Origin of the sequence: Vibrio sp. 779(2023), from assembly GCF_033344285.1 — a bacterium.
GTDB classification, from domain to species: Bacteria; Pseudomonadota; Gammaproteobacteria; order Enterobacterales; family Vibrionaceae; genus Vibrio; species Vibrio alginolyticus.
In genome coordinates this window covers 1-57,671 of record NZ_JAWPOM010000009.1, presented here as the reverse complement: position 1 = coordinate 57,671, position 57,671 = coordinate 1, and the positions used below count along the sequence as shown (strand labels likewise).

Annotated in this window: 52 protein-coding genes (1 of these 52 running past the window's edge); 31 read left to right on the top strand and 21 right to left on the bottom strand. The window is 43.0% G+C overall.

What is annotated here, in order from left to right; translation table 11 throughout:
• Window positions 1-1,237, bottom strand: the 5' portion of a protein-coding gene (locus R8O70_RS13120; protein ID WP_025767793.1) for a methyl-accepting chemotaxis protein. 194 nt of this gene lie to the left of the window's left edge; the window shows 1,237 of its 1,431 coding nt (coding positions 1-1,237); it begins with the start codon at window positions 1,235-1,237; the stop codon falls past the left edge of the window.
• Window positions 1,238-1,551: 314 nt separating this feature from the next.
• Here R8O70_RS13120 and R8O70_RS13115 point away from each other — a divergent pair, with 314 nt between their 5' ends.
• The 3 genes from R8O70_RS13115 (at window position 1,552) to R8O70_RS13105 (ending at window position 3,736) form a co-directional block, all read left to right on the top strand.
• Complete coding sequence (locus R8O70_RS13115; protein ID WP_170889895.1) at window positions 1,552-1,725, top strand: hypothetical protein; 174 nt, start codon at window positions 1,552-1,554, stop codon at window positions 1,723-1,725.
• An 81-nt stretch (window positions 1,726-1,806) separates the two neighbouring features.
• Window positions 1,807-2,409 (top strand): ACP phosphodiesterase, encoded by a 603-nt coding sequence (locus tag R8O70_RS13110; protein WP_053303599.1) that lies wholly within the window; start codon window positions 1,807-1,809, stop codon window positions 2,407-2,409.
• Window positions 2,410-2,476: 67 nt separating this feature from the next.
• Window positions 2,477-3,736 carry a DEAD/DEAH box helicase gene (locus tag R8O70_RS13105; RefSeq protein ID WP_005376383.1) on the top strand — a complete coding sequence of 420 codons (1,260 nt, stop codon included), beginning with the start codon at window positions 2,477-2,479 and terminating at the stop codon, window positions 3,734-3,736.
• Window positions 3,737-3,763: 27 nt separating this feature from the next.
• Here the strand turns inward: R8O70_RS13105 and R8O70_RS13100 are convergent, their stop codons facing one another.
• Together R8O70_RS13100 and R8O70_RS13095 are read right to left on the bottom strand one after the other, a co-directional pair.
• Window positions 3,764-4,552, bottom strand: a complete 789-nt coding sequence (locus R8O70_RS13100) for an EAL domain-containing protein (RefSeq protein ID WP_017634180.1) — start codon at window positions 4,550-4,552, stop codon at window positions 3,764-3,766.
• A 187-nt stretch (window positions 4,553-4,739) separates the two neighbouring features.
• Window positions 4,740-5,372, bottom strand: a complete 633-nt coding sequence (locus R8O70_RS13095; RefSeq protein ID WP_005376385.1) for a hypothetical protein — start codon at window positions 5,370-5,372, stop codon at window positions 4,740-4,742.
• A gap of 183 nt (window positions 5,373-5,555) precedes the next feature.
• On the opposite strand from R8O70_RS13095, the gene R8O70_RS13090 reads away from it, so the two are divergent.
• From R8O70_RS13090 to R8O70_RS13080, 3 genes are all read left to right on the top strand, one after another.
• The gene (locus R8O70_RS13090; RefSeq protein ID WP_042520836.1) at window positions 5,556-5,798 is read left to right on the top strand and encodes a DUF2164 domain-containing protein; all 243 of its coding nucleotides are present in this window, start codon (window positions 5,556-5,558) and stop codon (window positions 5,796-5,798) included.
• 174 nt (window positions 5,799-5,972) lie between these two features.
• Window positions 5,973-6,512: a cytochrome b gene (locus R8O70_RS13085; protein WP_005390157.1), complete on the top strand. Its 540-nt coding sequence runs from the start codon at window positions 5,973-5,975 to the stop codon at window positions 6,510-6,512.
• Entirely contained in the window at window positions 6,509-7,078 is a 570-nt protein-coding gene (locus R8O70_RS13080) for a YceI family protein (protein ID WP_017634178.1), read from the top strand. The genes R8O70_RS13085 and R8O70_RS13080 overlap by 4 nt, the downstream gene beginning before the upstream one ends.
• A 137-nt stretch (window positions 7,079-7,215) precedes the next feature.
• On the opposite strand, the gene focA is transcribed toward R8O70_RS13080, so the two are convergent.
• On the bottom strand, window positions 7,216-8,667 hold the full coding sequence (gene focA, locus R8O70_RS13075) for a formate transporter FocA (protein ID WP_171342929.1): 1,452 nt from the start codon (window positions 8,665-8,667) through the stop codon (window positions 7,216-7,218).
• Window positions 8,668-8,968: 301 nt separating this feature from the next.
• On the opposite strand from focA, the gene R8O70_RS13070 reads away from it, so the two are divergent.
• Window positions 8,969-9,874 carry a LysR substrate-binding domain-containing protein gene (locus R8O70_RS13070; RefSeq protein WP_005376369.1) on the top strand — a complete coding sequence of 302 codons (906 nt, stop codon included), beginning with the start codon at window positions 8,969-8,971 and terminating at the stop codon, window positions 9,872-9,874.
• A gap of 227 nt (window positions 9,875-10,101) precedes the next feature.
• The gene (locus R8O70_RS13065) at window positions 10,102-10,584 is read left to right on the top strand and encodes a DUF1097 domain-containing protein (protein WP_017634175.1); all 483 of its coding nucleotides are present in this window, start codon (window positions 10,102-10,104) and stop codon (window positions 10,582-10,584) included.
• A 153-nt stretch (window positions 10,585-10,737) separates the two neighbouring features.
• On the opposite strand, the gene R8O70_RS13060 is transcribed toward R8O70_RS13065, so the two are convergent.
• On the bottom strand, window positions 10,738-12,372 hold the full coding sequence (locus tag R8O70_RS13060; RefSeq protein ID WP_171342930.1) for an ATP-dependent endonuclease: 1,635 nt from the start codon (window positions 12,370-12,372) through the stop codon (window positions 10,738-10,740).
• A 268-nt stretch (window positions 12,373-12,640) separates the two neighbouring features.
• On the opposite strand from R8O70_RS13060, the gene R8O70_RS13055 reads away from it, so the two are divergent.
• The 3 genes from R8O70_RS13055 (at window position 12,641) to R8O70_RS13045 (ending at window position 16,496) form a co-directional block, all read left to right on the top strand.
• A complete protein-coding gene (locus R8O70_RS13055) occupies window positions 12,641-14,383 on the top strand; it encodes a bifunctional metallophosphatase/5'-nucleotidase (RefSeq protein ID WP_171342931.1) in 1,743 nt (580 codons plus the stop codon).
• A 622-nt stretch (window positions 14,384-15,005) separates the two neighbouring features.
• Complete coding sequence (locus R8O70_RS13050) at window positions 15,006-16,025, top strand: TerC/Alx family metal homeostasis membrane protein (RefSeq protein WP_062730983.1); 1,020 nt, start codon at window positions 15,006-15,008, stop codon at window positions 16,023-16,025.
• A gap of 279 nt (window positions 16,026-16,304) precedes the next feature.
• Window positions 16,305-16,496, top strand: coding sequence for a hypothetical protein (locus tag R8O70_RS13045; protein ID WP_005376351.1), 192 nt, complete (start codon window positions 16,305-16,307; stop codon window positions 16,494-16,496).
• A 126-nt stretch (window positions 16,497-16,622) separates the two neighbouring features.
• Here the strand turns inward: R8O70_RS13045 and R8O70_RS13040 are convergent, their stop codons facing one another.
• From R8O70_RS13040 to R8O70_RS13025, 4 genes are all read right to left on the bottom strand, one after another.
• Window positions 16,623-17,180, bottom strand: a complete 558-nt coding sequence (locus R8O70_RS13040; RefSeq protein ID WP_005376350.1) for a PhnA domain-containing protein — start codon at window positions 17,178-17,180, stop codon at window positions 16,623-16,625.
• A 289-nt stretch (window positions 17,181-17,469) separates the two neighbouring features.
• Window positions 17,470-17,679 carry a YgdI/YgdR family lipoprotein gene (locus R8O70_RS13035; protein ID WP_005376349.1) on the bottom strand — a complete coding sequence of 70 codons (210 nt, stop codon included), beginning with the start codon at window positions 17,677-17,679 and terminating at the stop codon, window positions 17,470-17,472.
• 136 nt (window positions 17,680-17,815) lie between these two features.
• Window positions 17,816-20,224 carry a VolA/Pla-1 family phospholipase gene (locus R8O70_RS13030; protein WP_171342932.1) on the bottom strand — a complete coding sequence of 803 codons (2,409 nt, stop codon included), beginning with the start codon at window positions 20,222-20,224 and terminating at the stop codon, window positions 17,816-17,818.
• A 20-nt stretch (window positions 20,225-20,244) separates the two neighbouring features.
• Window positions 20,245-21,489 carry an outer membrane protein transport protein gene (locus R8O70_RS13025; protein ID WP_171342933.1) on the bottom strand — a complete coding sequence of 415 codons (1,245 nt, stop codon included), beginning with the start codon at window positions 21,487-21,489 and terminating at the stop codon, window positions 20,245-20,247.
• 422 nt (window positions 21,490-21,911) lie between these two features.
• Between R8O70_RS13025 and R8O70_RS13020 the strand changes: the two genes are divergently transcribed.
• Window positions 21,912-22,940, top strand: a complete 1,029-nt coding sequence (locus R8O70_RS13020) for a site-2 protease family protein (protein ID WP_042520855.1) — start codon at window positions 21,912-21,914, stop codon at window positions 22,938-22,940.
• A gap of 74 nt (window positions 22,941-23,014) precedes the next feature.
• Here R8O70_RS13020 and R8O70_RS13015 read toward each other — a convergent pair whose 3' ends face one another.
• Window positions 23,015-23,803: a M48 family metallopeptidase gene (locus R8O70_RS13015; protein WP_017634168.1), complete on the bottom strand. Its 789-nt coding sequence runs from the start codon at window positions 23,801-23,803 to the stop codon at window positions 23,015-23,017.
• Between the two features lie 201 nt (window positions 23,804-24,004).
• On the opposite strand from R8O70_RS13015, the gene R8O70_RS13010 reads away from it, so the two are divergent.
• From R8O70_RS13010 to cutA, 5 genes are all read left to right on the top strand, one after another.
• Complete coding sequence (locus R8O70_RS13010) at window positions 24,005-24,439, top strand: hotdog fold thioesterase (protein WP_005376340.1); 435 nt, start codon at window positions 24,005-24,007, stop codon at window positions 24,437-24,439.
• Between the two features lie 6 nt (window positions 24,440-24,445).
• The gene (locus R8O70_RS13005; protein WP_005376338.1) at window positions 24,446-24,679 is read left to right on the top strand and encodes a DUF3389 domain-containing protein; all 234 of its coding nucleotides are present in this window, start codon (window positions 24,446-24,448) and stop codon (window positions 24,677-24,679) included.
• Between the two features lie 79 nt (window positions 24,680-24,758).
• Window positions 24,759-26,468 (top strand): SgrR family transcriptional regulator, encoded by a 1,710-nt coding sequence (locus R8O70_RS13000; protein WP_005386283.1) that lies wholly within the window; start codon window positions 24,759-24,761, stop codon window positions 26,466-26,468.
• Window positions 26,452-26,703 carry a hypothetical protein gene (locus tag R8O70_RS12995; protein ID WP_017634167.1) on the top strand — a complete coding sequence of 84 codons (252 nt, stop codon included), beginning with the start codon at window positions 26,452-26,454 and terminating at the stop codon, window positions 26,701-26,703. Before R8O70_RS13000 ends, R8O70_RS12995 begins: the two co-directional genes overlap by 17 nt.
• 14 nt (window positions 26,704-26,717) lie before the next feature.
• The gene (gene cutA, locus R8O70_RS12990; RefSeq protein WP_017634166.1) at window positions 26,718-27,050 is read left to right on the top strand and encodes a divalent-cation tolerance protein CutA; all 333 of its coding nucleotides are present in this window, start codon (window positions 26,718-26,720) and stop codon (window positions 27,048-27,050) included.
• On the opposite strand, the gene R8O70_RS12985 is transcribed toward cutA, so the two are convergent.
• Window positions 27,012-27,608, bottom strand: coding sequence for a DUF2238 domain-containing protein (locus R8O70_RS12985; RefSeq protein WP_005376330.1), 597 nt, complete (start codon window positions 27,606-27,608; stop codon window positions 27,012-27,014). The genes cutA and R8O70_RS12985 overlap by 39 nt on opposite strands.
• Before the next feature lie 242 nt (window positions 27,609-27,850).
• Here R8O70_RS12985 and R8O70_RS12980 point away from each other — a divergent pair, with 242 nt between their 5' ends.
• Window positions 27,851-28,690: an isopenicillin N synthase family dioxygenase gene (locus R8O70_RS12980; protein ID WP_005376329.1), complete on the top strand. Its 840-nt coding sequence runs from the start codon at window positions 27,851-27,853 to the stop codon at window positions 28,688-28,690.
• 128 nt (window positions 28,691-28,818) lie between these two features.
• Window positions 28,819-29,439 carry a DNA-J related domain-containing protein gene (locus R8O70_RS12975; protein WP_005376328.1) on the top strand — a complete coding sequence of 207 codons (621 nt, stop codon included), beginning with the start codon at window positions 28,819-28,821 and terminating at the stop codon, window positions 29,437-29,439.
• A 79-nt stretch (window positions 29,440-29,518) separates the two neighbouring features.
• On the opposite strand, the gene R8O70_RS12970 is transcribed toward R8O70_RS12975, so the two are convergent.
• The 4 genes from R8O70_RS12970 to tesA form a co-directional block, all read right to left on the bottom strand.
• A complete protein-coding gene (locus tag R8O70_RS12970) occupies window positions 29,519-31,174 on the bottom strand; it encodes an ABC-ATPase domain-containing protein (RefSeq protein ID WP_213914857.1) in 1,656 nt (551 codons plus the stop codon).
• A 71-nt stretch (window positions 31,175-31,245) separates the two neighbouring features.
• On the bottom strand, window positions 31,246-33,159 hold the full coding sequence (locus R8O70_RS12965) for a sensor domain-containing phosphodiesterase (protein ID WP_017821934.1): 1,914 nt from the start codon (window positions 33,157-33,159) through the stop codon (window positions 31,246-31,248).
• Between the two features lie 180 nt (window positions 33,160-33,339).
• Complete coding sequence (fabV, locus tag R8O70_RS12960) at window positions 33,340-34,539, bottom strand: enoyl-ACP reductase FabV (protein WP_171342934.1); 1,200 nt, start codon at window positions 34,537-34,539, stop codon at window positions 33,340-33,342.
• 82 nt (window positions 34,540-34,621) lie between these two features.
• The gene (gene tesA, locus R8O70_RS12955; protein WP_171342935.1) at window positions 34,622-35,224 is read right to left on the bottom strand and encodes a multifunctional acyl-CoA thioesterase I/protease I/lysophospholipase L1; all 603 of its coding nucleotides are present in this window, start codon (window positions 35,222-35,224) and stop codon (window positions 34,622-34,624) included.
• Here tesA and R8O70_RS12950 point away from each other — a divergent pair.
• From R8O70_RS12950 to R8O70_RS12940, 3 genes are all read left to right on the top strand, one after another.
• Entirely contained in the window at window positions 35,223-35,915 is a 693-nt protein-coding gene (locus tag R8O70_RS12950; protein WP_047101137.1) for an ABC transporter ATP-binding protein, read from the top strand. The two genes, tesA and R8O70_RS12950, sit on opposite strands and share 2 nt — an antisense overlap.
• Complete coding sequence (locus R8O70_RS12945; RefSeq protein ID WP_318184199.1) at window positions 35,915-38,371, top strand: ABC transporter permease; 2,457 nt, start codon at window positions 35,915-35,917, stop codon at window positions 38,369-38,371. Before R8O70_RS12950 ends, R8O70_RS12945 begins: the two co-directional genes overlap by 1 nt.
• A gap of 352 nt (window positions 38,372-38,723) precedes the next feature.
• A complete protein-coding gene (locus R8O70_RS12940; RefSeq protein WP_064354776.1) occupies window positions 38,724-40,163 on the top strand; it encodes an FAD-dependent oxidoreductase in 1,440 nt (479 codons plus the stop codon).
• Between the two features lie 28 nt (window positions 40,164-40,191).
• Here R8O70_RS12940 and R8O70_RS12935 read toward each other — a convergent pair whose 3' ends face one another.
• From R8O70_RS12935 to R8O70_RS12925, 3 genes are read right to left on the bottom strand one after another with little or no spacing between them, the layout of a single operon-like run.
• Window positions 40,192-41,127, bottom strand: coding sequence for a biotin-dependent carboxyltransferase family protein (locus tag R8O70_RS12935; protein WP_170893224.1), 936 nt, complete (start codon window positions 41,125-41,127; stop codon window positions 40,192-40,194).
• On the bottom strand, window positions 41,124-41,807 hold the full coding sequence (locus R8O70_RS12930; protein WP_005386313.1) for a 5-oxoprolinase subunit B family protein: 684 nt from the start codon (window positions 41,805-41,807) through the stop codon (window positions 41,124-41,126). The genes R8O70_RS12935 and R8O70_RS12930 overlap by 4 nt, the downstream gene beginning before the upstream one ends.
• Window positions 41,807-42,562, bottom strand: coding sequence for a 5-oxoprolinase subunit PxpA (locus R8O70_RS12925; RefSeq protein WP_238852998.1), 756 nt, complete (start codon window positions 42,560-42,562; stop codon window positions 41,807-41,809). The genes R8O70_RS12930 and R8O70_RS12925 overlap by 1 nt, the downstream gene beginning before the upstream one ends.
• A 319-nt stretch (window positions 42,563-42,881) precedes the next feature.
• Between R8O70_RS12925 and R8O70_RS12920 the strand changes: the two genes are divergently transcribed.
• Together R8O70_RS12920 and galE are read left to right on the top strand one after the other, a co-directional pair.
• The gene (locus R8O70_RS12920; RefSeq protein ID WP_318184198.1) at window positions 42,882-44,840 is read left to right on the top strand and encodes a diguanylate cyclase domain-containing protein; all 1,959 of its coding nucleotides are present in this window, start codon (window positions 42,882-42,884) and stop codon (window positions 44,838-44,840) included.
• A 54-nt stretch (window positions 44,841-44,894) separates the two neighbouring features.
• The gene (galE, locus tag R8O70_RS12915; protein WP_318184197.1) at window positions 44,895-45,911 is read left to right on the top strand and encodes a UDP-glucose 4-epimerase GalE; all 1,017 of its coding nucleotides are present in this window, start codon (window positions 44,895-44,897) and stop codon (window positions 45,909-45,911) included.
• A gap of 335 nt (window positions 45,912-46,246) precedes the next feature.
• Here galE and R8O70_RS12910 read toward each other — a convergent pair whose 3' ends face one another.
• Window positions 46,247-48,385, bottom strand: a complete 2,139-nt coding sequence (locus R8O70_RS12910) for a TonB-dependent hemoglobin/transferrin/lactoferrin family receptor (protein ID WP_258625108.1) — start codon at window positions 48,383-48,385, stop codon at window positions 46,247-46,249.
• A 231-nt stretch (window positions 48,386-48,616) separates the two neighbouring features.
• On the opposite strand from R8O70_RS12910, the gene R8O70_RS12905 reads away from it, so the two are divergent.
• A complete protein-coding gene (locus R8O70_RS12905; RefSeq protein ID WP_017634152.1) occupies window positions 48,617-49,504 on the top strand; it encodes a LysR family transcriptional regulator in 888 nt (295 codons plus the stop codon).
• Window positions 49,505-49,581: 77 nt separating this feature from the next.
• On the opposite strand, the gene R8O70_RS12900 is transcribed toward R8O70_RS12905, so the two are convergent.
• Window positions 49,582-52,215: a bifunctional acetate--CoA ligase family protein/GNAT family N-acetyltransferase gene (locus tag R8O70_RS12900; protein WP_053349882.1), complete on the bottom strand. Its 2,634-nt coding sequence runs from the start codon at window positions 52,213-52,215 to the stop codon at window positions 49,582-49,584.
• A 236-nt stretch (window positions 52,216-52,451) separates the two neighbouring features.
• Here R8O70_RS12900 and R8O70_RS12895 point away from each other — a divergent pair, with 236 nt between their 5' ends.
• The 4 genes from R8O70_RS12895 (at window position 52,452) to yciH (ending at window position 54,988) form a co-directional block, all read left to right on the top strand.
• Window positions 52,452-53,021, top strand: a complete 570-nt coding sequence (locus R8O70_RS12895) for an SPOR domain-containing protein (protein WP_005390018.1) — start codon at window positions 52,452-52,454, stop codon at window positions 53,019-53,021.
• A gap of 149 nt (window positions 53,022-53,170) precedes the next feature.
• Window positions 53,171-54,160 carry a D-alanine--D-alanine ligase gene (locus R8O70_RS12890; protein WP_318184196.1) on the top strand — a complete coding sequence of 330 codons (990 nt, stop codon included), beginning with the start codon at window positions 53,171-53,173 and terminating at the stop codon, window positions 54,158-54,160.
• A gap of 128 nt (window positions 54,161-54,288) precedes the next feature.
• Window positions 54,289-54,675 carry a DUF3319 domain-containing protein gene (locus R8O70_RS12885; protein WP_005376294.1) on the top strand — a complete coding sequence of 129 codons (387 nt, stop codon included), beginning with the start codon at window positions 54,289-54,291 and terminating at the stop codon, window positions 54,673-54,675.
• Between the two features lies 1 nt (window position 54,676).
• On the top strand, window positions 54,677-54,988 hold the full coding sequence (gene yciH / locus R8O70_RS12880) for a stress response translation initiation inhibitor YciH (RefSeq protein ID WP_005376292.1): 312 nt from the start codon (window positions 54,677-54,679) through the stop codon (window positions 54,986-54,988).
• 286 nt (window positions 54,989-55,274) lie between these two features.
• On the opposite strand, the gene R8O70_RS12875 is transcribed toward yciH, so the two are convergent.
• A complete protein-coding gene (locus R8O70_RS12875; protein ID WP_031849321.1) occupies window positions 55,275-55,643 on the bottom strand; it encodes a DUF3693 domain-containing protein in 369 nt (122 codons plus the stop codon).
• A gap of 200 nt (window positions 55,644-55,843) precedes the next feature.
• Between R8O70_RS12875 and R8O70_RS12870 the strand changes: the two genes are divergently transcribed.
• The gene (locus R8O70_RS12870; protein ID WP_318184195.1) at window positions 55,844-56,125 is read left to right on the top strand and encodes a hypothetical protein; all 282 of its coding nucleotides are present in this window, start codon (window positions 55,844-55,846) and stop codon (window positions 56,123-56,125) included.
• Window positions 56,118-57,671 (top strand): replication endonuclease (locus R8O70_RS12865; RefSeq protein ID WP_318184194.1); only part of this gene is annotated, 1,554 nt, incomplete at its 3' end. The genes R8O70_RS12870 and R8O70_RS12865, both read left to right, overlap by 8 nt.

Here is a 57,671-nt window from a genome sequence, read left to right as displayed (position 1 = left end):
TGTCCATTAATGAGCGTGCTGACTCGGCAATAGAGGTAACATCATGGCCGATTTCATCAATAAGCTGGCTGCTGGTTTGAGCTTGCTGAACGGTTCGGTTGGTGATTGAAGCAATGTTCTGACTCTCTATTTGAAGCTTCTCAATCATGGCTTGAATCTCTACTGTTGCCTGTTGAGTTCTGCTTGCTAATGTACGTACTTCATCGGCAACCACTGCAAATCCACGACCTTGTTCACCAGCACGGGCTGCTTCGATTGCTGCGTTTAGTGCCAACAGATTAGTTTGTTCTGAAATGGCGTTAATCGTTGTGATCACGTCATTAATCTGCGTCGTATTCTCGTTTAAATTGGTTACTGACGTAGAGGCTTGTTCAATATAGCTAGATAACGTCTCTATCTCGCCAATCACGTTTTGTACACGGCTTCTGCTTAGTTCGATCTTCTGGGCATCTTGGTCTGACTGCGTCGTTGCTTGTTGAGAAATACTTGATACCTCCTTTGCAGAGGCTGTCATTTCTTCCATTGCCGTCGCGACTGAATCAAGCGTTTGATATTGATGAGATATCTGGGTTTCACTCAACTGCATATCTTTTTCGAATGCAGAAGATGTCTCGCTCAACATCGTTGCATTATTTTTAACACTATTAACCAGTTCACTTAAGGTATCCATAGACTTGTCTAGCGCACAGCCGATGGTACCGAATTCATCTCGACCAGGGTGAAAACCAAGACGAGAGGTTAAGTCACCGTCACCAATTTTTTCGGTTGTTGTATATAAAACCCACAGAGCTCCTCCGATAAACGTTGCCACCCAGTAAGAGAATAGGGCAAAAGGAATAACCCATAAGAAGCTGAGTAATAGTGACGATAGAGCTGATGATTTTACCGATTCGTATTGTGTGGACACATTTTGAGTCAGCTTAATCACTTCTCCAGAATGCAACTTGGCATAAGCGGTGACAGACCCATCGACAAAAGAACTCTCGCTTACGCGGTTCGATTTCGATACGCCGTCAATTTCTGTAGCGCGGTTTGATTGAGCATCAACGATACCAGAAAGCTTCGCTTCGCTCGCCGAGATGGCTTGCTGCTCAAATTGTTGTATTTCATTGAAGTAGCGGCTTCCAGCCACTGAAGTGAGGGCTACTAAAAACAGTAGGAATATAACCCACATTTTGTCGTTGATAGACATCTTGATAAACAGCCTGTCTATCGTTCTAAACTCAACTTCTCTCATTTAAAGCTCCATTAGAGATAAAAGATATTGACCAAATCTATTGCTATATCGAAACAAAATATGCGAAGTTAATCAGCAAAATATGTAACGAATACTAAATTTAGTTTAAGAAATGAGATCTAAGGACGCCTATAACAGTATGTTATATCTTTAAATTGACATGAATGTTGATAAAAGAGTCATTTCTCTAAAGTGTTAAGCGGATATGAAATCTAATTGCAATCGTTTACTTTTGATTATGCTCATAGGTTTTTAAATCTTTACTTCTCGCTGTCATGAATGTGTCATATAAAGACTATAAAAAGGAGTTGCTGATGTGGATATGGCAAGAGCCAGGCCGTCAGCAAGTACAAGCAAGAGAGCTTAAAATAAAGGAGGTCACAATGAGCGACCAATACCAAAACGATGAGAGCCTAGAGCTGCTAGATGCGCTTGAAATTGGCATTATCTTGTCGGAATACGTTGGCTCAGACAACGAAGCCGAATAGCGGAACACTCTCATCTCGTCGTAATTGACGTTATACTAGGTTCATGTCACACCAAGCCCTAGAGGCCAAAACTGGCGTCGAATGAACTTTCTAGCCCACCTGCATATCGCAGAACACAGTAACAGCCATTTATTGGGAAACTTGCTTGGAGACTTCGTAAAAGGAGATCCAAGCAAGCTGTATGATCGCGATATCTCAAATGGCATCAGATTACATAGATTTGTTGACCGTATTACTGACCATCATCCAATCGTCAACGAATGTAAGCCTCATTTCACTGGTGTTGCGAGACGTTTTGCACCTATCGCTTTAGATATGTTTTGGGATCATTGCCTCGCAAAACACTGGAACGACTTTCACTCCGTGTCTCTCGAACACTTTGTAAAAACGGCATACGAGAGAGTAAACCGAGAGGTTCATGAACATTTGCCGCCACGTTTTTTGGTGCTCCACAGCAGAATGTGGCATGGCCGATGGCTTCAATCCTATCAAGATCTAGACAATATAGAATTTGCACTACATCGGATGTCGCAAAGAAGCCCTAGAATGGCAGACTTAACCACAACATTTAAAGTGATTGAAAGTGATTACACCGAATTAGAGGAGAAGTTCTCGTCACTTTATCGAGATGTTTTGCGCCAGTCGTATGATTTTCAGCAACAGCTTAATGACTCAACTCAATGAGATAGAAAAGTAGTATGGCTTTAGGGGCTCTGGTAAACTCTGCGCTCCAAAAATAATGAGGTTACACATGTCAGTTAATTTTGCTGATTTAGGCATCGAACAAAAGCTAATCGAGACGCTAGGCAATCTAAATATCGTGACGCCAACACCAGTGCAAGAAAAGTCAATTCCACACGTCCTTGCAGGAAAAAACTTACTTGCTGCTGCACAAACTGGTACGGGAAAAACGGCTGCGTTTGGTTTACCTATCATACAAACCGTTCAGCAAAAGAAACTTAACGGCACACCTCAAGCATTGATTTTGGTTCCAACACGCGAGCTTGCACAGCAGGTATTTGATAATTTGAATCAGTACTCGGCAGAAACAGAACTTCGCATTGTGTGTGTTTATGGTGGTACAAGCATTGGCGTACAAAAGAGAAAGTTAGAAGAGGGCGCTGATATTTTGATTGCCACGCCAGGCCGCCTTTTGGATCACCTGTTTAATGGTAACGTAAACATCTCTAAAACCGGTATGCTCGTGTTAGACGAAGCCGACCGTATGTTAGATATGGGATTTTGGCCTGACTTGCAGCGCATCTTCCGACGTTTACCTGCAGAGAAACAGATCCTATTGTTCTCTGCGACATTTGAGAAGCGAATCAAAACTATTGCGTATAAACTCATGGAATCGCCAGTTGAAGTCGAAGTTTCACCAGCAAATACGACTGCTGAAACGGTAACACAAATGGTTTATCCAGTGGATAAAAAACGGAAACGTGAATTGCTAGCGTACTTAATTGGCTCGCGGAATTGGCAGCAAGTGCTGGTATTTACAAAAACGAAGCAAGGCAGTGATGAGTTAGCGAAAGAGCTCAAGTTAGATGGCATCAAAGCGGTTTCTATCAACGGCGATAAATCACAAGGTGCCCGCCAAAGAGCTTTGGATGAATTTAAACAAGGTAAGGTACGTGCTTTGATTGCAACCGATGTGGCAGCACGAGGGTTAGATATTCAAGAGCTAGAACAAGTCGTGAACTTTGATATGCCATTCAAAGCAGAAGATTATGTCCATCGAATTGGCCGCACTGGAAGAGCAGGAAAGTCAGGTTTGGCGGTTTCTCTGATGAGTAGAGATGAGGAGTACTTGTTGCAAGCTATCGAGAATCTGCTTGATCAACGCTTACCCCAAGAATGGCTGGCAGGTTTCGAACCAAGTCTTGTAGAAGAAGTTGAGCCTGAACAAAATGGGGGTGGGCGTCGTCGTAGTCGTTCATCTGAGAAGCGTAAGCTAAAAGCAAAATTGGCGATTCATAAGAATCGTGGTAAATCACGTAGCTCTCGCTAAACCGCGCAAACTTTTGCTCTTACATAGTCAGGCTGTTTTTGCCTCTTCATAGGCGTCTAACGTTTGGGGGATAGCAAGTAGGTACCCTTGATACATATCGAAACCGAGCTTTTTCATTAAGCGAAGTTGATGCTCGGTTTCAATTCCTTCGATAACGGTTTTAGAGCATAACGCTTTTGCGAGTGATAATGCATCGTTAAGCGCTTTAAAATCACCGTTTTCATACCTTAGCAATAAAGAGCGATCCATCTTGATTATATCTGGGCAAACGCTTCTCACTCGCTCAGTTGTCGATGCATTGACGCCATAATCGTCAATCGCTAATTTAAATCCTTCAAGACTTAACTCCCGAGCAGCTTGAGACAAAGAGAGTTCATCCTCCACCTTCAATTCAAGTAACTCCATGACGATTTGTTCATTCATCAAATGCGATTCATAAATGGTTTGTTTTAGCAGTCGGTTATACGTGATGTCTTTGACTAGTATCTCTGCCGCTACCGGTAATACATTGAGAAACAATTGTTTTGTGTGAAAACGAGACTGAGAGAAATTTTTGATATGGATTAGACGACTTAAGCGTTCAACATTGAGCAAATCTTGAGTGGGAGTCGCTTTGGATTGGAAAAACTGATCTGGCCTAACCATGTTGCCATTGGCATTGCTAATTCTTACCAGTGCTTCAAGGCCAACGATGGAAATATCGTTCTTATATATGGGTTGAAAGACACTGCGGAGAGTGAAGTTCGCGTATTTCGCAATATACTGCCCGTCGGCTTGTTTCCGGATGCAACTAAGTAGTTGCGAGATGCTCATCATTGTTACCACAACCTAAATCAATGTCTCAACATCAGCGTTATCGCGCTAATTTTTCTATTTCATTGGCAATGAATCTAAGTGTGCTCATTAACTCAAGCAAGAACGATGGTAATGGATGGGTAGGTTTGTCGAGTGACATCAAACAAATTGATGAAATAATTGATAATCTCAGCACTTCAATTTGATGCTACCATTGCAGTACGGCATACAACTGCAAATATTTTCTGACTAACTGCTGTTTGTTCGAACGCCGTAAAGGATGCCCAAACTTAATGTAACAAGGGCTAATACCGAATCGAGTGTCCAACGATTGCGTGAGTTGCGACTCGCTGGTGTACAGTGTGATTCCTTGTTCTGTGTATTCGTTGATCTGATCGGGTAGTTCACCCATCCACCAATGAAGCAATTCTCGGCTCGTTTTGCTGCGACTTATCCAATGATCGCAAACCAAAAAGAGTAGGTCATTAGGCTGTAAGGCATAGCCATATTCACTCTGCCATTCCGTAATTGATGAGAGTAAGTTTTCCCGGCAAGATTTTCCGGCACTGACCATATGGTGACTCAGAACCCAGACAGTGCCAATGTCGGATGAAATTCGATAGTGATGGGGAAGGTCTGGAGAATCCAACACTTCGATTGGCTTTATCACGCAGTTGTATCCAAAGTGACGAAAAGTATGTTCCATCCTTCTTGAAAACGCGAGACCAAGATGATGCTCACTCATGCCTTGGTTATGCACCGCAGGGTAATGCTTTTCACACAGCTTAAGACAGTCGTCTTGAAAATCATTAACACTTTGAATAACTAGGTCGAGTAGCAAAGAATATCCCTTAATAATTACAAAACGAACTGCAAAAGGTTAGCATAGTCTTTTGAGAATAGACTAATTTACTTCGGCAACTTCTTGATCTAAACACCAAATTTCTCACAAATGACCGTGTCTAATCTTTAATAGAGCAACACGAAAGAAGCAGAAGTTGAACAAAAATTTGAAAGGGAAAAAATGATAAAGCTAGAACGCGCACAAAAAGAGGCGTTGGCCACCGCCATTCAAGATTACATGCAAGACGAGCTAGATGTTGAAATTGGCCAGTTCGATAGTGAGTTTCTAATTGATTTTATTACAGAAAAACTAGGACCAATTTATTATAACAAGGGTGTTGAAGATGCTAAGTTACTGGTTGAACGCAGAATGTTAGAAGTTTCCGAAGAGCTGTATGAGATAGAACAAGAAATTAAGCTGTAAGTTTCAGTTTTACAAACGATTTAAAGTTCCTTCAAAAAATTCGAACAACTTGATAGATACGGCACCATTGGCTGGATGTAAATGATGGTAAATAATCTGTTTCATATGACGTAAATAGGTTAATGTAGTGTTTCTTGCTCAGCATTAACTTAGGAATATATCTAGGAACTTGAGATGGATACACTGGTAAAGAATTACAACCTTACTGCACGCGTGATGCATTGGTTATCAGCGCTGTGCATTATTGGTCTATTTGCAGTGGGTTTGTGGATGGTCGATCTTAGCTATTACAGCGAATGGTATCGAACTGCGCCGCATTACCATCGCTCTGTCGGTATTTTACTCGCTATTTTAACTTTGGCACGCATCGTATGGAAACATGTGACGGCGTCACCAAAGGTAGAAGGCAAACGTTACGAAGTGCTTGCTGCTAAAGCAGCGCATGGTGTCATGTACCTACTATTGGTCACCATCTTTGTTTCAGGTTACCTCATTTCAACGTCTGATGGACGCGGCATCGAAGTGTTTAATTGGTTCACCGTGCCAGGAGCGGGAGAGTTATTCCCAGGCCAATCAGATATTGCAGGTGAGATTCACTTCTATGCAGCTTGGGCAGTCATCCTGATTGCAGGTTTACATGCTATTGCTGCACTAAAACACCACTTTATCGATAAAGACAACACATTAAGAAAAATGTTAGGAGCTTCAAAATGAAAAAGTCACTTTTCGCTACAGGATTAGCTATCGCTATGGCACTGCCATTTGGTGCGCAAGCTGCAGATTATGTCATCGATACCAAAGGTGCTCACGCTTCAATCAACTTTAAAGTTAGCCACTTGGGTTACAGTTTCATCAAAGGTCGTTTCAATACATTTTCTGGTGACTTTTCTTTTGATGAAAACAACATTGCTGACTCAAAAGTAAATGTTGTTGTTGATACAACCAGCCTAGATTCAAACCATGCTGAACGTGACAAACACATTCGTAGTGGTGACTTCATCGATGCTGGTAAATACAGTGAAGCAACCTTTACGAGCACAAAAGTGGTTGATAAAGGCAATGGCAAACTAGATGTAACTGGTGATCTAACGCTACACGGTGTTACTAAGCCTATTACTATTGAGGCTGAATTCGTTGGTGCTGGCAGTGACCCATGGGGCGGCGAGCGCGCTGGCTTTGTTGGCAACACTCGCCTAGAGCTTGCTGACTTTGACATCCCAGTAATGGGTGCTTCAAGCTACGTCGATATGGAACTTCATATCGAAGGTATTAAGAAGTAATTAGTTCCTTTTAGATACACTAAAAGCGCTCTTCACTTGAAGAGCGCTTTTTTATTATCTTAATCACATCACTAACATCGATAAACCCGTCAGTGATAGCGATTGAAAGCCAATAGACGTTGTAAATGTTTAGCGAATTACGCTGTTTCTAACTCGCTTTTTTCCACTAGGTTTAAACGCTCACCAAAAATCGGGCGTAGTGCTTTTAATACTTCAGTACGAGTAACCACCCCGACCATCTGCCCATTTTCAAGCACAGGAAGCACTTGTGGCTTACTTACTTTGATACTTTTAGCGCGTTCTTCGAGAGACAAAGACGTCAAGCGAGTGGCAATACCCATACTGCTCGCTGGGTACAACTGCTCTTTATCGATACATAGGAATTCCACAACATCAACGAGGCGATCACCAGCGTCAATTGCAACCACATCTCGGCTCATGATGTCTACGACTTTTTGGTCTTTCACCGGAATGTAGTCCTCACACCATAGTTCTACCATCACATCGTGAGCAGAGAAGAAGCCAACTAATCGATTTTGTACGTCTACAACAGGTGCGCTAGTTACGTTGTTATCAAGTAACACATCCAGCGCGGCTGCAATTGGCGTTTCTGCACGAATGGTGACTGGTTTTTGGTTCATAATGTCTTTAACAAAAGAAGCATTTTTCATGGTGAAATCCTTAACTGACGACAGTGTTGTAGTTGTAGTGATAGAAGAAATATTCGCTGCTTTTAGTTCTGGTCGGCGAAAAATACACCAGTTTGAAAGGCCAACTAATACCGCTCCGCCGACGATGTTGCCAAGCGTGACAGGAATTAAGTTAGCGGTAATAAAGTGGCTAATGTTTAGGTCTGTGTATTGTGACGCGGGCACACCGACAGATGCCCAAAAAGATTCAGGTGCAAAATTCGCGATAACAATACCAAGTGGAACCATAAACATGTTCGCAACACAGTGCTCAAAACCGCTGCTGACAAACATTGCCACAGGCAAAATTGTCATTGCTGCTTTTGTCATTGCATTTGCAGAACTAAATGTCAGCCAAATCGCTAGGCAGACCAACAGGTTACAGAGAATACCGAGTGCAAACGCTTGAATGAGAGTGTGGTGAAGTTTGTGTTGTGCGATGTTAAGCGCATTTAATCCCCATTGACCGCCATCCATCTGATAAAGACCAGCAGCAGTAACCAGCGCAAGTAGGAACATCGCACCAATAAAGTTACCAACGTAAACTTTGCCCCAGATCGAAAGCATCTTACCGAACGAGATTTGTTTATTGGCCCAAGAAATACTGGATAGGACGGAGCTGGTAAATAATTCACCACCGCAGATCACGATGAGGATCAATCCCATGCTAAATGAGAGTCCACCAGCTAGGCGGCTCAAGCCCCAACCAGCGCCCGTACTGCCGGTGGTCACCGTGATGTAAAACAAGAATGCTAACCCGATGAACGCGCCGGCCATAATCGCGAGGCTTAATGTCATACTGCTGGTTTTGTTTGCCTTACTTAACGCAAATTTTTCCGCTTCAACCATCATCTCTTTTGGAGAAAAATACTGGTGATTTTGAGAACTGGTCACCGCCATATTGACTCCTTAATTTGTAATCGCATAAAAAATCCTTGGTTATTAACTCAAAAATGAAATTGTTGTTTTTATTAAGAGCCTCAACGACTTCGGTTTCAAAACCATTGAGGCTTGCGGTGTTCCCGAACCGCGTAATCAGAATAGGGAGAACGGTTAGTAAGGTAAAATTGATAATATTTAGAAACCTCATCAAATTAATTGATAACTTTACGGGGCCAGGTAAAATGAACTCTATTGCTTATTGGGGCATGCTTTAACAATTGTGGGGATTGGGAAATACCCACTAATAATGGAGGACACTTTGCGCTACTCACTTAAGCAATTAGCGGTTTTCGACGCAGTTGCAGATACCGGCAGTGTAAGCCAAGCCGCAGAAAAATTGGCTTTGACACAATCAGCGACGAGTATGTCGCTTGCGCAATTAGAGAAGATGCTTGGCAGGCCGTTGTTTGAGAGGCAAGGCAAGCAAATGGCGTTAACCCATTGGGGGATGTGGTTACGACCAAAAGCAAAACGCTTGCTACAAGACGCATTGCAGATTGAAATGGGCTTCTATGAGCAACATTTATTGAGTGGTGAGATTCGTATGGGAGCGAGTCAAACACCAGCAGAGCACTTAGTTCCCGACCTTATTAGTATCATTGATAATGACTTTCCAGAAATGCGTATTTCCCTCGGTGTACAAAGTACAAAAGGGGTGATTGATGGGGTATTAGATTACAAGTATGACTTAGGGATTATTGAAGGGCGCTGTGATGATAACCGTTTACACCAAGAAGTATGGTGTCGTGATCATCTTACTGTTGTCGCAGCTTCTCATCATCCTTTTGCGCGTAATCAGTCTGTTAGCCTTGCGCAGTTAGAGCAAGCGAAGTGGGTACTAAGAGAGCATGGCTCTGGCACACGAAAAACATTTGATAGTTCTATTCACCACCTTATTGAAGATTTGGATGTGTGGCGCGAGTACGAACACGTTCCGGTGTTACGTAGTTTAGTTGCTAATGGTCAGTACCTTACTTGCTTACCGTATTTAGATGTAGAGCGATATATAGAAGCAGGTCACCTTGTGGCATTAAATGTACCTGAGTTAAAAATGGAAAGGACGCTTTCATTTATATGGCGTTCAGATATGGCAGAAAACCCATTAGTCGACTGCATTAAAAGAGAGGGGCTGCGAATGATGAAAGGGAAGCCTTCAGTTCTTTAAAGGTTGATTAAATATGCCTACGAGATGAGTTGGTTTATTCCCTAAATCTGTTGATTTATCGGTTGCGTCAAACTTTTAATGTAAATTGTGAAAATAATAATATCTTATTGTGATCAATATCACCGATAAGCTGAGCTGATGTATCTAACATGTGTCCTTGATTTCAATGTATGAAGGCAGTTATTGAACCATATAGGTACGATAATAGCCGAGTAGGTATGACTACCATGACGACACTTTTAGCTATTTCTATTACTACTGGAATTTTATCTGGCGTATGGGGTTGGATCGCCATCTCTTTAGGTTTGCTTTCTTGGGCTGGTTTTTTAGGTTGCACGAGCTACTTTGCAGCGCCAACGAGCGGATTGAAAGGACTAGGCATCAGCTTAATCACCAATATGACAGGCGTATTCTGGGCAATGGTAATTATTCACGGTTCCACTTACGTGGGGTTGGAAATTATTGGCTATGTGATTACCGCTATTGTGGCATTCTTCATGTGTATTCAAGCTAAACAGGCTTGGCTCGCGTACATCCCTGGTACTTTTATTGGTTCATGCGCAACATTTGCGGCTGACGGAAACTGGCAACTTGTCATTCCATCGTTGTTGCTAGGTGGTGTGTTTGGCTATCTAATGAAAGCGACAGGGCTATGGTTGCATACGAAATCAACCGCTACTTCTTCTTCGCTTGCTGAGCAAGCACAGTAGTGAACCCCCGATCTTATTGGTATCCACTGTGTATTGAGTTTTATCCCTCTCAATACCCTTAATCAAAATTAATGATGTTTGATACAAGCACACCAAATTGGTGTGCTTTTTTTGTATTACAAGACAATACGCTGAGTGTGAAATACGCCTAACTCATGTATTGCCGTTGGCCATGGTAACAACGCGTTTAAGTGTCCAGCGCAGAAGAACAGGAATACACTCCATGCCTTTCACTTCACAATGAGAAACAATAGCCAAAGCTAAGTCCGGTTTTGCATGTTTTTTCAAAACACGATTTACGACTTTTTTAGCAGGGATAGGGTGGTCATGAGGAACTTTGATGATGTCCTTAAAGAAAAGTTCAAAACCATTGTTGTACAGAAAGTGCTCGATGTCTCGGTCGGGTAACTCCGTAAGTCGATGCCTTTCCTGATCATGGTCGAGCTGTGCTCGCACTGCATGCGCGTACTTTTTCCCTGCTGGGTCGCCATCAGTAACGACATGCCAATCAATACCAAACTCTTTTGCTACTTTGATGAGTGATTTTAGACCTGATTGAGCAAACTCAACGATTTGAACCCCTTCGGCAGCCAAGTCATACCCGCATTGACGAGCCAGTTCATGAAAAAGCCAAACTTCGGTTTCGCCCTCAACAAGTAACCAGCACCGCGCAAATAATGCTCCTGAACGATGAAAACGAATATGGAAACCAATTCGGCGCAACTCATCTCGACCAAACTTTGTTGAGTTTAAACTCTTAGCGATGGTTCTGTCTGATAGCCGAATTAAACGTCGAATTGAATACAGTGGAACAGAACCGAGTAACGTGCCACTGTTGGTGGTTAATATCTTTTGCATTGGCAACAATTGCAATAAGGACCACGCTCTCGCTAGATGAGTTGGATGCAGTCGACCTTCTGGATCTTCAATGATCAGTATTGGTCTCGCACAGCGCCTTAAATCGGTGGGACCCTTAGCTTGAAGATAGGCATTGAGTAACCCCATTAAAAGCAAACGGCTTTGTTTGTCATTGGTTTCTTTCAAGAACTGACTCAAACCTTTATCAGAGGAAGGGCTTGTATAGAAAAGACCATCACGAGGTTTGCGTGGGTTACCTTTACTGACACTTCTGAACGCAAAATAGTGTTCAACAAGCGTTTGCATTGAGTCGAGGCTACTACGAATCTCACCTTTATTCACATGGCCAGGCATAGCCAATAAGCGTCGACAGGTGTTGTTGATTCGTTTTTCAATCCGAGCATTTTTACCATCGCCGTTGACATGGTTTAAATCTGGGAAGCGTCGGGAGTCACGTAGTCGGATTACAGGATGAAGTGTCATTAACTCAATAGCGAGTTTCTCTGAGTGGTGAAGTTTTTTGGGTTTGCCGTTATGATCCAAAAACGCGTACTCTGTATTAATGCCGTGCTCATCGCGAGACGCACTAATACGATAGTAAATGACTTGCTCACCATCTTCGTTGGTGCACCATGTAGGCTTTATGCGTCTGTAGCGTCCCGCTTTTACTTCGTTTTTATCCTGTGCTTTAAAACAAACAATGATCTGTAAGTGTTGTGTTTGTGGATGAGAAATTGAGTAGTCAACGTGAAAATCTTTCAGTTTGAATTGATACAATGAGCCATTGGCAGGTAATGCGATGGAAAGGGCATCGAGTAATGATGATTTGCCCCACGTGTTTTCACCGATAAGCGTGGTGAGTTCGTCAAAAGAGAGTGAAAGGCGTTTGATGCCTCTAAACCCGGAGATTTCGATGCGTTCTAGTCTCATCTCAATCCTCCTTGCAATTATTTGAATTATCGAGAGTTATTTTGCTACTCCTAAGCATATATGAATTCGGAATTTTTGAGTTAAGCTCAGTTCACAAAATTACGAGAGCCTCTTACTGAATAGAGACCGTTACAAGCGAGGCTTGCTTTCAAAGCCAGGGGACAGCATCGTGATCACTTAAACATGAAATCCTAAATCGCAGTTTCATAAAATTCATGATTCTGTCATGATTCACTTCTTATTATTATAAGGAATGAAAAAAGAGAAGATGAAGATGAATAACAATCATAAGCCAGTGAGAATCAAACTGGCACACATCAATGACACACATTCCTACTTTGAACCAACGTCATTACAGTTAAAGCTTAAGATAAACAATGAACTCACGCTAGAACCCTATGTCAGTGCTGGCGGCTTTTCTCGTATCGCAACCAGAGTCGAGCAGTTAAGAGATGATGCTCAGCGCCAAGGTCATGGGATGTTGTTCCTCCATGCCGGAGATTGCTTCCAAGGCACGCTGTATTTCTCACTATTTAAAGGCAAAGCCAATGCCGACTTATTGAACGCATTAAAGATTGATGCAATGGCGTTAGGTAACCATGAATTAGATATGGGGAATGAGCCAGTTGCATTGTTTTGCCAACGTACTCAGTTCCCATTGCTTGCTGGCAACTGGGATTTATCCAATGAATCACTTAAAAAACCTCACCGTATCAGTGATTGCAAGGATGTATATAGTTACCAACCGGATACACAGAGCGCTCAATACATTGTTAAAGAATTCCATGGTGAGCGGGTCGCGATTTTCGGATTATCCATAGATAAAATGAGCGACATCGCAAACCCTGATGCAGACACGCCTTTTCACTCAGCAATTGAAACCGCCAAGGCGACCGTAAAACAAATCCATTCATCAGGTATAAAAAATATTATTCTTCTGAGCCACTTAGGTTATGAAGGTGATTTAGAGTTAGCTGAGCAAGTCGCAGGTATTGGTATAATTGTTGGTGGACACAGCCACCGGTTGCAAGGTGATTTTTCATCAATAGGGTTAGGACAAGACGATCCCTACGGTATCAAAATTAATGATACCTATGTGGTGCAAGCGGGTTTCCATGCTTTGACAATGGGGCACTGCGTCATTGAGTTTGATGAACACGGTAAAGCAACGATGTTGAGTGGACAAAATGAACTGTTGCTTGGTCGACGTATTTTTTGGGACTCGACGCTAAACCAACAGCTCGACCAAGATGTATTCGAAACCGCGTGCGACTTCATCCATGGTCAACCGAATGTCGTGGTTTGTAAGAAACACCCGGAAACTCAAGCGATCCTGAGCGATAAATATATTCCTCAGGTCAGGCAGTTACAGTCACAAGTCATTGCTAGTGTTGACACCAAAAAGCGTCATGTGAGAATTCCCGATGAATTTGGTGAGAGTGAGTTGGCTTCCTCCGTTGCCCGATCATTTCTGCACTGTTTAAACAAACGTGGATATGACGTTCAATTTGCAATTCATAATGCGGGTGGCGTGCGAACCTCTTTGAACCCTGGCAACATCACAGTGGCAGACATTGCCGGACGGCTGTTGCCTTTTGCCGTTCCTATCGGCTTTTACGATGTAAAAGGCAGCGCTATTCGCCGTGCACTTGAAGGCGCGATAAATAATGCACTCAACAATGGCGTAGAAGGCACTGGATCTGGCAGTTATCCGTACACTTACAATTTAAACTTCGAGTACCACGCAGATGCCCCAAAAGGTGAAAGAGTTCAATCATTAGTGATTTTTGATGGTAAACAATGGGTAGGTGTTCAAGATGATGTTTGGTATCGAGGGACTTCTTCTGCCTATACGATGAAAGGGAAAGAGGGGTACGACGCATTGCAGGAGATGAAAGGAGAAGGGCGTGTGACCAGTTTGTCCATGGCTGATTGTTTTATTGAACTCCTGACCGATGAGCCAAACTGTTTGAATCAAAGTCACAAACTTTACACAAAGCGACGTCGATAATAGATACTGGTATTGATTTTGCTGCTCTCCACTTACTACATGGGTTGATGAGGGTGGCAGTATGTGGAATAAAGATTGGGCAGATACGGCAGTCGTGGTTGCCTGGATCGCAATTTGGTCAACACTGGTCTACTTTGTGCCTCTAAGCGGCTTTTGAATTGCTAAGAATGTGGATGTTACAAAAGGGAGCAGTAATGCTCCTTTTTTGTATCTATCTTCCCCGTTAGGGCTCTAACCAATGAAGAGTTTGTCTTGAGCCATTTGCTGCTTTTTGTCTGTTTACTAAAGTTCAGGTGGTTGAATCCATTTTTTTCTTTTTATAGTGCTTCCTGATTTTTGATAAGAATTTTATTTCGATAAGACAAGGCTTTTTTGTTGGAAAGCCTGACGCTCGGCGTTATTATGTCGGCGTTTGGGGAGTAGTTAGCGCAAGTTTACTTATCGTCATCTCGTTAAGCATCAGCTTATCCGGTAAGTAAAGGTGTTACGTGGTTCATTCACGTCAACACTTCAACGAGACCAACGCATTCATTGACTAGCAGCACATAATCGTTATGTGGCTGTTGGTTGTTATTGTCTGCGGAAGGTCACCAAACGAAGTCCTTCCGCCATGGGAGGAAATATGTCTCTTATCGAAAATACCACCCAATTGAGCCAATCGGTGCCTCTTCAAGAATCATTAGCGATGTATGGTGCTTTTGGTTTATTTACCCTTGTTCTTGTTACGCTTGATATCTATCAAACACGTGGTGGCGTTATCACGATGAAAAAAGCCATCGTTTGGAGTGTTTTTTGGTTCTTGCTTGCCTTTGTTTTTGCAGGTTCTATTTATTTATTCTGGGACTTTTACGCGCCACATAGCGCTTATACGAACGACAAAGCAACGATTTCATTCTTAACTGGTTACTTACTAGAGAAGTCGCTAAGCGTGGATAACTTGTTTGTGTTTGCCATCATCTTTGCACAATACAGTGTGCCGGAGCACTTGCGTCCGAGAGCATTGCTTTGGGGGGTGATAGGTGCGCTAGTTTTACGCGCTGTCATGATTGCGGTTGGTGCTCAGTTACTTTCACAGTATCACTGGGTATTGTACTTATTTGCTGCTTTTCTTATTTGGACGGGTGTTAAGCTAGCTCGCGACAAAGGCGAAGCAGAAGAGGTTAATCCATATCCGGAGCAGTTGATTCGAAAGGTATTGCCAGTTACAGATGACTACCAAGGAAATCGCTTAATCTTAAAGCAAGCTGGTAAGTGGGTGGCAACACCGATGCTGATCGTTGTTGGTGTCATTGCAGTAATGGACGTTATGTTTGCGTTGGATTCTATACCAGCTATATTCGCGGTAACGCGAGAGCCATTTTTAGTCTTAGCCGCGAACGTATTTGCATTACTGGGTTTGCGATCGCTGTACTTTGTTCTTCAAGCAATGTTAGACAAGTTTGTATACTTAAAACCAGCATTATCAGTAATCATGATGTTTATCGGGGTAAAAATGCTATTGGTTGGAACAGAATATGAGATTCCGACAGCATGGTCTCTCACATTTTTAGTTGTTGTGATGACATCGGCAGTGGTTGCATCACTCCTAAAAAATAAAGCGAAGCGTCAAACTAGCGTTAATATTACTAATCAAAAAATATAAAGTAAGCACTAAAATCAAAAGAAATAACGAAAAATATTGTTAAATATATGTTGTTGCTTAAGGGGCAATTATGCAGGTAATGTTCAGTTATTCAATGTAATTACAGCAATTGTGATTATTTATGCCGTTATTATTCATTTGTATTTTTGAGCTTTGTAATGAGTTTGTTTTATTAGAAATTCTAATTTGAATGGGTAAAATTTGTCATTTCTTAAACAATAAGAAACTGACTAACATACAACCAACTAAACAGACTACTGCTTTTAAAGAGAGGCAATCATGGCACAAGCAATGCAAATGACAAATGTAGCTTTACCAACCTCTATGGATAAGAAAACCTACGCGGTTAACTTCAAAGGACTGATTGCTCACTTACTGGACATTCTATTTGTAGATAACACTGCGCCACGCAGTTACTACGCAGAAGACTTGTCAGCACATATTCAAAAAGACATCGGTATGTACCGTTGATATGAAATAGTGTAAGAAATACCGGCCTATGAGCCGGTATTTTTTTTATTTGTAAAACATGCCTACTCAACCTACGCCCTAGAAAAGAAACACTCTAGAGGAGGTAGACATGACTGAAGTGCGATATTACTTCTTGCGGCAGTATTCTGCGATCACGTACATCGACTGACCACCATTTGCCTTACCCGAAACTAGCTTTGGATCATCGCCAAGGCTAATACCACGAATCACTGTACCTTGTTTGATTACTTGGTTAGTGCCTTTTACTGGTAGGTCTTTAATTACTGTTACATCGTCACCTTTCTTAAGTTCAGTGCCGTTACAGTCAACCGTTTTATCGTCAGCAGACATCCCTTTCATTGCCCAGTTCATTTGCTCTTCTTCCATGTACATCATGTCAAGAGCATCTTGAGCCCAGCTTTCTGTGTTTAGGCGAGTGAGTTGGCGCCATGCAGTCACTTGTACAGCAGGAACCTGGCTCCACATACTTTCGTTTAGACAACGCCAGTGGTTAATGTCTTTTGGCTCATCGATCTCACCCAGACACTTATCACAAACCATGATGGCAGTATCAACCGTCACATTACCGTGAGGTGGGACAGCGTATGCAGTTAGTTGAGATTCAGAAGAACACAGTTCACATTTTGACTCGCAGCGCGCAAGCAGAGTAGCTTCAATAGACATAAGGACTCACCTTAGTAATGTTATTTTGTGGCGGTATTATCCACTTTATCCTGAGAAATAAAAGGGTGTTAGCGAATTAAAGATTAGATTTTACAATACTCCAACCTGATTAAGGTGAAGATGTAAAATATTCGCTAAATAAATAATACGGAAGTATAAAAGACACTATTAATTGTTTTGGTTTATGAATTGGTTGTGTCAATTTCTACAACGATTACAAACCTAAAAGAGGTAAATGTAGAGAGAGGGTGGCTAGAACATAGCCCTCTAATTTACAGAGGGCCTGTCGTTAACGTTCGACAATCTGGACAATTTGCTCTTTTGAAATACTCATTTCTTTACCATCCATGTCTTCATACTCGTACATACCCGTTTCCTCGTTCAGGTCTGGTTTACCGTAAGAGGTAATAATTTTCCCTTCATTTGTCGACATCAGATATTGGCTACTTCCGCATGCAGCAAGAAGTAATACAGTGGCAATAACAGTCAATACGCGCATAGAGTTTTCCTTTTAAACAAGTGAGTTAGGCAAAGACATCGTTTTAACTATAGCAGAGGAAATATGAGTGGGTTTGAATACAATTGAAATGAAAAAGCCCAGTAGAAACTGGGCTTTGGTAGGAAGGGTGTTGCGATTACTTCAAAACAGAAGTGTTAGTGACACCTGTTAGTGCGTCATCCATTAAGAAGTCAGTGTTTTCCATCTGCATCTCTACATGATGATCAATATCAGACAGAGTGCCATTTGGCGAAGCAAAAGTACTGTGCGATGCAGTAGCATTAAACTGTACAAAGCTCGCAGTTGCATTCACAGTAGTGTCCGTACTGTTCACAGTCTTCAACCCTAGCTTATTAGCAAGCGGTTCAGTACCAGCGAATGGTGCATTTGGAACGATGTTTGGTACTGTGCTATCGCCATCCACTTCTGTCATAAAGAATGGTGTCGTTAGCGAGCCAGATGCCACTAAATCTGAAGCGTTTGTGAACGGATCGACAGTGTCTAGTGTAGTCTGTGCTGCATAGATAAATTGTGAGAAACCTGCTTCTAGCGCTGCTACTTGAGCTTCCGTTGCCGCAGCCTCAAATGCTTCGTAACATGTTTTATCTTCTAGATCCGCACATGATGCATCAGCGTAACTCGCATAGTCTTTAGATGCTGCATAAGCGAGGTTATGTTTGATCTGAGGGCCGTAATTGTCTGAACCCAGTAACAAATTACCAATTTGTCCACCAGAGTTCTGTACTGATGCAGAACTAAAGGTGTACAGTGCATCCGCAGTAGGGCTGCCCAATGTATTGTTTGCTGCTGCGACGGCAGATGTAGCGACAATACCGCCAAGTGAATGACCTAGCATTTTGACTTTTGAACCCGTCAGTGGGTTGAAGCCTTGCAGAGGACCTCCAGCTAAAAGACCGCCTTGAGCAGATACTACCAAGCTAGCGCGCAAACCTAACACATCCAGAACACTTTGACGTAGGTTGTCACGCGCAACGGCTAAGTTGGAAAGATTTAGATAAGCCAGTACATTCGCATTTGCGGAACGTTGTTCATCTAAGCTGCGCGTACCATGAATAGGTAAGTCAATAGCGATAACTGCCACACCTGCTTTTACCATATTGAACGCGAACGCGTACGCATTCTCTTTCGCAGAGGTGATGCCGTGTTGATAAATCACAACGTCTGTCGCGACGCCAGATTTAGGTGTGAAGACCAGTACTTCGACATCTTCAACCGATTTCACTACGGGAACAGGCGAGTAGCGAGTAATAATACGCTCACTATCAAGCTGGGTACCATCGGTAAGAGTAAGCTTAGCTCCAACAAGTTTTAGCTGCTCTGTAGGATCTGTAGCAAGCTTTGTCACATCAACAGGATCATTTGCAAAAATGCCTGTTGATAGCTGCTGAACCATGTTTGCTTGCTCGTTCGGATCCGCTAATGCTGCGCTTAGCTTCGCTAGGCTTGGCATCGCAGATACCATTGGTTGCATGTTCCAGCTTGTGCCTTTTTCCAGATAATGAGGCAGTCTTACCACACCTTGTGTCACGCTTACATCGGCACCTGATTGCATGTAAAGGCCTTTAATTGCCGTTTTAGCTGCGTCTAGATCGCTAATGTATTTACTAAAGTCATCGTCAGAGTCTAGCGCAGTGCTAAAGTCTTGGGTTTCACCGAGCGTTATTGTGTAGGCCGTTGATAAGTCTACTGAACCTTCGTTTGAGTCATTTTTGTAAACGGTATTTAGTGTGTTTGCGCCGGTAGAAAAACCAGTAGCGGTTACTCCTTTGACTGCCGCTAACGTATCACCTACAGACTGGGTACTGAACCATGAGGAGTAAACGATGTCGTTAGGGTTAACTTGAGCTAAACCAAAAATGCCTTCAACCGCTTGTGTCACCGCTTGAACAGAAGCAAGAGCACCAGTTTCATAAACGATTTCTTTCGATTTACCTGTCGCGTAACTGGCTGATGTACCGATTGGCTCACCATTCACGTCAGTAACATCTTGTGTAACCGCAAAAATGTACTCGCTTGACTCATCAAGTGAAGCCAAGAACTGGATGTATAGAGAGTTACCTTTTGCTTGAACTACGTAGTCTTGGTTCTGAACGAGTACCTCTTCGATTGGGTTAGATTTACCGTCCCACTCGGTTAAGCGTTGGTTAATCTTGATGACTTTAACACCAGACGGCAACATGCCCGTTGCAAAACCATCGCCGTTGAAGTTAAGAACGATTGGCATAGACGTTGACCATCCATCCATCGTATTCATCGAGGCTCTAGGGTTGGTTAAAGCATCATCGCCATCAGTTGGCAGACCAAGCGTACCATCGCTTGTGTCCATTAATAAGTAAGATGGTGCCGGTACATCTGCGTTCGCTCCTTGAAGCGTAAAACTGATGGATGTTTCGCGATCAAGCAATGCTTGCACTTCATCTTCAAATTGAACTTTGTCGGAAGTACCAGAGCTGGAAGTATCATCACCACAACCAGCAAGAAGGATTGCAGAACAAAGCATTGATAATTTAAACGTGTGTTTCATTGGTTTACTCCGTAATCCCATTATTTGAAGGTGTAGTTCATCTGTACCGCGCTGATGTAAGCAGTACCTTCTGAGTCAAACTTAATCTCTTCACCCAGAGCATTTGTCTCAGTGAAAGAGCCTGATTTACTCTTAACAAGTGCAAAGCCTGCATCGAAAGTTAAATTCTCATTCATTGCGTAAGTTAGGCCCGCGCTGTACCAAAAACGGTCACTGTCAGGGATACTCAATGTCGCTTCACCTGCTTGTTCGTCGTACGCAAAACCTGCACGGAATGCCCAATCCGCATTGAGGGTGTAAGTTGCACCAATAGAATAACGGTTGTTGTCTTCGTATTTCTCTGGTTTGTAGAAACATTGACCAGCAGTTCCATCATTACATTGAGGACTCGTCGCTTTCAGTTCTTTAAATGTGCTCCAATCGGTCTGTTGCCAGCCGTAATGTACTGCCCATTGTTCATTCAGTTGATGGAAAGCCGATAATTCGATAATTGAAGGGAGAGAGATTTTTAAACGGCCATCCACTTTTGGTGATGGAGCTCGGCCTGAGTCGTAACTACTAAACTCACCGTCGTCAAAATCTAGATCAACTTTAGAACGGTAACCAAAGCCAAAACGGTTGTTTTCATTTAGCTCGTACAAAGCGCCAATATTCCAACCCCAAGCAAAAGTTTCGCCTTCCATGCCGACAAGGTTATCGGACTTATTACCACCTAAAATACGGGCGAGTGCGCCTTTGTGGCGAGTCAGCTCTGCTTCAGCGTAAACTAGGTTGATACCACCACCGACACTGAAAGACTCGTTGATACGGTAAGCGACATTAGGGTTGATGTTTACTGAAAGTAGGGAAGTGTCACCCGCCATATCACCTGCGGAAATATCATTTGGATAGTCAGTGGCAACACCGTATGTTGTGAACATACCGATACCCCAAGCCCAGTTATCATTGATAGGGCTGATGTAATAACCTGCTGGCACGATCTGTAAAGGGGCGACATCTTTCGCGTGTTCATTGTTTACAGTGTCGTACACATCGACTTCAGGGTCGATGATAGATAACGCGCCCGAAAATTGAGCTTCTTTGAAAAGTGTCATTGCTGCAGGGTTACGGGCAAGGACGCTGGCATTATCTGCGACAGCCCCTTCACCTGAAAATGCTCGACCAAGACCAGATGCCGAATGTTCAGCTACCTGGAAGCCCGCTGAGTGGGCATTACACGCAAACAATATTGAAATTGTAAGCAGAGAGCAGTGCTTCTTGTTCATCCTTGACCCTCCTAGGGTGTCATAATGCTGGACCGAAGTCCTTGTAATTGTTGTGTGGTACTTACACCAATTGTTAATACGCGAAATACAACGGTGATGTAAATGTAATGTTAATTGTATGTTTAATAACTTGTCAAAGTTTGAGCGTATTTTGCGTTTTAAATATGATGCATAGGTCAAACGATGGCTTGTAAGGGCATGTATTATCGTTATATTTTTGAAGAGAATGGTACGACCAGAATTGTTTTGCGAGCTTTATAGTTAAATAACGATCAAATCAAGAGATAGCTCGCTTTGCTGTTTCTTCACTTCACAGGCATAATTCGCGCTCGCTATGTAGTTATTCAATAGACGCAATAGGAACCGCATTGGAATTACTGAATGTTGAATTTTTAGGTCGTTCGCTAAGGTTCGAAGGATCGATGGCTGGGTGGCAGCAGTTATATTGGGATAATACGTTGGTGTCTCAAATCGATGCCAGTGACAATACCGCAGAGACTTGTCTACACCAGTTTAAGCTCTCTGCGGGTGAGGAAATCCTGAACTGTCATTTAGAGTGTTCTTTAACATGGCAACCGTTTGAATTGAGTTACAAGGTCACAATTAACGGTGAGCTCGTCAACGAAGGTTGTCGAAATGAAAAAGACATCGAGCGCCAAGTGCCAGAAGTTACGCCACCATCCGAAAAGCGTTTAAGTGTAATAGGCCTCGTATCTCTTGGGATGAAAGCACTTAAAAGTGCGAAAGTTATTAAAGTGGCGTTAGCGTCTGCAAGTCTCGCTGCATATTCTTGGCTATTTTCCATCGAGTTCGCGCTAGCGTTGATCGCTTGTTTGGTTTTCCATGAATATGGTCACATTAGAGCGATGAAGTATTTTGGAATGAAGACCAAAGGGATCTATTTGATTCCATTCCTAGGTGGTTTGGCGCTAAGTGACGAAAAGATAAACACGCGCTGGCAGGATGTGGTTATCTCAATCATGGGACCATTTTTCGGTTTAGTACTTAGTGTTGTTTTTACTTTGCTTTATTGGATGACTGGTGAGGTGATCTTCGCTGGGCTTGCTGTGTTTAACGCCTTGCTAAACCTATTTAATCTGCTGCCTATTTTACCATTAGATGGTGGCCATGTGCTCAAAAGTATTACCTTCTCAATGAATACTTGGGTCGGGTTAGTTGGCAGTATTGCGACCGCTTTATTAGGCATTTTTATCAGTTACTATTTCGGTCTGACATTGCTAGGATTTTTATTGTTAATGGGAATGTTAGAAGTGGTGATGGAATGGAGAGCTCGACATCAAAGCCATTTATTGCCATTAACCCGTTATGGGCAGCTATTCTCACTGGCTTGGTACTTGGTCTCTGTCGGAGGTTTTGTTTCTATCATCTGGTATTTTGCCACTCTCGGAGATAGTTTGTTAAGTTTGCCGCTACAGATATTGGGCACTTGATTAGAATCATTAAAAGCTCCCTAGGGAGCTTTTTTATTTGGCAAGCTTAAGTAGTAGACGATAGTAGCAATGAATTAGCCACATCTTGGTGCTTTCGCGTTATACGCAGGCAGCTTATTTATGGTTGCTTGTAAATCTTTAATGCGCGTACTGTGCGATGGGTGGGTTGAGAAGAATTCAGGTGGTTGAGAACCACCTGATGCAGCACTCATATTTTTCCATAAATCGACACTTTGACGTGGGTCGAAACCTGCTTTTGCCATGAATTCCAGCCCGACAATATCAGCCTCGGATTCCTGAGTACGACCGTATGGCAAGATAACACCGTATTGAACACCGACACCAAGTGCCGCCATCGTCATTTGTTGATACTGTTTGTACTCGGAAGCGCCAATGGCAACGTTTGCTAGAGACAACCCGGCATTTGCTAACTGACTTTGTGAGAGACGTTCATTACTGTGGTCAGCGAGGACGTGAGCGACTTCGTGACCAATGACTGTTGCCAACTGATCTTGGTTTTTCGCGACATCTAAAAGCCCGGTATACACGCCGATCTTCCCACCTGGTAGAGCAAACGCATTGACTTGTTCACTATCAAAAACAACGACTTCCCAGTCTTTAAATCCAGATTGAGCGGGAATGGTGTCAGTGATGTGTTTGGCAACGCATTGAACGTAGGCATTCGTTTTGCGGTCTTTGCTGATTGGGATATCTTTCTTCATTTGTTCGAAAGATTTAGCGCCAAGCGATGACATTTCCTGATCTGAAAACATCAGGATCTGGTTGCGACCCGTCGGTGATGCGCTACACGCTGTTAAACCCGCGATAGTTAAAAGAGCAGAGGCTTTCATCCATACCTTCATAACAGGCTCCATTTAATTTTTTGTTTCGAAGCAATAGTATATACCCAAATAGTAACATGATGCATGGATCAAGTTATTCATCTGATTAATAAAGAAGGTGAGATGTTACGTCTTGAAGTTATGCCCAAGTAGCGTCTATGCTAGCTTCCTAGCACATCGTTACAACCTAACAAACCAGTTTGTGAAACTAAGAGTAAAACAATGAGTATATGGAAAAAGCCCGTAAGCATAGAGATTCTGAATGCCACGTCAAAAAATACCCTGATCGAGCACCTACAAATTAAATATACAGATTTCACTGACGACTCCCTTACAGCAACCATGCCCGTATGCAGCTTTACTCATCAACCTTTAGGAATGCTTCACGGTGGTGCATCAGTCGTGCTCGCAGAAACATTAGGCTCATTGGCTGCAAACTTCTCTGTCGATGAGGGCAGCTACTGCGTCGGTTTAGATATTAACGCGAACCATGTGCGAGCCATGCGAAGTGGTCATGTGATTGGTACGGCAAAACCGCTTCATCTGGGTATTTCAACGCAAGTGTGGCAAATCGATATCACTGATGAGCGAGGCCGTTTAGTGTGTACCAGTCGCTTGACCATCGCTGTGAAACAACACAAAACAAAGTCGGTATAAACTAAGATGGTGATTGAGTTTTCATTAGGAAAAATCATTGCAACCCAGCGTGAAATAGTGATTAAGCTCTCCGGTAGTGCAATGGTAACCTTGCAAGCGCAAACCGATGCAATTCAGTTGCTGGGTAGAGGAGCGAACGTTGTTTTATCTCATGGAGCAGAGTGCAAATGGTCTATCAAGCTGGACAACGAGGAACAACTGGCCGAACTTTCGCGAGAAATTGGTATCGATATTCAATAATTTATAGTGTGATGTTTGCACTTTTTGGTAAAAATGAGGAAACTTAGCTTATCGACAACAAGATAAGAATTTCCTCTTTATGAGTAGCCCTCGTTTACGTGTTCAGTTCGAAACACTGTTTGAAAAATTTTCCGGTCACGATACGGACGTTCAGCTCGAAGACATCACCGAAGCGTTGTTTTGTACACGTCGTAATGCTCGTATTGTTCTAAATAAACTTGAAGAAGAGGGCTGGATTGAGTGGCATCCGGCAGCGGGTCGAGGAAAACTTTCGAAACTCGTTTTTAAACGTAATCGAAGCGACGTCAGCGAAAACCTCGCCAGGCGTTATCTCGATGAAGGGAAAATCGGTCAGGCTCTAGATGCGCTTGATAACGATGCGGCACGATTAACGCAGGTTATCCAAGGTTATTTAGGGCTTCAGCATCGACAGGGCGAGCAGGTCGTGCGTTTGCCTTATTATCGACCATTGTCGATGTTAAACCCGCAGAAACCGATGCGGCGTTCTGAACAGCACATCGCCAGACAAATTTTTAGCGGACTCACTCGCCTTGATGAAAATGAACAACTTCAACCAGATTTAGCCCACACGTGGGAAGCAATTTCTGATACTCATTGGCGTTTTTATCTTCGTCGTGGAGTACGCTTTCATAATGGTGAACCGTTAACAACCAGTTGTGTTCTTGAAAGTGTGCTTGCGTTAAATGGCTTGAACTTGTTTTCTCACATAAAGCGGGTGTCTTCACCACAAGAGTGGACCGTTGATATTGAGCTCGTCCGTCCTGATCGCTACCTGCCTCTGGCTCTGAGTGAGTCGCAAGCAAAAATTTTGCTACCGAGTGCTTTGCGTTCTGAAAGCTTTGATAGACAACCGATAGGGACAGGGCCGTTCCAAGTTAAAATGAATGATGATAAGCGTCTTATTTTGACTGCTTTTGATGGCTACTTTGGTTTTCGCCCTTTACTTGACCAAGTGGAGGTGTGGGTAATCGATGAAGCCTATTCTTCAATGGTTTATCCAAGCCTGTCAAAGCCGAAGATGGATAAACAAGGTTCATCCGATGAAGTCGAGCTGGACCCTGGCTGTACATTCCTATTACTAAACAAAAACACTGGGATTGCAAAAGATCCACGTTGGGCAGAGTTCCTCTCGCAAACCCTCAACAGTCACCAGATTTACGCGCATGTCCCACAAGATAAAGTGATGGAACTGGGAGTATTGCAAGCCTTTGGCCTTAAGCCCGGTTGGATTGATCTTAGGCCAGCAGAAGCGGGCAGCGTACCACAGGCTAATAAGGTAATTTCCGTAGCGTATCAGAAAAAGCATCCGATGTTTCCAGTAGTTGCCAAGGCCATCAAGACACTCTTAAAACCGCACGGTATAGAGGTTGAGTTTATTCGTTATGATTCTCAACCGCCCGCACCGGAGGAAGTGGATATCTGGGTGAAAGCTATGGGCATTGCAACGAACCGAAATGACGCGTTGGCGGGCTGGCTCCTGGATTACAGTGATATTGAGAAGTTCAGTTCAGGTTACGATTTTAGTGAATGGGCTAAACTTGTCGATCAATGGCGTGCTGGGATGCACACAGACTTTCCTGCGCGTGAGCTAGGACGACAGTTAGTAAAAAGCTGTCAGGTGATTCCTATGTTTCACTGTTGGCTAGGCGTGAATAAAGACCACAGCGGTGCGTTACAAAATGCAAAGTGTAATGCCTTAGGTTGGTTTGATTTTAATAATGTATGGGTCAAACCGGATATAGAAAGTAACCATGGCGAAACCGAATAAGAAGCAGCCGACGAAAACCGTCGATATCTATTGCTCAAAGTGTAAAACTCAACTATTTAAGTACCGTAAAGGCGGGAAAGGCGCACTGGTTAAATGCTTCAAAGAGCGCATTGTTGACGATTTCACACAAACCCCATGTATTTGCCCCGCTTGCGGACAAGAGTTTGCAAGAGATACTTTAGTAAGAGGAACCCCCGCTTACAAAATGATTGGCGGCAAAGTGACAATGAAATAATGAAGGGCTAGAAAATGAGTATGAAACATGACTATTGCATGGTTTTAAGTACAACCAGTAATGAAAAAAATCGAGATCAGATCATTAAAGGTTTGCTAGATGCCCAATTAGCCGCGTGTATTCAAACAATGCCTATTGAAAGCCACTACGTTTGGAAAGGGGAGGTTTGTACTGACAACGAATGGTTGCTAGTCATCAAAACTCGTCGAGAACTTTATGAATTGGTGGAAGAGAAAATAGAAAACCTGCACGAATACGAGGTCGCTCAAATCGTACAGGTTCCAATTGTTGATGGGTTTAACCCTTATTTAGAATGGTTGAGAGAATCGACGTTGAGCCGACATTAAGAATAACGACAACACTGCACCAACGGTATCGCACAACATATCTTTCTGGGCGTCCCATATGTCACCTTGCGAGCCCAGAAAGGCAATTCCCTCATCGCCACCAGCCAACTCCGCATACCACCATTCGATAATCTCATAGCCAGCAGCAAGTGACATGATAGCAAACAAAGCAAACCAGCAAGAGAACGCTTTGTTGAACCGTTTTTTGTTTATCAAGTATTCAGCGATCGGATATGCGTAAAGGCCAATTGAAAAGTGCGCAACGCGATCAAAATTATTTCGCTCTGAACCAATCATGTCGTTAAACCAGTCAAACGGCACTTCGGAGAACGTATATTTCGCACCGATAGTGTGCAAACAGAGCCAGATGAACATTAAAAAGTAAGCCGTATTACTGAACTGATAGCGAATCGAAATCGCCCAAATAGCAACAAGAATACCAATCGCCGGGATAATCTCCGCAAACCAAACTGCACGTGAGTTAGGTTCCAACGCAGAAAATAAAAACACGATGGCATAAAAAATCGTTAATCCTAAGAGTGTCGAGGTGCTTTTCATAGAGTTATTTGATCCTTCAATTTATCTTACAGTGGGACTCCATAGATTGTGTTAATGATTGCACTTAATTGAACGGTGTGCAATTGATATTTTAATGGGTTTTTTGATCACTGAAAATGTTGATTTATTGGCAAACTGCTCAACATTAAAACGTTTGCGCGTGCACTTTTCATTAAAGTTTGATTTACAACATGCCCATCCATAGAATCCATGATTCAGTCTAATAAAAAAGAAGTAAAGCCATGAAACTGGAAACTGTCGATTATCTTGCTGACGATGCTGCTCAACAGTTCGTTACCTCTCTACGAGAAACGGGGTTTGGTGTGTTGAAAAACCACCCGATTCCACAAGAGCTTGTAGAGTCAATTTACAAAAACTGGCATGAGTTTTTCTGTTCAGATCAAAAGAATGATTTTCACTTTAACGTAGACACCCAAGATGGCTACTTCCCACCTTCTGTGTCTGAAGTGGCGAAAGGGCACAAAGTGAAAGACATCAAAGAGTACTTTCATGTTTACCCTTGGGGGCAGATCCCAGAGCAGCTTAAAGCTGAAATCTTAGAGTACTACGAGCGTGCCAATGCATTTGCTCAAGAGCTATTAGGTTGGGTTGAAGCGTACGCACCTAAGGACGTTCAAGAGAAGTTCTCTATCGCGTTGTCAGAAATGATCAATAACAGTGACAAAACATTACTACGCGTGCTTCACTACCCACCGATGACAGGCGAAGAAGAGCCAGGCGCTATTCGTGCTGCTGCGCATGAAGACATTAACCTGTTAACGGTTTTGCCTGCTGCTAATGAACCTGGACTGCAAGTAAAGAGTAAAGAGGGTGATTGGATCGATGTACCATGTGACTTCGGGAACTTAATCATCAACATTGGTGATATGCTTCAAGAAGCGTCAGGTGGTTATTTCCCTTCAACGACTCACCGTGTAATCAACCCTACGGGTGGCCGTCAAGAAAAGTCACGTATCTCATTACCGTTGTTCCTGCATCCAAAGCCGGAAGTGGTGTTATCTGAGCGCTACACTGCACATAGCTACCTTATGGAACGTTTACGTGAGCTAGGGGTTATTTAACCTTTACGTGATCTCCTTACAAAGGCCGATGGTGAATGACTATCGGCCTTTTTGCATTTATGCTACAAAGTGGAAACTATGTTTTTTGTGCCGTGAATGGGGCCCTAAACTCGTGTCAGAGAGGATGAATGGAAGGACAACGTACTGTCAATAGTATTGAGCCTCATGCAATAGAAAATCCGCTGCTTTGGCCAATGTTAGAAATTCTGAGAAAACAGCCCTCTAATTGGAAAGTGCACACCTTGGCAAGCTCGTTGGGTGAACAAGGTTATATTTCAAAGCTGGACGACTCTCCCGATAAGGATTTATTCAAAAGAAACTTCCTGATCATGAATGCATTATATCAACTGCAAGACACTCTGTATCCGGATAGCTGGCTTCAAGTCGAAGCCATGGATATTCAGCTCATGTCTTCGATGGAAGCTTTGAGGCATAAGATCGATATTCATGATCCTTTGCGTGAGTATTACTTAGATTGGCGCAATTACGAAGCGGACGAAGATGAAGTGCGTCGACTGTTGAATGAATTTTGGACAACTTATCAAAAGTTCATCGGTGGTTCGTCAGTAGCCAGCGTAGATAAGACAAAGGCACTGTCACTATTTGAACTTAACACTGACGCTACGCCTGCGGAAATTAGAAAACAATGGCGAAAACTCGCGCTTCGTTGGCATCCTGATCGAGAAAATGGCGATGCAGAAAGATTTAGAGTTCTTTGTGAAGCGTGGAATGTACTGAGAAACGAATGATTCGCTAAGAATAAAGATAAAGGAAGGCAGCTAACTATAGCTGCCTTTTGATTGAACTGTCTCTGTCAGCGTATCAAAACTAGCATGATGACTTAAACTGAGATTTTCGCATGCGGTTGAGGGCAGCCATAACGTCTAGTGTGCGTGGTTTGGCTAAGTCGCCTTGTTTAGGAAGAGCGGCATGCCACTCACCAGACAGCATTTCTTCAATCTCCTTCGCCGGATGATTACACCAACCTGGAAGTTGAGCAATTTGGAACCATAACCAGCCAATTGTGTTGACTTCATCGGCTGACTCTATCTGTTCCAAAGCGCTAAGATCAGTAAACTCTTTACCAAATCGAAGTGACTCTTTGCCTTTCGCATTCACACGGAACTTGCCGTCAGTCAGAATATTCATCAACGCAACGCGGTTCAGTGCTCGAGGTGGGAAGGTCTGTAAACGTTCTTCTGACTCGTTATGGCGTTGAGTAGGGTGCTGAGCGATAACTTCTTTCGCTTTTTCAGTCACATCAACGGCTTGGTAGTCGTGCATTTGAATGACGGTATCGGCAACGTCTAAGTAGTCGCCCGACCCACCCATAACGATAATGGTAGAGATATCAAGATCATCTCGTAATTGACCAATGCGGTCGACGAGAGGAGTAATTGGCTCATCACCTTTTGCCACCAATGCCTGCATACGCTCATCTCTAATCATGAAGTTGGTAGCAGAAGTATCTTCATCAATCAATAATGTGCTTGCACCCGCTTCAATAGACTCTTGAAGCCAAGCGGCTTGCGACGTTGAGCCTGATGCGTCTTGAGTAGAAAAGTCCGCCGTATCTTTACCCATCGGTAAATGGTTGATGTAGTTCGACAGGTTCAAGTGGTGTACGCATCGGCCATCTTCGGCACGAATCTTCATAGCCTTGTTATCGGCAACAATGTATTCGCGGCCATCTCCTGGAATATGATCGTAAATTGAACGCTCTATTGCATTTAATAAGGTAGATTTACCGTGGAAGCCGCCACCTACGATCAGTGTGATACCTTTTGGAATTCCTAATCCTGTGACATGGCCCTTGTTTGGCGCATGTAAAGTGGCTTGTAGAGATTCAGGGGCTTTAAACTCAACGGCTTCTTTCATTGGAAGGTCGCAATTACCTGCAATTCGAGGAAGAATACTGCCGTTTGCGACAAACGCGACTAAGTTATTGGCCTCTAACTGTTCTCGCAGGGCATCTTGGTCTTCAACAACTTGGCAGTGCTTAATTAAAGCGGCTTTGTCGAGTTCACGCTCTAAAGTTGCTCGACGGATAAACTTAGGCAGGTGGAAAGTCAGTATGTTGTTGGCTTTTTTCCCCAATACTGAACGACCTTCAGCTGGTAAGTTAACTCGAAAACGCAGTTCAATACCTTCTTCAGTAAACAACACCGCGGTGCTATCCAGTACAGTTTGGCCTGTCAGTGAAATTGATACTGAGTTTTCTTGTTTAGCAAACTGTTCAAAACTACGCGCAATAAAATCACGTGCAGCTCTTTGAAATGCAGGAGACTCGTCTCTTAGCCACTCAAGACCAGTCAAAGACCATGCGCGAGTCGCACGAAAACGTGACGCCGATGCATAAGGGTCACCCTGTACATGATCGATAAACAAAGTGAAATCAGTGAAGTCGTATTGACCTTTGATTTGCTGATAAGCTCGGTAGTTCTGCTTTTCAATTTTCTTAAGCGTGGCAGTCAACTGATCCATGAAGATATTGGCCTTTTAATAGAAGCGGGCGGCGATTATAGAAACCACCGCCCTCATAGTAAAGAGAATGCTTAGGAAGAGTAGGCGTATTGCCCGCCAGAAAGGCGCTGATTAAACAAACTTTGCTCAAATTCATTACAAGGCATAGGTTTACCATAAAGAAAACCTTGTCCGATATCACAACCCTCACCAATAAGAAACTGCTCTTGTTGGTGGGATTCAATGCCCTCGATCACTACTTGGAGTTCCAGTTTTTTTGCAATGTGTATGATTGAACAAATGATCTCGCGATCATCATCTGACTTTTCCATTTGCTGGACGAAGCTTTTATCAATTTTGATGGCATCAAACGGATATTTCTTTAAATAGCTGAACGAAGCATATCCTGTACCAAAATCATCAAGTGACAATGTCACACCTAGTTTATGCAACTTATTTAACGTTGTGCGTGCTACTATTTCATCAGCAATTAGAGCGCTCTCGGTTACTTCGAGTTCGAGAAAGTGTGCTGGCAAATGGAAAGTGTCGAGTAGGTGTTGCACTTGTTCTGCAAAATTTACGTTTTGTAATTGAATGGGAGAAACGTTGACGGCAATTTTGAAGTTATCGATTAACTCAGACCATTGTTTCGCTTTGTCTATCGCGGTACGCAGAACAAAAGAGCCAACTTCAAAGATAAGCCCGTTTTGTTCGGCCATATGTATCAATGCTTCGTTGGAAACGTCGCCAAGTATTGGATGTCTCCAACGAAGCAAGGCTTCTGCGCCAATCCATTTACGTGTTTTGGAGTCTACTTGAGGTTGAAAGTACAACACTAAATCGTCGTTACGCACTGCTTGTAAAAGGTAACTTTCCAGTTCATTGTGACTATTGAGATCCGCCGAATGATTTTCTCTAAAATAACTAAAAGGTTCGCCGGATTCTTTACATAGAAGCATCGCGTAACATGCATGTTGAAGGATACGCTTAGCATTGCTGCAATCTTTGTAAGCTTGAACTATACCGATATACGTGTGCAAATGTATTTCTGTTTTGTTGAAGACAAATCCATCTACGCTAATTTTAGTGATATCATCTAATAGTTGATTTAACCGAGCTTCAATATCCTCTCCCCAAATCAATAAAACCATGTCATTCGAACTTGGTCTACCAGTGATAAATCCGCTAGCACCGTGTCTGGTTAATCTGGAGTGAAATTCTTTTAAAATGTTGTCAAAGACCTCGAACCCGTGCCTGGTCTGAATACTGCGAGCGTTACTAAAACCAATGTTGATGACCACAAGCGATTGCTGATCACTATCAAGGGACTGTAAGGTGTATTGGACAATGTTCTCAAGTGCAGAACGATTTAGAAATCCAGTTCCCTGATCATGTGTTTTTTGGTAGCTCACTTGTTTTTCCGCGGCTTTACGGCGATCAATTTCTTGTGTTAAGGAGTAACTTAACTGGGCTAAATCCGTGGTACGATTTTCAATTCGACTCTTTAGCTCGGTGTTAAGTCGCTGAAGTTTATGTTGTTGGTACACAACTGAAAGCTGTGCTTCGATTGAATCTTTGAAAGTTTCAAGCAACTGACGGTAACTATCGTTGTACTCGTTTCTCTCAGAGTCAAGCATACAGATTGTTCCAAATGACTCCCCATTTGGCCAGAATAGCGGTAAGCCGCAATAAGAAATCATGCCTAGTTTGATGTCTGGGTTATTTTGCCATTCTTCATCTTCAAGCGCATTGGGGATTACAAGCTCGCCTTTCTGTTCTATAACTTGCTCGCAATACAAACCGTTACCAAGCTGCTCTGCATCGCCAGTACGATAAGGATTACCTAGAGTTTCGCTAGATGTATTTACTTCTATGCGATCCGGATGGATACGCATAATTAATGTGGTGGGTACGTGTGTTATTTGAGCCAGTAAGTTGACGATTTCTTGCCAACTTCTTCGCATAGACTCAGGGATTTCGTAGTCTAATGTTTGCAATCTCCCCATATAGGTCATCCTTTACGTGGTTTCACTTCCTGTGAATTAAAAACGCAGACTGCTCTATTTTGTTCTCGCTTTTTAATTAAGTATAGGGTGGCTAGGGCTCGAAACAAAAAAAAGTCCTGAAAAGTGTTCAGGACTAGGAATAGTTGTCACATATCTCATCCTTGAAACAGGTAACAAGCATCAAGGCTTAAGCGACATTAACGATTCAATAGAAATGTCTTGCGAATAGTCGACATCTTCAAAGTTAAAGCCATTGAGCTTCATAAACTCATCTTTAAAACCTTGGTAATCACCAATCTCTCTAAAGTTATCAGCATTCATCTGTTCTAAAAGAGCGTGGACTTCTTGTTGAACTTGCGGTTCAAGTTCCAAGTCATCTATTCGAATCAAGCGTTCACCGTCAACTGGCACTTTCTCTTGATCGTATAACTTCGTAGTAAACAGTCGCTGCATTTGTTCAATACAGCGTTCGTGAGTACCTTTTTCCTTCATCACTCTATAAAGCGCTAACAGGTAGGGACTTAGCGCAGGGATGAATACACTGGCTTTCGTCACCAACGCCTTACACACGGTTGCGTAAGCACCGCCGTCAAAGTTGGCGAGTTTGAGGTTTAATGAATGACTGGTTTGGTGTAAATCGATTTTCGCTCGACCTAACGTACCATCGAGATAAATTGGGTGCGTAATGTCAGGGCCCATGTAAGAAAAGGCGATGGTTTTGCAGCCGTTTGCAATAGAGTCGTTATTGATGAGTGTGTCAATCCAGCTTTCCCAGTCTTCGCCGCCCATTACTTTAATGGTGGCATTGGCTTCCTCTTCTGTTGCAGGCGTTAAGGTGGTTTCTATCCACTTATCGTTCTCCAGCATGATAGAAGCGCCAGTGACAGGTTCACCAATCGGTTTAATGACACTGCGCCAAAACTCATCAGATTCAGGTTTAGGTCGAACACCGGTTGCCAAGCTATAGATGACTAAGTCAACTTCACCCTCAAAGTACGTTTCAATGGCTTCAATCACTTGATTGCGCACCGAACCAGAGAATGCATCGCCAACAATATTTATTGCGGTACGCCCGGCTTGATTTGCTTCCTTCTTAAAAAAGACGTTGTTATACCAACCCGCACTCCCAACCCCTTTCTCTGAAGGGCCACGCTCAAATGAGACGCCAATGGTATCGGCGTTAGCGCCACCGAACGTTAGGGCTATTCGGGCCGCTAGGCCGAAACCAGAGGAGGCACCAATAATCAAAACCCGTTTTGGGCCTTTTTTGATCTGTGGGGCGCGTTTTACGTATTCAATTTGCTCTTTAATAGATGCATGACACCCTTTGGGGTGCGCAGAGCGAGCAACAACACCTTGAATTAACGGTTCTATTCGCATGTTGTTATCTATCCTCGATGAGTGGAATTGAAAATAGATTAACGTAAAGTTACGTAAAACTTATTGAGCTAGACCATTAAAATTAGAGATGTTTAATTAATTCTTGAGCAACGAAATCAGCGATCCAAGGTTGTGCATCTGGTTTTGGGTGAAGGCCATCATCCATCATCCATTCTGGTTTGGTGACAACATGCTCTAAGAAGAATGGCATCAAGGCAACTTGTTGATGCTGTGCAAGCTTAGGGTAGATATCGTAAAACATATCGCTATAGCGCTTACCATAATTAGGTGGAACCCGAATTTGCATCATGACAACGTCCGCACCAGAATCTTTTACCATGGTAATCATTTTTGAAAGATTCGACGTAATAAGTTTAGGAGGGAAACCTCTTAGGCCATCGTTGGCACCTAACTCAATAAGTACCATGTCAGGGCTATGCTGAGTTAGCAACTGAGGTAACCGTTCTAAGCCATTGCCGGTTGTATCGCCAGAAATGCTGGCATTAATAACTGTTACATCTTGACCATGTTCTGACAACGCATCAGGGAGTAAGCTAGGCCAACTCTCTTCGATCGGCATCTGATAGCCTGCACTCAAGCTATCACCCAAGACAAGTAGCTTTTCGCTCGCATGTGCAGTAGCGGAAAAACAAAAAAATAGAACTAAGGAAAGTATACGAATCATGCAAACACCTGTACTTAATGCACCTATTGTTCAAGCCAATTTGGTTTCTAAACAAGTCTCTACTAATCAAGAACAATTAACAATCCTCAAAGACGTAAATGTTGACATCCGAAAAGGAGAAAAAATCGCCATCGTCGGAACTTCCGGTGCAGGTAAGTCAACATTGATGACGTTGCTAGCTGGTCTTGATACGCCGACATCAGGCGAAATTACTTTATTAGGTCATGAATTATCAAAACTGGACGATGAAGCACGTGCGAAAATTCGGGCTGACTCTTTAGGTTTCGTTTTCCAAAGTTTCTTGTTAATCCCGAGTTTGAGTGCATTACGTAATGTCACGCTTCCTTGTCTTTTACGTGGTGAAGCCGAAGATGAAGCAAGAGCAGCGGAATTATTAGCTGCTGTTGGATTGGAAAAACGTGTCGACCATTTACCAAGCCAGTTATCTGGTGGTGAACAACAGCGAGTTGCGCTAGCGCGTGCATTTATGACACAGCCTGAGCTGTTGTTCGCAGACGAGCCTACCGGCAATCTTGACCATCAAACCGCAGACAAAGTGATTGAGCTGCTATTCGATCTTAATGAACAGCACGGGACAACTCTGATTTTAGTAACACACGATGGTCATCTAGCAAGCCGATGTGACCGTATTTATCGTATGGAGGCGGGTGAGCTTAAGGAGGAGATGTAATGTCTGCAGTATCATCAAGTGAAGCAACATCCACAGAGCAAAACAGTACAACACAGCACTCGCCGAATAAAAGTTTGATACGTTGGAGTTTCGGCGAAATAAGGCAGGGGAACCTTTGGCCTATTAGCGTTGCTCTTATTCTCGTGATTGCGAGTATCTTTGCGCTTTCTGCATTAGCAGAACGAATGGAGCAGGTGATCGTCAAGCAGGGGAAGGACGCATTAACGGCAGATGCGGTGTTTGTGTCTGCTAATCCCATTCCGGACACGTTGTTAGCCTCGACTGAAAGCCTTGACCGTTCGACGATGACACGCTTTGCCACTATGGCATTTAGCGATAATGGTATGCAGCTTATTTCTGTAAGGGCGGTGGATGATAATTACCCTTTAATGGGAGAGCTCGTTCTTGAAAATAATCCAGCCGGTCGCGTTAAAGAGAACCAACTCTGGCTTGATGAGCGGATTATGACTCAACTAAGCGTAAAGTCAGGTGACAGTGTCACGATAGGCGATGCCGAGTTTACTGTATCAGGCGCAGTATTGATGGAACCAGGCTTGAGCTTTAATCCATTTCAGCAAATGCCTTCTGCATACATTCATCAAAGTGACGTAGATAAAACAGGAGCAATTCAAGTTGGGAGCCGAGTTCAATACCGTCTGTTTTTACAAGCCGATGATAAAACACTAAAGAGCTTACAAGATGATACGCAGCTTTCTCCGAGCGATCGCTGGCGCACGCAAGATACTGCCAGTCGTAGTAATGAGGTTTTTGAACGTACGACGCAGTATCTGTCTTTGACCGTAGCGATTGTCATCATTATGGCGGCGACAACATTGGTTCTTACTTGTCAAAATTACGTGAACAGCCGGACACAAACTATTGCGATGTTGAAAAGTCTTGGTGCGAGCCGCCGATGGATTGAAAAGTGGTTATTTATTCAAGTCACAATCCTTCTCATTAGTGCCAGTGTCGTCGGCCTACTGCTAGGGAGCGGGCTGGAGTATTTATTACGCATTCCACTCAAAGACTTATTACCCGATCCACTCCCTAGTTACGGCGTCACACCATTTTTGGTGGCATTTATCTCAGCAGTCTTGATTACGGTGCCCGCTCTCGGTATACCATTGTTAGGCTTGATTAAAACTCCCGCGTTAGAAGTGCTACAGCAGGGCAAAGCGCAACGTTCTTGGAAGCGAATGTTACTTGTTCTAGTTCCCGTTGTTCCATTGCTTTTACTGTATGCAGACAACACCTTAGTTTGGATCGTGCTCACTGGTATAGCGGTACTGTTTGTGGTACTCGCAGCAGTTAGCGTCATACTCACAAAACTGTTTGCACGTGTTTCAACCCGTCCTGCAATGAAGCTTGCGTTGAGTCGTATCAACCGGACGCCAGTAACCAGCGGTCTACAGTTTGGTTCTTTGGCATTATCTTTGATGTTGCTGTCTATCATTTGGCTTGTGCGCAGCGATATTCTCGCTGATTGGGAGAGAACCTTACCTGCAGACGCGCCAAATGTGTTCGCTTTGAACATTGGTGATTATGAGCTCGATAACTACCTAGAAACCCTAGATAAAAATGGAGTTACGCGGTCACAAGCTTATCCAATAATTCGTGGACGACTAACAGAGATTAACGGTCAAAACGTCAAAGAGATTGATTACGAAGGAGAAGGTTCTGACGCGATACGTCGAGAGCTAAACCTGACATGGGGAGATACCCTACCAGAATATAATGATGTGCTTTCGGGTGAATGGACAAACAAAGGGAGTGTATCTGTAGAAGCGGATGTAGCAAATGACTTAGGCATCAAACTCGGTGATACGCTGCGCTTTGTAATAAACAGCCAGAATTACGATGCAGTAGTAGATACCATCCGTTATGTCGAATGGCGTGACATGAAGCCTAACTTTTATTTTATTTTCTCATCTGACGTGATGGCTAATTTACCTGGTTCTTACCTCATCAGTTATAGGATTGAAGAAGGAAATGAAGCGTTGTTGACGTCAATGTCACGTGCTCACCCAACGGTCTCTGTTTTAGATATCCGAACTATGGGCGAGAAAATTCAGGCTTTGATTCAGCAAATCGTATCAGCAATCACCATCCTTGCTCTTTTAGGCGTTGTTGCTGGTCTGCTGCTCATCTTTACGCTACTGAGGTTAAGCTTGTCCCAACGCCAACAAGAGATTCGTTTGTATCGCACATTAGGTTCAAGTAAGAAACGGATCAACACAACCCTGTGGGCCGAGTACGGAATTATGGCGTTGATTGCTAGTGGTGTTGCGGTATTCGCTGCGGAAGTTTGTGTGGCCGCAGTCATGACATATGGATTCGATCTCAATGCACAAATTCACCCCGAATTGTGGATAGCTTTACCGCTTGCAACATTTGTTACGTTGGCACTTGTAGTGATGAGTTTGTTGAAAAGATTGTTAACGCCAGTAAACACTTAATCGCAGCGAGTGTTATCAAGTTTGGAACACTCCATGACACTTTTATTTTAGTTATCCACAAAAACAGTGGATAACTTTTGGGATAACTAAATGGGGTAAAAAGTGGGGTGTTTCTGCAGGCTTTGCGCCATGGGTCTTACAGTGAAATTCTTATTCACATAGACACAAAAAAGTGTCTTCTTAACCATGTCGTCAAGTACTTTTTCGCAAATTTTTTCTACTTTAATGCACTTTACAGGCGCTGTTGGATATTTCGCAAACCCATGAACTTTTTGTGATTTTAATCAAGTCCAAACACGAGTAGAATCCACCGTTAGTAAAGAATTTTCCTTATAAAATTTTTAGTGAAGCAATGAAGTCTGAGTTTCCAAGTTATAAAGATAAGCATATCGCTGTTGTTGGTGGCGGTGTAGCAGGTGCAACAGCAGCAATTCATTTTGCGGAGCTGGGTTTTAAAGTTTCCGTAATAGAGAAGGGCGTATCACTAGTAAATGGTCCACCCATTTGTCATTTGCATGCTGGTGGTAATTTATATCGAGAGATTTCCGAGCAACAATGCTTAGACTTGTTAGCACAATCTATCGATACTGTTCGACTGTATCCGCTTTCACTGAATATTCGTCCGACAATCATCGCGGTTCCTCATTCCGATGGTGGAGACCCATCCACACTAGTTCCGCGATTAGAGGTTGTGAAAAGTGCTTATCAGACGCTCGTTGATAAAGATGAGAGTAATAAAGTGCTCGGCGAACCAAGCGAATACTACAAACTGTATTCAAAAGCGGAGCTAGAAGCTCTCGCGCAACGTACTCAACCAAGTCATCCTACAAACTTCGATGAGTGGTGCATTCCTTTTGCTCAACATGCTGATCTTGAAGCGCTAAAGTATCCTGTTGTCGCAGTTCAAGAATATGGTTGGAGTGTTTTTCGCCTCGCCGCAATTGCCAACTTAACACTAGATACGCTTCCTAATGCTTCGGTCTTCACACAAGCAACGTTTAAGCAAGCCGATTGGATGGGGGAACACTGGCAACTTGGCTATGAACGTGAAGGTATCGATTACCTGATGACATGCGACTACTTGGTTAACGCGTGTGGCTTTGAAACAGGCTCAATTGACAACACAGTTGGTGCCAAGCGTGACAGGTTGGTGGAGTTTAAAGCCGCTTACGTTACGAGGTGGGCAGACTGTCAACAACAATGGCCAGAAGTTATTTTTCATGGCCCGCGTGGAACCGATAAAGGAATGGCTCAATTGACGCCTTATGGCGATGGTTACTTTCAACTTCATGGTATGACAAAAGGAATCACGCTGTTTGAAGATGGTTTAGTGGAGAGCACGAACTCATCTGCTCAACCTGAACTGCCTATGCCTTTACTCTCGAAGATCCGTAACGGCTGGAGAGAAGAAGTGTTAGAAGAGCGAACGAACAATGCCATCAAACACATGGCGCAGTTTATTCCCGACTATCACTCTGCTGTAAAAGGAGGAAAAGCATTGTTTGGCGCTCAGCAAATTCCCGGAACAGACCCAGTACTCAGAGCGGCAGATGTGACTTTTGAAGATAACCACTATGCGAGAATAGAGGTGGTAAAAGCGTCATCGACACTACTCGCAGCGCAAAAAATGCTTCAATTCTGGTTTGACATCGATCCTAACCAAAATGTGGAAACACAGCATCCGGTCGCTGTAAAGTGGTCTGAACAAGAGGTCGAGCAGTACGCGATTAAACTCACTCAAGAGCGAGGCTATCCACAAGCTTTAGCAGTGCGTTATGGTATGCCTACATAATCGGCTGTGTTTGGGCTCAGTGGTTGTATTAGTACCCAAAAAACTGAGCCCATTGGCACCATACTTCTTGCAAGCCTAGCCTATCTCCTTTCACAAAATTGACTTTTTGTCCGGGCTTCGCCTGTGCCAGTCTAGGTAAGTCAATACGAGCTACGCAGCCAAATTTAGGATACCCGCCAATAGTCTGGTGATCGTTGAGCAGCACAATAGGGTTACCATCGCTAGGTACTTGAATTGAACCTAATGCAATTCCCTCTGATAGGACGCCTTCGTAAGGTGGACGAATGTTATTGCCCTCAAGACGGTAGCCCATGCGATTCGAATTGGGGGAGATGATGAATGCTTTGTTATAAAATGCTTGGCGAGCCTCTTCATCAAAGTCCTCGTTCTGATAGCCTTCAATCACTCTCAACTTAATAGGTAAGTTGTAATCTGGCTTAAAACGAAACGTCATTTGCCTTGGTTTACGTTTCGGTAAGTTATGAGGGACAAAGGGAAGAATATCGCCAGCTTTCAAAGCGCCACCATTTGAATCATAACCACCTAGAGATTCTCGCGAGACGGTCGATGCGCTTCCTAAGTGCTGAGCAACATTGAATCCACCTTTAACCGCTAGGTAGGAGCGAAGTCCATTCCTTGCGACTCCGAACTGAAGCTTCTGTCCTTTTTTCAACGTAAAGTCAGACCAATTTGAAATAGGTTCACCATCTATTTTTGCATTTAAATCACCGCCACATATAGCAAGGTGGCAGTTATGCAAGGCAATAAAACAAGCGTTACCCAAAGTAATTTCAATCGCAACGCAATTGACTACGTTACCAAGCAAATGGTTGGCCCAGCTGTAAGCATAGTCGTCGACCGGCCCACCTTGAGTCACACCGACATGCGCTAAGCCAAAACGACCAAAGTCTTGAACTAAAGAGAGCGGTCCTGGCTTTTCCACCAGTAATCCACCGTAACTCATAGTACGCCTCCTAAATCGATAAACTCTTGTTTTGAAATAGCATTAAAGGTGACCTTGTCACCCACTTCAAACGGTATAAAAGGAGGAGAGTCGGAGAAGAGCGCAAGCGGGCTTTTACCAATAATGTTCCATCCGCCAGGACTATCTGATGGATAGACGGCCGTTTTAGAGTCTGCGATTCCTACACTTCCGGCCGGCACTTGAGTTCTTGGTGTGGCAAGCCTTGCCATGTGCAATTGAGTATCAACGTCAGAGAGAAATGCAAAGCCTGGAGCAAAGCCAATTGCAGAAACCGCGTACTCGGTTTTCGTATGCAGGGTAATAAGATCGTCTAATGACAGACCTCGCTTTTGAAAACGAGATAGATCTAACGCGGTTTCTTCAGAGTAATATACAGGGATAGTAATGTGATTCGGCTGGGAAAGCTTAAGTGATTGAGTATCAAACTGGCTCACGATTTGTTGCAGCTCATTAACTAAGTTTTTTTCGTTGATTCGAAAAGGTAAGTAATCAATGAGAATAGTTTGATAGGAGGGGACAACGTTCATAACAATTGAAGCGAAAGTTTCTCTTATGCTGCGAGCAAGCTCTCCGACTGCATTTTCAGAAATACTCTCATCAAACTTAATGAAAATACTGCACTCGGAGATCAAAGAGATATTAAATTTCTCTTTATGCATTAATTTCCTCCAGCGTATAGGCTTTGGCGGATCTTTTGGATCAGCGCGATCGACTCTTCATTGTCACCATGAACACAAATTGTGTCGGCTTCCAATAATATGTAACCGCCTGAAGCGGTTTTGACACGCCCAGAGTCAGCTAAGGTCCGGACTTGCTCAAGTATCGCGTGCTCGCTTTTTAACACGGCATTGGGCTGTGTTCTAGGAGTCAGTAAGCCGTCATTTTGGTATAAACGATCTGCAAATGCTTCAAATAGCAAGGGAACATCATAATCGTCTGCGATTTCTAAGTATTTTTCGTTTTCCTGTGAAGCTAGGATCATTAACGGTACTTTGAACAGTGCTGCCGCCTTTACTACCGCTCTAAATATCGCATCACTTTTCATCATGTCGTTGTATAGAGCGCCATGAGGTTTTATGTAACTGATGTCTGTGTATTGCGCCCGGCATAATGCTTGTAAAGCACCAACCTGATATATAACCATGTTCGTAATTTCATCACCCGTCATGCTTATGCTTCGTCTGCCAAAGCCTTGTAGGTCGGCGTAACCTGGGTGTGCGCCAATATCAACATCGTTGTCATTCGCTAGGGTGATGGTGTCGTGCATGACATTAGGGTCGGAGGCATGAAAACCACACGCGATGTTCGCCATATCAACATGGGGCATCACGTCTTCATCTGCGCCCATACTCCAAGAGCCAAAGCTCTCGCCCATATCACAGTTCAATGTAAGTTGCTGTTTATTCAATGTCATACGTTTTATTTCTACACAAGCAATGGTTTTACGATGCAGGAAAATGCATCTAGGTTCAGTGACTCACTTCATTCTTCTATCATGAAAACGAAGCTTTTTGAGCAGATAGCTGACGAAAAAGATCACGTTAGTCCATAAAGATGTTGCCGTTATTTGAGTTGATCCGAATTTTAAGGTATTTCGTTTCTTTTCCATCCAATTTTTGAGAATTTAAGGTTATTTTGCATTAGCATCGTGTTAATCTTGTCGCCCTTCATGGGTGATAGATTGCATAATGGTTCTTCTGTCATTTTTGTGGTTGTCTGCGACAGGAATATATATGTCATTACGAGCGAAGCTTATTTGGCCTCTTCTGGTCTTTTTAACGGCTATCTTTGTTATCTCAAAAGGTTACACCTCGTATACTGTATACCAATCGTCTAAGCATGAACTGGTCGAGCAGACAAGAAAGTTGATTAACAACGTTTCTTTCTCAATTAAAGATGCGCTCACGACAAAGGACAAGCAAAAAGCTCAAACTATTCTCGCCAACTTTTTAAACCAGCCAAATGTAACGCGGGTCAAACTTTATGACCAAGATCATCAACCATTCGCTGTTATGGAGATAAGTGGGGCACTAGCACCCGTTCCAAGTCAAACCGAAAGAAGTAGGTTGCACGCTCTAGGCTATGCCTTATCAACCAAATTTCTTTATGTTCTAGAGCCGATTATCCATGATGGCTATGTCATTGGTAGCATGAGAGTCACGCTTTCTCATCGCCCAATCGTAGAAGCCATACAATCTTTACTTCAAGATGGCGCTTTACTTCTTCTGTTTCTGATCGCTGGTGGCACTGTTTTTTACATAAGTATCGAGAGGCTTGTTCTCAAGCCCGTGATGGAAGTCAACCGCGTAATAGAGAATGTGACACACGGACGAAACACGGAAAATCAAGCTCGCTATTACGCCAAGGATGAAATTGGAGACCTCGCGAGCTCTTTCAATCAAATGATGAATAGGTTAACAGTACGTGAGAAGCAGCGGCAACATTCGCTAGACACACTAGAACAAAAGCGCGCATTTTCAGAAGAGGTTATCGAATCTGTTCAGCATGCATTAGTTATTACCGACAATTCCGGACGTGTTATTCATTGTAATACGGCGACTCAGCAAATATTTCAAAAAAAATTAGATGAGCTTAAATACGCCAATATTCGTGATCTAATTAAAACCAAAACACCGAATGAGCTGAGTCAGATCCTGAGTCGAGGCCTAGAGTGCGATGATATTCACCTCAAAAATGCAGATAACGAACAGCAGTTGAGCCTAACCAGTCGTCGCCTCTCGACACATGAATACTTACTGTTTTCGATTCAAGATATCACCGAAATTGAAGAAGCCATAAACCGGCAACGTGTTGCGGGACGCGTTTTTGAAAGCAGCCAAGATGGTCTCATTGTTCTTAATCATCGCGGTGTCATTACGATGGCAAACCCTGCCGTCACTAAGTTAGTCGGCTTAGAGGTGGATCAGCTTATTGGGAAGTCATTCATCCAAACGCTAAAGTGGCGCAAGTTACAGGAAATGATGCCTAGTATCATCGAGTCGATAGAAAATTATGGCGTTTGGCAAGGTGAAGTTATCGAGAAGAACCATATTGGTCAGTTTGTACCGATGTTTGCTCGAGTCAATCGTATCGTTAAGTGTGAAGACTATGGTTTCTATGATCTGGTTATTGTTCTTACCGACCTTTCCGGCGCAAAAGAGATGGAACGATTGGAGCATTTAGCTCATCACGATGCTTTAACGGGGTTAGCAAATCGATCTAAGTTCCATTTAGAGTTGGAACAACTAGTACAACGCTCTGGATACTTGCGTGACGAATTTGCAGTTTTGTACCTCGATCTGGATGGATTTAAAGAAGTTAACGATACCTACGGTCATGATGCAGGTGATGAAGTTTTGAAAAAAGTTTCCGAGCGTCTAACATCTGCGACGAGACATAGTGATTTAATCGCAAGACTTTCTGGTGATGAATTTGTCATGTTGGTTAATCCCGCCAATCAAAAAGTGGTCACCCGAATAGCAGAACAGTTGCTCGAGAGCATATGTGCTCCAATTGAGTACAAAGGTCACTTACTCAAAGTTGGCGTTAGTATCGGCGTAAAATTAGTCGGCGTAAATGAGCGCGATGCTACTCGAGTTTTAAAAAGTGCGGATACGGCAATGTATCAAGCAAAGAAAGCCGGGAAAGGCCAAGCAATATTAATGGGATGCGAATTACAAGAGACAGTTTAAATCGTAACGTCAAAGCTTTAAACTAACCCGATTCGCGTCAGAAGGAATAATAAAATGAAAGTACTCGTTACGGGTGGTATGGGTTATATCGGTAGTCATACGTGTATTCAAATGATCGAAGCTGGCATGACGCCAGTAATTCTAGACAACCTGTACAACAGTAAATCTACGGTATTAGATCGAATTGAAAAGGTATGTGGTGTAAAGCCAACCTTCATTCAAGCCGATATCAGAGACAAATTAGCGATGGTAGAAGCACTAAAGTCGCACAATATTGAAGCTGTTATCCATTTTGCAGGTTTAAAGGCCGTCGGTGAGTCTGTAGCAAAACCTCTAGAGTATTACGACAACAACGTTAATGGCACGTTAGTATTGGTTGATGCAATGCGTGAAGCCGGAGTTAAATCGTTGGTATTTAGTTCATCAGCGACTGTATACGGTGATCCTGCATCTGTACCCATCACTGAGGACTTTCCAACTAGCGCAACTAACCCATATGGGCGCAGCAAATTAATGGTAGAAGAGTGTTTAACCGACTTCCAAAATGCGAACCCTGACTGGAGCATTACACTTCTTCGTTACTTTAACCCGGTAGGTTCACATCCAACAGGCGAGCTAGGTGAAGATCCTCAAGGTATTCCAAACAACTTAATGCCGTTTGTTTCTCAAGTTGCGGTAGGGCGCAGAGAGTTCCTTTCTGTGTTTGGTAGTGATTATCCGACCAAAGATGGCACAGGCGTACGTGATTATATTCATGTAATGGACTTATCTGATGGTCACGTTGCTGCATTAGAAAAAGTAGGTAGCAAAGCTGGCCTTCATATCTATAACCTCGGTACTGGTAACGGCTACAGTGTACTGGACATGGTGAAAGCATTTGAAGCCGCAAGTGGTAAAGGTGTCCCATACCAACTTGTTGAGCGTCGTCCAGGTGATATTGCAGAGTGTTGGGCGGATCCATCAAAAGCGATGAATGAGTTAGGTTGGAAAGCAACTCGCACTCTAGAAGAAATGACTGGCGATACATGGCGCTGGCAGTCTACTAACCCTCAAGGTTATCCAGATGCCTAATCTTTAATTTACATAATAGTAACAAAAAGGCGCGTGATTGCGTCTTTTTTGATCCAAATCGGAAAAAATCGTAAATTACTGGTTAAAAGGTAGCAAGTATATATAGAGCTGTTAAACTATGCCCGACTCTTAATTTGGGTTATAAATTTTCTCATAGCTATTGGGGTAGTTCATGGAACTCGGTCTGATCATCACTTTCATCATTGCAGCAGCAGTAATGGTGAAAAAAGAGATGGCAAAACAGTAAACTTTCATTTTTCATACTTTTCTTTACATTTTTGAAATGAAAGCCATAAAAAAAGCCAGCATTACGCTGGCTTTTGTGTTTTTAAGGTTTAGAACTCGTATTTAACACTAATGTTATAATTACGCTCAGCTTGCGTTTTGTCTCGACTTAACTCAGTCTTACCGCGAACATCGTTCCAAAGATGGTATTCTTCATTCGTTAGATTCATAACACCAGCACGAATGGTTATATCTTTCATTGGTTTGTAGTACGCCGTTAAGTCAACGACTGTCGCAGACGGCAAAGCAACTTGGTCTTTGATTCCGCCTTTATCACCATCAGAGTTGATATCACTGTTCGATTTCTTAGCCGTGTAGTTTACTTTTAGGCTTGTCCCCCAAAGTGCATTTGGTGAATCGTAATTTACAGCAGCTACGGCATTCCATGGGTTTACACTGTTCAAAGGATTACCATCACCATCTTCACCTTCTGTGTATGCTGCAACAAAGCGAGTTGTCACGCCTGATGGAAAACCAGCAATGGCATGCCAATCAAGACGGTTAGAGAGCTCAACCCCTTTAATGTTTGCTTCACTAATATTGATATTTGTGAATTCAGTTAAACCACCATTGTTTGATGACGTTTGCTCAATAAAGTCACTGTAATCACTGTAGTAGAACGCTACTTCAGTTGCCGACGCTGCAGTGTTATGACGGTAACCAAGCTCATAAGACAAACTCTTTTCAGATCCCAAATTTGGGTTAGGGCGGTTGGTATAGCCATGAGCCGGATTATCGTAGGTGTAGTAAAGCTCGTCGAACGATGGCGCTCGGAACCCTTGGCTCACTTGCGCGAAGATCGTGCCTGGTTGCGATATAGAGTAAGTTGCTCCTAAACGACCAGTTAATGCAGAGTCGCTAAACTTCTCGAATGACTCTTCAGAAGTATTTGAAGGATTAGTAGAGAAGTAATCGTAACGCACACCTGGAGTCAGAATTAGCTTGTCATTAAGAAGCGAAATTTCATCTTGCAAGAATAAACCAAAGCTTTCTTCTTTTGCATCCGGTGTGTAAACGTAAACAGTATCTGGCGTGCCAGGATCGGAATTAAACTCGCGATTGGTATTACTGATGTCACTATGTTTGTACGATATTCCGTAAACAATATAGTGATTTTGAATCTCTTTATCTAACTGAGTTTCGAATTCAAATTTGTCTTCAGTATATTCGTAATCTTTTTTCTGTTGGTTGTCACCACTAGGCGGTACGTAAGGTGGGTAACCAGGGCTAGCTTCGATAAAGCGATTAGAGACGCCGTTTTCTTCTTTACCAATCCATGTAAGCTTGGACGTGATCGTATCCGAGATAGCTGCATCTGCAAACCAAATGTGCTTGAGCCCAATGCGATTTTGCTTGGTTGTGTCTTCAGCGTTGAAGTTTTTGTAACTTTTATGTGCGATCTCTGAGTCAGTCTCGTTGTAAATAACTTCTCCCAAAAACTCCAAGCGATGAGCGTCATTCAATTGAGATTGAAGTTTTACCAATAGATCGTTTTTGTAATAATCTTGGTTGTCCACAGAATAGTTATCGTAAGGCGCCTTAGAGAAATTTTGTAGCTCTGCACCATCACGGCGTGTAAAGGCTACAAGTGCTTCTGTACTACCGAAACGCTTTGCTAAAGCTACATGCTCACTAAAAGAGTTATCTTCCGATGAATAAGAGAGTTTAGCTTGACCACCAAAGTCTTTGCCATCTTTGAGGAAATCCTTCGGATCTTTTGTTTCGAATGCGACAACACCGCCAATTGCATCACTACCATGTAGGCTAGAAGCTGCTCCTTTAACAATTTCGACACTCTTTAGCATATCGGGGTCGACAGTAACGGCACTAGAATTGATAAACGAATATGGTCCACCGCTGAATACACCTGGTTGAGATGCACCGTCTACTAAGATTTTAACTCGTTTACCTTCCATCCCGCGAATGTTAATACTTTGGACGCCTTGGCGTTGAGTGCCATTAACAGTAACACCTGGCGTATACTCGAATAGATCATTCAAGTCCTTTACCATGTTTTCTTCGATGTCTTTCTCTGATACAACAGCAACAGAAGCAGCAACAGTGTTTATGGTTTGGTTGGTACGGGTGGCCGACACAACGACTTCTTCAAACTTAGAAGCTTCTTCCGCATAAGCAGTATGGGAAAGGGCAACTAAAATGGAGGCTGACAAAATTGATTTTTTATACATTGGCTTCAATACCTTAGATCCATAATAGGTAACAACACGCGGATATTAATGGATCTAAATGGTAATTACTATCATTACTATTGTCATTTGTTGATTTGTATTGAATCTTCTTCTTAGGCTATTAGCATTCCTAGTCTTTAGTTATCAATATGTTATATAATTTGTCGTTAGTTCTTGATAAGTTCATCCAAATACAACGAATGTGATAAATGTCACATTAAGAGAGGCCATGTGCAGAGTCCAATTACGTTAGAAGCACTCCATATTCTAGATGCTATTGATCGAAGAGGGAGTTTTGCTGCTGCTGCGAATGAGTTAGACAGAGCCCCGTCATCGCTGAGCTATCAAATCCAGAAACTCGAGCAAGATTTAGACATTATTATCTTCGATCGCTCTGGTCACAAAGCCCATTTTACTGAAGCAGGTAAGCTTATTCTTGAAAGAGGAAGAGCCATTTTACAAGCCAGTGAAAAGTTAGTGAACGATGCAACGTTATTGGCGAATGGTTGGGAACTGGATATTACCATTGCCTTTGATGGCATTATTCCTATATCCAATTTTTTCCCGATGGTTGATGCGTTGGCCGAGGTCAGCTCAACTCGAGTCAGGCTGCAAGAGGAGATTCTGGCTGGTAGCTGGGAGTCTTTGAATACGGGGAGAGCTGATTTACTGATTTGCCCATCACTGGATACGCTTCCTCAAGAAGTTAAGTCAGAAAAAATTGGTAAAATGAGTATGTATTGGGTAGCTTCCGCTGATCACTATGTTCACAAGCGTAGTGGTAAGTTTGATGAAGCAGCGCGAGAAAAGTATCGGATTATTGCTATTGCAGATACCGCACGTGAGCAACCCGCGCTCTCAATTAATATCATTCAAAAACAACCTCGCTTGACCGTCACCAACTTTACGGCAAAAGTAGAAGCGCTAACTGCAGGTTTAGGCATTGGTACATTACCAAGCCAAATTGCACAACCTCTTATTGATAGTGGTGTATTGAAACGAATCGAAGGCACTGAAGAACAGCCGATGGATATTATTTTGGCATGGCGCCGGAACACTATGGGTGAGGCAAAATCCTGGTGTATTCAGTACTTAAAAAAGAATTGGAAACTAAAGTAACAACGTAACTTTTACTTCTTAGATTCCCATTGATTATCGAATGTAAGAAGTAAAAGTCATCGCTAATGCTGCGCTTTTCAATTTAAAGGGAGCACCATATCTGCCGTACCGTCTGCAAACTGGACATCGATCTCAAACCCCAAGTTCTGAGCCAACATCAACATTCCTCTGTTTGTTGGCATGGTCATTCCAGACATTTGCTTTGTGCCTTTAATTTTGCAATAGCTGATTATTTTCTGCATCAGCACTTTGCCTAAACCTTTTCCTTTCAAATCTGAACGAACCAAAATAGCAAACTCAGCGTCACTATTGTCTGGTGTAATCAATGCGCGGGCTACCCCTATGATAGACGGTCCGTCAGTATTAAACGCTACCGCAACAAACGCCATTTCGCGGTCGTAGTCGATTTGAGTAAAGTTTGCCAAAGCCTCATGGTTGAACTCTCCAACTTCAGAAAAGAAACGCTTATAGAGATCTTCTTTCGATACGCTATTAATGAATTGAGCATGCAGCGGCTCATCCTCAGGCAAGATAGGGCGAAGCAGGATAGGTTGGCCATCTCGAAGCGTTACAGTTTCGACAAACTCTGCCGGGAAAGGGCGAATCGCTAGCCGTTTTTGGGCGTCTCCTTCGTATTTACACAGTGTGACATCTGCATCAAGGATGGTTAAATCGCTTCCGGACACTAGCACTGGATGGATATCCAGTTTTTGTATTTCTGGTAACTCAACTGCCATTTGGGAGATACGAACCAAGAACTTCGACAACTCAGTAATATCGAGCGCATCTTTGTGTTTCTGCAGGCGAATCTTTCCAGACTTTAGGGCAACAACGACAAGGTAGCGCGCAAGCGTCATGTTCAAAGGAGGAAGTGCAGCGACGGCATCTTGGGCGATATTCCACTCAGAGCCGCCTTGACCAAGCAAGATCACTGGTCCAAAGACTTTATCTACTGCAATACTAACCCGTAGCTCTTCAGCGCTGCCGAGCTTTGCCATCCCTTGTACCAACAGCCCATGTACATTGGCGGAAGGGTAACTGAGCTTTACGGTATCTAAAATGGATAGCGCTGCGTTGGAAACTTCTCGACTGTTTCTTAAATTTAGAGCGACACCGTGAACATCCGATTTATGAGGAATGTCTGGAGAACGTAATTTAACCGCAACAGGGTATCCAATATTTTCTGCCATATGAACAGCTTCAATGTCGTCAGATGCAATCCACGTAGGCAAAACGTTAAACCCGAACAGCTTAAATAATGGGCTGGTTTGATGCGTATCCAAGGTGACTGTGTTTTTATCCAGTAGTCGTTCGTTTACCCATTCTTTTGCTGAACTCACACTTCCAGAATGTAATGGCTCTGCCGTCGTTGGCGTTTCCATTAGTTGTTTCTGGTTTCGTCTGTATTCGACCAAGTGCATGTATGCTACAACCGAACTTTCAGGTGTTCTATAGGTTGGAATGCCTGCTTGAGTAAAGGCCAGTCGCGCTTCTCTCGACGTTTGTTCTCCTGACCAGTTGGTCAAGATATTAAAATGCTTATGCCGAGGGTGAGATTTGATGGCATTAATAACGACTTGAGCAGTTTCAAGAGGATCAGAAACAGCAGAAGGACTATGCATAATCAATATCGCATCTGCACAGTCGTTATTCATCAGCGCGTTAATGGTATCAATATAGCGTTTTTGGGTTGCGTCACCAGACAGATCAATTGGATTTCGAGCACGCCAGTTGGATGGAAGTACTGCTTGTAATTGCTCAATGGAAGCGTCATCAAGCGTTGCGAGTTGGCCACCACGTTCAATCAAAGTATCAACGGACATAACAGCAGGGCCGCCGCCATTGGTGATGATCGCTAAACGCTCTCCACGAAGTGGCACAGAATGCGTGAGTGTTTCTACCGCGGCAAAAAGCTCATGCGTATTGCTGACTCGTAACATACCAGTTCTGCGAATAGCAGAATCGTAAATTACGTCAAGTGTATCTCCGTCTTGCTGCTCAAAAGTATTCATCTCTTTAGAGCGGCCCGCTTTTAGCACCAATATACGTCGGTTACGTGAAGCGGCGCGCGCAGCAGACATAAATCGGCGAGCGTCTTGGATATTATCAACATAAAGCAGAATAGCTTCAGTGTTTCCATCCATACTCAAATAGTCGAGCAAATCTGCAAAATCGATATCTTGTCCGCGCCCAATCGAAATGAACGAAGAAAAACCAATGTTCTTATCATTTGCCCAGTCTAAAACCGTGGTACAAACCGCCGCGGATTGTGAGATGAAAGCAATTTTTCCGGGCTTAGCTGCAACAGGGGAAAACGTGCAGTTAAAATTGTGCCAAGGAAGGATGATACCTAAGCTGTTTGGGCCTAAGACTCGAATGTTCAATGATGAGATATCTAAAGGATTAGGGTCATCAGAGATAACAATCGCAAACGGTGTGCCTCTCTCATCTAGCTCTTTAAGCAATTGCTCGTTACGTGAAACGTTCGTACACAAAATTGCAATATCTGGCGTATAGGGCAGGGAAGCTACATCAGGGTAAGCGATCACGCCAGATACGGCTTTATATCGCGGCGTTACTGGCATAATCGCGCCACCAAATCCACTTTGTAGAAGGTTGCGCATCACAACATGTCCTGCTCGCAATGCTTTTTGAGATGCCCCAATAACGGCCACAGAGTTGGGTTTAAAGAGTTTATGTAGTTTATTCATGCTGACTCCTGGCCGTTTGTAAGTCACGTTGGCTTCTCGGTTTCATATCAATCATAAACGAATAATTTACTGATAAAACATCTTCAGACCAGACATTGCAGAAAATGTGTACGATGCTTATGGAGTTTGTGTTATTCATCACATCAAAATCACAGATTATTGTATTTGATGCTTGATAAACGGCCCTGCTATCGGCATGATTTATCGTAATATTTATCCAGAGCATTTGTTACTTCATGAAAAAAATCGCAATCATCGGCTTGTCAGTTCTGCTTTCTGCTTGTGCATCTGAAACTTACATCACGGATGTGACCTCAGAAAGTTACCGAGAGGACTACAAATCAGATCGTATCTCTAAACCAATTATGGCGTCTGAAAACGCTGTAGTAGAAAAAGACGTACAACCAACTGTTGTGAAAATGACGGCAAAGCCTGAAGAAAAGAAAGTAGTCAAGCTAACGCCAAAAGAGCAGGCGAAGCCAGTTAAGATCGTACCACCAAGTAAAAAGCAAGCTGGCATTCAACGATTCGGCTATACCATTCAAGTCGCAGCTGTGGGTAGCCAAGCTAAAGTCGATCAGTTTGCAAATAAGCTGCCACAGAACGGTCAGCCAATTTGGGAAAACTACAAAGTTGTAAACGGTACTAAGTGGTTCTCAGTTTTATACGGAGACTACGCAACAAGCGCAGAAGCCAAGCAAGCGATTTCGACTTTGCCAGCTCAATTTCAGCAGTTAAGACCATTTGTTAAAAGCATTGATGCAATCAAAAACTCAGCTTACCCAACGCTTAACAAATTAAATTAACACATCAAATAAGGGAGCGAATAGCTCCCTTATTTATTTGCTCAAATCCTATTCGAACAACATTCCTCACATTAAAATTACTGTACGTCACACTTCAAAGGTTTATCATAATAAATAGTATCTTTTGTAGGTCACGGAAAGATGGATTCATGATTAAAAATATTCTTTTACTATGCGGCGGTGGCTCTTCTGAGCACGAGATTTCATTATTGTCTGCAAACTTTGTCGAACAACAACTAAATCTTATTGAAGACGTTCACGTTACACGCGTAGAAATAAAAAACGAAGGTTGGATGACCAACCAAGGTGAGTTGGTTTACTTGGATCTCAATACCAAGCAGTTGTGCTCAAGTGAATCTAATCAAACCATTGATTTCATCGTGCCTTGTATACATGGTTTTCCTGGCGAAACAGGCGACATTCAATCTCTGTTTGAAATCGCAGGTATTCCTTATCTTGGCTGCGGGCCAGAAGCGAGTAGCAATAGTTTCAATAAAATCACATCTAAGCTTTGGTACGACGCTATTGGCATACCCAATACGCCGTACTTATTCTTAACGCGAAACGATGAAGAAGCTCACGTTCAAGCTCATAAAGCCTTTGAAAAGTGGGGAAAAGTTTTTGTTAAAGCCGCTCGCCAAGGTTCTTCCGTTGGCTGTTACAGTGTCACAGAAAAAGACAAGCTTTCTAATGCAGTAAATGATGCTTTTGGGTTTTCTGACCAAGTGTTGGTTGAGAAAGCAGTAAAACCTCGAGAACTTGAAGTTGCTGCATATGAGATGAATGACCAACTACATATCACTAAGCCAGGCGAGGTCATCGCGCCTGATGGTGCTTTTTACTCGTACGATGAAAAGTACAGCAGTTCAAGTCACTCGCTCACAGAAGTTGAGGCGAAGAATCTAACTCAAATACAATTAGATTCCATCCAACACGCGTCAGAGACGGTATTTAAACAAATGAATCTTCGTCATTTATCTCGTATCGACTTTTTCCTAACGGAAGATGATGAGATTTACTTAAACGAAGTAAACACATTTCCAGGAATGACACCGATCTCAATGTTCCCTAAAATGCTTCAAAACAACGGGCACAAATTTCATGAGTTCTTGGAAGATTGTATAAACAGTGCAAAGTGATTAACGTTATCGAGACGCGTTTTATGATACAAGTTGTTTTCTAGAGCAAGGTTTATTCAAGCCGTATTTGAATATTGCTCAGTAGCAATTATGATTATATCAACGCATTAAACAGATGACTCAGTGGTATGGCGATTTCAAATTATAGAGGTTTTAACCTGCAGTCAGTCGGATCAGATGGCAGTGTTTGGAAGGTTAAAATCAAGAACCACGTCTTACAGGGAAGTTTGACGGCGGTAAAGAAAAGCATTGATTGGTGGTGTGACACCGCATCGATTATTGATCCCAAAGAGTTTGCTTCACTCGGACAAAGAGTGCAGCAAACAGGTGTTGCAAAATCAGAGGTCTTTAACGGCTATACTATTCAAAATGATACAGGCCAACCTAACTCTTGGTACTGTATGTTTAATGGTAAACTGATTAAGGGCAGTAAAGCCGCTATTCAACGCCATATCGAAGCTTATTTGGTTGCAAAGCAAAAAGCGATGCAAGCTCAACAACAAAAGAAACAATAGAATGACTCTGGTATATTCAACAGAAACCGGTCGAATTAAACCGGAAGAAGAAAAAGTATCTCGCCCTAAAGGCGATGGTGTTGTTCGGATTCAGCGCCAAACGAAAGGCCGTAAAGGTAAAGGCGTATGCATTGTTACAGGTTTAGACTTGGATGATGCACCTTTAAAGTTATTAGCGGCAGAACTCAAAAAAGTCTGTGGCTGTGGTGGCTCTGTAAAAGATGGCAATATCGAGATTCAAGGTGATGCTAGAGACAAGATCAAGGCACATCTTGAAAAGAAAGGCATGACCGTCAAATTAGCCGGTGGCTAATTTAATATTTCCAGTAAACAAAAATGGCGTCTAAAGAAATAGACGCCATTTTTTATAAGTTGCTAATTGAAGAGCAAGCAATCGTAGATTGATAGATCGATATTAGCTATTTTATGGTAAATCAGAATACTGTTAAATAAACTTATTTATGAACCTAACGAAAACCACATAATTTTTACTTATGAAGTTATCGTAGACTCATCATAATAAATTGGCAAGTACGTGATCTGGTTGGTAAGTGGTTGATTTAAGCATAGTCATGAACCTAACCATAAACCCAGACTATTTAACATAACACATATAATGCGCACTGTAATAGTGATTCCTGTGGACTTGCAATCACTAAGGCTAATCCAGTGCAAGCCATTGAGATTCCTGACAATCCAAGCCCATTAAACTTTTTTGCAATTCCTTCCCATACTGCTTTTATCTGCGGATTATCATTGCGATCAGCGTGACAACCCAACAATGCAATCTCAGGGTCTAAACCTGATTGCTCTGCAAGAAAAATTGCTTGTGTATCAGTCATATAACGCTTTCCTTTGCGGAAATCACTGATTCTTTGCGGCGGCACATTCATATCCGCTGCAATTTGTTTGTCTTGTACGTAACTTTGAGCCTTTTTGTAGGCATCTAATAGTTTGTTCTGATACATACCGCTTCCTCCATTTCCGTCAGTTTAGCTTATCAATCACCATTTTTGGTGTCTTGCACTAACCAATTTTGGTGATTACGCTACTAACCAAATTTGGTTATTCAATCAGTATCAGACCGCCTTAGCTCTGGGCGTTTGCCCTTGACGCTTTCGCGCTTGGCTTTGGCGGTCGCTCTCTCAACTAGTCAAGGTGGTTGATTATGGAATGCGACAAAACATTTGAACTGTTATGTATGTTAGCTGGACTACTAGCTATCGCGTTTGTTTTCTATGGCCGCTCGAATTTCGAAGTTCCTGCGAGCACTTACGCTCAAGTTCAACGCTGGGTTGAAAAAGAGCCATCCGCTATTCCAATGCTTAACGAGTTCATGGCTGACGGTAAGCTTACACAAAACGAAGTTAGTGAGCTTCGTGTTTACGTGAAAGACGCACCAAAACGCGCTCTTATTTCAAAAACGGTTGAGGCTCAAAATAATGCGTGAACTTGTTATTGATTTAGCGTCCGGCAAACAAGAATGGATTGATTTTGTTCCTGTCCATTCTTGGGCTTCATGTGAGCATATTCCTGATAACTTATTTGACCATCGTTTTGAGTACGTCGACCACAGATTCACAACGCCTGAGGATTTCATTCCGTCGGCTGTGAAATCGGCAATGAGTGCGTCAATCTACTCACACGACTTGTCAGATTTTATTGAGCGCCCTACTTCTAATCCTTGCTTGGACTTGCCGAAATCATTACACCGTAACGGCGACTTCGCTCGACACATGACACGCGCTTACACCGACATTCTGAAAACACGCAACGCTCTGGAAGCCGTTCGCGCAGTTAACGACGCTCACGACCGCTTGACTGAGCACGGCTACAGCTACGCGATGTCTGATGAACAAATTACCAATCTAGCCAAGCGCAAATCACGCGACTTCTCTCGCGTGTTAAGTGTAATTCCGCTTGAAGAATCACAAGCGCGTTTTGATAAAGCGCGTCAGCTTCTTGATTCATTAGGCTTGGCATTCTCACCTGAGCAAATTCAATACGCAGAAAACAACTGTGAACTTTTCGCATTGGTGAACCGTGCTCTTGATGAGCATTGGCTTGTTCGTCAACTGCGCCGTAAATGTGCTTACGAGGTTGAATGTGTTGCGCGTGATTTAGCGCTTGTTCAACGCCGTAAGCAAGTTTACTGCTCGGATTTTTCTCTAAACCGTCAACGTGACCGCAATACGTCTAACCGTATCGCGCTAGAAAACACGATTGCTTACGATGAGGCTGACCCTTCTAACTACTTCACACTCAGCGAGCTATCCGCTAAATCGGTTTCTAACGCTGAGATTCGCCGCGCTGAAATGTTCGTTCGTCTGCGTGGCTTTGAGGAAATCGCTCAAGAATCGAATCACGATGCGGTGTTCTTCACGGTAACGGCTCCGTCTCGTTTCCACTCTGTTTCTAAGGGTGACATCAACCCGAAATGGCTTGAGGCTGGCAAGCCTGATGCGAAAGCGGCTCACGCTTACCTTATGGGTGTTTGGGCGAATCTTCGCAAGTCGATTGATAAGAGCAAAATCAAGGTTTACGGGATGCGCATTGTCGAGCCTCACCAAGACGGCACGCCGCATCACCACTTGTTGCTGTTCATGGAAAAATCCGCACGCAAATTTGTGACGTCTGAGTTTCGTCGTCTTGCTATGGCTGACTCTCCTGACGAAAAAGGCGCAAAGAAAGCCCGTTTCAAAGCGGAGGTTATCGACTGGTCGCAAGGTTCAGCCGTTGGTTATGTCGCTAAGTACCTGAGCAAAAACATCGACGGTCAACACATTGATTCTGACAAAGGTTCGTCTTTGTCTGGCTCAGATGCGGCGGAACGTGTCGTGACTTGGGCGCGTGTGAATCAAATTCGTCAATTTCAATTTATTGGTGGTCCATCTGTCACGGTATGGCGTGAGCTTCGTCGTCTTCGTGATGAATTCAAAGAGGACGATGCTTTGTTTACAGATTTATCTCAAGACGAACACTTTCTATTAGAAAAG

Bases quoted from the DNA above. Each gene is read 5' to 3' on its own strand.
- R8O70_RS13115 (WP_170889895.1), top strand. From the start codon at position 1,552: ATGTGGATATGGCAAGAGCCAGGCCGTCAGCAAGTACAAGCAAGAGAG.
- R8O70_RS13110 (WP_053303599.1), top strand. From the start codon at position 1,807: ATGAACTTTCTAGCCCACCTGCATATCGCAGAACACAGTAACAGCCAT.
- R8O70_RS13105 (WP_005376383.1), top strand. From the start codon at position 2,477: ATGTCAGTTAATTTTGCTGATTTAGGCATCGAACAAAAGCTAATCGAG.
- R8O70_RS13100 (WP_017634180.1), bottom strand. From the start codon at position 4,552: ATGATGAGCATCTCGCAACTACTTAGTTGCATCCGGAAACAAGCCGAC.
- R8O70_RS13090 (WP_042520836.1), top strand. From the start codon at position 5,556: ATGATAAAGCTAGAACGCGCACAAAAAGAGGCGTTGGCCACCGCCATT.
- R8O70_RS13085 (WP_005390157.1), top strand. From the start codon at position 5,973: ATGGATACACTGGTAAAGAATTACAACCTTACTGCACGCGTGATGCAT.
- R8O70_RS13080 (WP_017634178.1), top strand. From the start codon at position 6,509: ATGAAAAAGTCACTTTTCGCTACAGGATTAGCTATCGCTATGGCACTG.
- focA (WP_171342929.1), bottom strand. From the start codon at position 8,667: ATGGCGGTGACCAGTTCTCAAAATCACCAGTATTTTTCTCCAAAAGAG.
- R8O70_RS13065 (WP_017634175.1), top strand. From the start codon at position 10,102: ATGACGACACTTTTAGCTATTTCTATTACTACTGGAATTTTATCTGGC.
- R8O70_RS13060 (WP_171342930.1), bottom strand. From the start codon at position 12,372: ATGAGACTAGAACGCATCGAAATCTCCGGGTTTAGAGGCATCAAACGC.
- R8O70_RS13055 (WP_171342931.1), top strand. From the start codon at position 12,641: ATGAAGATGAATAACAATCATAAGCCAGTGAGAATCAAACTGGCACAC.
- R8O70_RS13050 (WP_062730983.1), top strand. From the start codon at position 15,006: ATGTCTCTTATCGAAAATACCACCCAATTGAGCCAATCGGTGCCTCTT.
- R8O70_RS13045 (WP_005376351.1), top strand. From the start codon at position 16,305: ATGGCACAAGCAATGCAAATGACAAATGTAGCTTTACCAACCTCTATG.
- R8O70_RS13040 (WP_005376350.1), bottom strand. From the start codon at position 17,180: ATGTCTATTGAAGCTACTCTGCTTGCGCGCTGCGAGTCAAAATGTGAA.
- R8O70_RS13035 (WP_005376349.1), bottom strand. From the start codon at position 17,679: ATGCGCGTATTGACTGTTATTGCCACTGTATTACTTCTTGCTGCATGC.
- R8O70_RS13030 (WP_171342932.1), bottom strand. From the start codon at position 20,224: ATGAAACACACGTTTAAATTATCAATGCTTTGTTCTGCAATCCTTCTT.
- R8O70_RS13025 (WP_171342933.1), bottom strand. From the start codon at position 21,489: ATGAACAAGAAGCACTGCTCTCTGCTTACAATTTCAATATTGTTTGCG.
- R8O70_RS13020 (WP_042520855.1), top strand. From the start codon at position 21,912: ATGGCTGGGTGGCAGCAGTTATATTGGGATAATACGTTGGTGTCTCAA.
- R8O70_RS13015 (WP_017634168.1), bottom strand. From the start codon at position 23,803: ATGAAGGTATGGATGAAAGCCTCTGCTCTTTTAACTATCGCGGGTTTA.
- R8O70_RS13010 (WP_005376340.1), top strand. From the start codon at position 24,005: ATGAGTATATGGAAAAAGCCCGTAAGCATAGAGATTCTGAATGCCACG.
- R8O70_RS13005 (WP_005376338.1), top strand. From the start codon at position 24,446: ATGGTGATTGAGTTTTCATTAGGAAAAATCATTGCAACCCAGCGTGAA.
- R8O70_RS13000 (WP_005386283.1), top strand. From the start codon at position 24,759: ATGAGTAGCCCTCGTTTACGTGTTCAGTTCGAAACACTGTTTGAAAAA.
- R8O70_RS12995 (WP_017634167.1), top strand. From the start codon at position 26,452: ATGGCGAAACCGAATAAGAAGCAGCCGACGAAAACCGTCGATATCTAT.
- cutA (WP_017634166.1), top strand. From the start codon at position 26,718: ATGAGTATGAAACATGACTATTGCATGGTTTTAAGTACAACCAGTAAT.
- R8O70_RS12985 (WP_005376330.1), bottom strand. From the start codon at position 27,608: ATGAAAAGCACCTCGACACTCTTAGGATTAACGATTTTTTATGCCATC.
- R8O70_RS12980 (WP_005376329.1), top strand. From the start codon at position 27,851: ATGAAACTGGAAACTGTCGATTATCTTGCTGACGATGCTGCTCAACAG.
- R8O70_RS12975 (WP_005376328.1), top strand. From the start codon at position 28,819: ATGGAAGGACAACGTACTGTCAATAGTATTGAGCCTCATGCAATAGAA.
- R8O70_RS12970 (WP_213914857.1), bottom strand. From the start codon at position 31,174: ATGGATCAGTTGACTGCCACGCTTAAGAAAATTGAAAAGCAGAACTAC.
- R8O70_RS12965 (WP_017821934.1), bottom strand. From the start codon at position 33,159: ATGGGGAGATTGCAAACATTAGACTACGAAATCCCTGAGTCTATGCGA.
- fabV (WP_171342934.1), bottom strand. From the start codon at position 34,539: ATGCGAATAGAACCGTTAATTCAAGGTGTTGTTGCTCGCTCTGCGCAC.
- R8O70_RS12950 (WP_047101137.1), top strand. From the start codon at position 35,223: ATGCAAACACCTGTACTTAATGCACCTATTGTTCAAGCCAATTTGGTT.
- tesA (WP_171342935.1), bottom strand. From the start codon at position 35,224: ATGATTCGTATACTTTCCTTAGTTCTATTTTTTTGTTTTTCCGCTACT.
- R8O70_RS12945 (WP_318184199.1), top strand. From the start codon at position 35,915: ATGTCTGCAGTATCATCAAGTGAAGCAACATCCACAGAGCAAAACAGT.
- R8O70_RS12940 (WP_064354776.1), top strand. From the start codon at position 38,724: ATGAAGTCTGAGTTTCCAAGTTATAAAGATAAGCATATCGCTGTTGTT.
- R8O70_RS12935 (WP_170893224.1), bottom strand. From the start codon at position 41,127: ATGAGTTACGGTGGATTACTGGTGGAAAAGCCAGGACCGCTCTCTTTA.
- R8O70_RS12930 (WP_005386313.1), bottom strand. From the start codon at position 41,807: ATGCATAAAGAGAAATTTAATATCTCTTTGATCTCCGAGTGCAGTATT.
- R8O70_RS12925 (WP_238852998.1), bottom strand. From the start codon at position 42,562: ATGACATTGAATAAACAGCAACTTACATTGAACTGTGATATGGGCGAG.
- R8O70_RS12920 (WP_318184198.1), top strand. From the start codon at position 42,882: ATGTCATTACGAGCGAAGCTTATTTGGCCTCTTCTGGTCTTTTTAACG.
- galE (WP_318184197.1), top strand. From the start codon at position 44,895: ATGAAAGTACTCGTTACGGGTGGTATGGGTTATATCGGTAGTCATACG.
- R8O70_RS12910 (WP_258625108.1), bottom strand. From the start codon at position 48,385: ATGTATAAAAAATCAATTTTGTCAGCCTCCATTTTAGTTGCCCTTTCC.
- R8O70_RS12900 (WP_053349882.1), bottom strand. From the start codon at position 52,215: ATGAATAAACTACATAAACTCTTTAAACCCAACTCTGTGGCCGTTATT.
- R8O70_RS12895 (WP_005390018.1), top strand. From the start codon at position 52,452: ATGAAAAAAATCGCAATCATCGGCTTGTCAGTTCTGCTTTCTGCTTGT.
- R8O70_RS12890 (WP_318184196.1), top strand. From the start codon at position 53,171: ATGATTAAAAATATTCTTTTACTATGCGGCGGTGGCTCTTCTGAGCAC.
- R8O70_RS12885 (WP_005376294.1), top strand. From the start codon at position 54,289: ATGGCGATTTCAAATTATAGAGGTTTTAACCTGCAGTCAGTCGGATCA.
- yciH (WP_005376292.1), top strand. From the start codon at position 54,677: ATGACTCTGGTATATTCAACAGAAACCGGTCGAATTAAACCGGAAGAA.
- R8O70_RS12875 (WP_031849321.1), bottom strand. From the start codon at position 55,643: ATGTATCAGAACAAACTATTAGATGCCTACAAAAAGGCTCAAAGTTAC.
- R8O70_RS12870 (WP_318184195.1), top strand. From the start codon at position 55,844: ATGGAATGCGACAAAACATTTGAACTGTTATGTATGTTAGCTGGACTA.